At 60.1% G+C, this 48,191-nt stretch carries 44 protein-coding genes and 4 pseudogenes; 29 read left to right on the top strand and 19 right to left on the bottom strand.

Annotation, left to right across the window (positions count from 1 at the left end):
• The 4 genes and pseudogenes from NKI67_RS23200 to NKI67_RS23185 all read right to left on the bottom strand — a co-directional run.
• Nucleotides 1-239 (bottom strand): site-specific integrase (locus NKI67_RS23200; RefSeq protein ID WP_352646976.1); only part of this gene is annotated, 239 nt, incomplete at its 3' end.
• A pseudogene (locus NKI67_RS23195) lies at nt 236-1,156 on the bottom strand (tyrosine-type recombinase/integrase). The pseudogene NKI67_RS23195 and the gene NKI67_RS23200, both read right to left, overlap by 4 nt.
• The gene (locus NKI67_RS23190) at nt 1,153-1,800 is read right to left on the bottom strand and encodes a site-specific integrase (protein ID WP_352646974.1); all 648 of its coding nucleotides are present in this window, start codon (nt 1,798-1,800) and stop codon (nt 1,153-1,155) included. The pseudogene NKI67_RS23195 and the gene NKI67_RS23190 overlap by 4 nt, the downstream one beginning before the upstream one ends.
• Nucleotides 1,801-2,811: 1,011 nt before the next feature.
• A pseudogene (locus NKI67_RS23185) lies at nt 2,812-3,341 on the bottom strand (IS66 family transposase); the annotation flags it as partial.
• A gap of 32 nt (nt 3,342-3,373) precedes the next feature.
• Here NKI67_RS23185 and NKI67_RS23180 point away from each other — a divergent pair.
• A complete protein-coding gene (locus tag NKI67_RS23180) occupies nt 3,374-3,772 on the top strand; it encodes a hypothetical protein (protein ID WP_352646972.1) in 399 nt (132 codons plus the stop codon).
• Between the two features lie 355 nt (nt 3,773-4,127).
• On the opposite strand, the gene NKI67_RS23175 is transcribed toward NKI67_RS23180, so the two are convergent.
• Nucleotides 4,128-5,585: a toll/interleukin-1 receptor domain-containing protein gene (locus tag NKI67_RS23175; RefSeq protein WP_352646970.1), complete on the bottom strand. Its 1,458-nt coding sequence runs from the start codon at nt 5,583-5,585 to the stop codon at nt 4,128-4,130.
• 823 nt (nt 5,586-6,408) lie between these two features.
• Here NKI67_RS23175 and NKI67_RS23170 point away from each other — a divergent pair.
• Together NKI67_RS23170 and NKI67_RS23165 are read left to right on the top strand one after the other, a co-directional pair.
• Nucleotides 6,409-6,987: a collagen-like triple helix repeat-containing protein gene (locus NKI67_RS23170; protein ID WP_352646968.1), complete on the top strand. Its 579-nt coding sequence runs from the start codon at nt 6,409-6,411 to the stop codon at nt 6,985-6,987.
• Between the two features lie 221 nt (nt 6,988-7,208).
• Nucleotides 7,209-7,511: a hypothetical protein gene (locus NKI67_RS23165; protein WP_352646966.1), complete on the top strand. Its 303-nt coding sequence runs from the start codon at nt 7,209-7,211 to the stop codon at nt 7,509-7,511.
• A gap of 127 nt (nt 7,512-7,638) precedes the next feature.
• Here NKI67_RS23165 and NKI67_RS23160 read toward each other — a convergent pair whose 3' ends face one another.
• From NKI67_RS23160 to NKI67_RS23150, 3 genes are all read right to left on the bottom strand, one after another.
• Nucleotides 7,639-7,959 (bottom strand): hypothetical protein, encoded by a 321-nt coding sequence (locus NKI67_RS23160; RefSeq protein ID WP_352646964.1) that lies wholly within the window; start codon nt 7,957-7,959, stop codon nt 7,639-7,641.
• 1,033 nt (nt 7,960-8,992) lie between these two features.
• The gene (locus tag NKI67_RS23155; protein WP_352646962.1) at nt 8,993-9,790 is read right to left on the bottom strand and encodes an ATP-dependent DNA ligase; all 798 of its coding nucleotides are present in this window, start codon (nt 9,788-9,790) and stop codon (nt 8,993-8,995) included.
• A 396-nt stretch (nt 9,791-10,186) separates the two neighbouring features.
• Nucleotides 10,187-10,393, bottom strand: coding sequence for a KTSC domain-containing protein (locus tag NKI67_RS23150; RefSeq protein ID WP_352646961.1), 207 nt, complete (start codon nt 10,391-10,393; stop codon nt 10,187-10,189).
• 151 nt (nt 10,394-10,544) lie between these two features.
• Here NKI67_RS23150 and NKI67_RS23145 point away from each other — a divergent pair, with 151 nt between their 5' ends.
• Nucleotides 10,545-11,357 carry a thermonuclease family protein gene (locus NKI67_RS23145; RefSeq protein ID WP_352646959.1) on the top strand — a complete coding sequence of 271 codons (813 nt, stop codon included), beginning with the start codon at nt 10,545-10,547 and terminating at the stop codon, nt 11,355-11,357.
• A 58-nt stretch (nt 11,358-11,415) separates the two neighbouring features.
• Entirely contained in the window at nt 11,416-11,907 is a 492-nt protein-coding gene (locus NKI67_RS23140) for a hypothetical protein (RefSeq protein ID WP_352646957.1), read from the top strand.
• 210 nt (nt 11,908-12,117) lie between these two features.
• On the opposite strand, the pseudogene NKI67_RS23135 reads toward NKI67_RS23140, so the two are convergent.
• Nucleotides 12,118-12,450 (bottom strand): annotated as a pseudogene (locus tag NKI67_RS23135) (hypothetical protein).
• A 132-nt stretch (nt 12,451-12,582) separates the two neighbouring features.
• Between NKI67_RS23135 and NKI67_RS23130 the strand changes: the two are divergent.
• Genes NKI67_RS23130 through NKI67_RS23120 form a run of 3 tightly spaced genes read left to right on the top strand, consistent with a single transcriptional unit; the run spans nt 12,583 to nt 14,523 of the window.
• Nucleotides 12,583-13,710, top strand: a complete 1,128-nt coding sequence (locus NKI67_RS23130) for a hypothetical protein (RefSeq protein ID WP_352646955.1) — start codon at nt 12,583-12,585, stop codon at nt 13,708-13,710.
• Nucleotides 13,707-14,060 (top strand): STAS-like domain-containing protein, encoded by a 354-nt coding sequence (locus NKI67_RS23125; RefSeq protein WP_352646953.1) that lies wholly within the window; start codon nt 13,707-13,709, stop codon nt 14,058-14,060. The genes NKI67_RS23130 and NKI67_RS23125 overlap by 4 nt, the downstream gene beginning before the upstream one ends.
• Nucleotides 14,044-14,523 (top strand): hypothetical protein, encoded by a 480-nt coding sequence (locus tag NKI67_RS23120; RefSeq protein WP_352646951.1) that lies wholly within the window; start codon nt 14,044-14,046, stop codon nt 14,521-14,523. Before NKI67_RS23125 ends, NKI67_RS23120 begins: the two co-directional genes overlap by 17 nt.
• Before the next feature lie 28 nt (nt 14,524-14,551).
• On the opposite strand, the gene NKI67_RS23115 is transcribed toward NKI67_RS23120, so the two are convergent.
• The 6 genes from NKI67_RS23115 to NKI67_RS23090 form a co-directional block, all read right to left on the bottom strand.
• Nucleotides 14,552-15,484, bottom strand: a complete 933-nt coding sequence (locus NKI67_RS23115) for a tyrosine-type recombinase/integrase (RefSeq protein WP_352646949.1) — start codon at nt 15,482-15,484, stop codon at nt 14,552-14,554.
• A 586-nt stretch (nt 15,485-16,070) separates the two neighbouring features.
• A complete protein-coding gene (locus NKI67_RS23110; RefSeq protein WP_352646947.1) occupies nt 16,071-16,472 on the bottom strand; it encodes a hypothetical protein in 402 nt (133 codons plus the stop codon).
• A gap of 667 nt (nt 16,473-17,139) precedes the next feature.
• Complete coding sequence (locus NKI67_RS23105) at nt 17,140-17,328, bottom strand: hypothetical protein (RefSeq protein WP_352646945.1); 189 nt, start codon at nt 17,326-17,328, stop codon at nt 17,140-17,142.
• Nucleotides 17,329-17,727: 399 nt separating this feature from the next.
• On the bottom strand, nt 17,728-18,372 hold the full coding sequence (locus NKI67_RS23100) for a nitrogen fixation protein NifQ (RefSeq protein WP_352641271.1): 645 nt from the start codon (nt 18,370-18,372) through the stop codon (nt 17,728-17,730).
• Between the two features lie 291 nt (nt 18,373-18,663).
• The gene (locus NKI67_RS23095; protein WP_352646943.1) at nt 18,664-18,900 is read right to left on the bottom strand and encodes a ferredoxin; all 237 of its coding nucleotides are present in this window, start codon (nt 18,898-18,900) and stop codon (nt 18,664-18,666) included.
• 40 nt (nt 18,901-18,940) lie between these two features.
• Nucleotides 18,941-20,158 (bottom strand): cytochrome P450, encoded by a 1,218-nt coding sequence (locus tag NKI67_RS23090; RefSeq protein ID WP_352646992.1) that lies wholly within the window; start codon nt 20,156-20,158, stop codon nt 18,941-18,943.
• A gap of 431 nt (nt 20,159-20,589) precedes the next feature.
• On the opposite strand from NKI67_RS23090, the pseudogene NKI67_RS23085 reads away from it, so the two are divergent.
• Nucleotides 20,590-20,930, top strand: a pseudogene (locus NKI67_RS23085) (hypothetical protein).
• Between the two features lie 91 nt (nt 20,931-21,021).
• Here the strand turns inward: NKI67_RS23085 and NKI67_RS23080 are convergent.
• Nucleotides 21,022-22,089, bottom strand: a complete 1,068-nt coding sequence (locus NKI67_RS23080) for a hemin-degrading factor (RefSeq protein ID WP_352646941.1) — start codon at nt 22,087-22,089, stop codon at nt 21,022-21,024.
• Nucleotides 22,090-22,814: 725 nt separating this feature from the next.
• Between NKI67_RS23080 and NKI67_RS23075 the strand changes: the two genes are divergently transcribed.
• The 19 genes from NKI67_RS23075 (at nt 22,815) to NKI67_RS22985 (ending at nt 41,153) form a co-directional block, all read left to right on the top strand.
• On the top strand, nt 22,815-23,135 hold the full coding sequence (locus tag NKI67_RS23075; RefSeq protein WP_023678237.1) for a HesB/IscA family protein: 321 nt from the start codon (nt 22,815-22,817) through the stop codon (nt 23,133-23,135).
• A gap of 264 nt (nt 23,136-23,399) precedes the next feature.
• Nucleotides 23,400-23,645, top strand: a complete 246-nt coding sequence (locus NKI67_RS23070; RefSeq protein ID WP_352646939.1) for a NifU family protein — start codon at nt 23,400-23,402, stop codon at nt 23,643-23,645.
• On the top strand, nt 23,596-24,813 hold the full coding sequence (gene nifS / locus NKI67_RS23065) for a cysteine desulfurase NifS (RefSeq protein WP_352646937.1): 1,218 nt from the start codon (nt 23,596-23,598) through the stop codon (nt 24,811-24,813). The genes NKI67_RS23070 and nifS overlap by 50 nt, the downstream gene beginning before the upstream one ends.
• On the top strand, nt 24,810-26,000 hold the full coding sequence (nifV, locus tag NKI67_RS23060) for a homocitrate synthase (protein WP_352646935.1): 1,191 nt from the start codon (nt 24,810-24,812) through the stop codon (nt 25,998-26,000). The genes nifS and nifV overlap by 4 nt, the downstream gene beginning before the upstream one ends.
• A 14-nt stretch (nt 26,001-26,014) precedes the next feature.
• Entirely contained in the window at nt 26,015-26,395 is a 381-nt protein-coding gene (gene nifW / locus NKI67_RS23055) for a nitrogenase stabilizing/protective protein NifW (RefSeq protein WP_352503026.1), read from the top strand.
• 188 nt (nt 26,396-26,583) lie between these two features.
• Nucleotides 26,584-27,435, top strand: coding sequence for an electron transfer flavoprotein subunit beta/FixA family protein (locus NKI67_RS23050; RefSeq protein ID WP_352646932.1), 852 nt, complete (start codon nt 26,584-26,586; stop codon nt 27,433-27,435).
• 18 nt (nt 27,436-27,453) lie between these two features.
• Nucleotides 27,454-28,563 (top strand): electron transfer flavoprotein subunit alpha/FixB family protein, encoded by a 1,110-nt coding sequence (locus NKI67_RS23045; protein WP_352646930.1) that lies wholly within the window; start codon nt 27,454-27,456, stop codon nt 28,561-28,563.
• Nucleotides 28,564-28,572: 9 nt separating this feature from the next.
• Nucleotides 28,573-29,880 carry an FAD-binding protein gene (locus tag NKI67_RS23040; protein WP_352646989.1) on the top strand — a complete coding sequence of 436 codons (1,308 nt, stop codon included), beginning with the start codon at nt 28,573-28,575 and terminating at the stop codon, nt 29,878-29,880.
• Between the two features lie 11 nt (nt 29,881-29,891).
• Nucleotides 29,892-30,191 (top strand): ferredoxin family protein, encoded by a 300-nt coding sequence (locus NKI67_RS23035; protein ID WP_023678245.1) that lies wholly within the window; start codon nt 29,892-29,894, stop codon nt 30,189-30,191.
• Nucleotides 30,192-30,253: 62 nt separating this feature from the next.
• Nucleotides 30,254-31,456 (top strand): IS256 family transposase, encoded by a 1,203-nt coding sequence (locus NKI67_RS23030; protein ID WP_352646928.1) that lies wholly within the window; start codon nt 30,254-30,256, stop codon nt 31,454-31,456.
• Between the two features lie 217 nt (nt 31,457-31,673).
• Nucleotides 31,674-33,437: a nif-specific transcriptional activator NifA gene (nifA, locus tag NKI67_RS23025; protein WP_352646926.1), complete on the top strand. Its 1,764-nt coding sequence runs from the start codon at nt 31,674-31,676 to the stop codon at nt 33,435-33,437.
• A gap of 237 nt (nt 33,438-33,674) precedes the next feature.
• Entirely contained in the window at nt 33,675-35,153 is a 1,479-nt protein-coding gene (gene nifB, locus NKI67_RS23020; protein ID WP_352646924.1) for a nitrogenase cofactor biosynthesis protein NifB, read from the top strand.
• A gap of 32 nt (nt 35,154-35,185) precedes the next feature.
• Nucleotides 35,186-35,380, top strand: a complete 195-nt coding sequence (locus NKI67_RS23015; RefSeq protein ID WP_352457023.1) for a 4Fe-4S dicluster domain-containing protein — start codon at nt 35,186-35,188, stop codon at nt 35,378-35,380.
• 99 nt (nt 35,381-35,479) lie between these two features.
• Nucleotides 35,480-35,800, top strand: coding sequence for a nitrogen fixation protein NifZ (locus NKI67_RS23010; protein ID WP_031256099.1), 321 nt, complete (start codon nt 35,480-35,482; stop codon nt 35,798-35,800).
• Nucleotides 35,797-36,009, top strand: a complete 213-nt coding sequence (gene nifT / locus NKI67_RS23005) for a putative nitrogen fixation protein NifT (RefSeq protein WP_023678250.1) — start codon at nt 35,797-35,799, stop codon at nt 36,007-36,009. The genes NKI67_RS23010 and nifT overlap by 4 nt, the downstream gene beginning before the upstream one ends.
• Before the next feature lie 38 nt (nt 36,010-36,047).
• Nucleotides 36,048-36,953 (top strand): SIR2 family NAD-dependent protein deacylase, encoded by a 906-nt coding sequence (locus tag NKI67_RS23000; RefSeq protein WP_352646922.1) that lies wholly within the window; start codon nt 36,048-36,050, stop codon nt 36,951-36,953.
• A 73-nt stretch (nt 36,954-37,026) separates the two neighbouring features.
• On the top strand, nt 37,027-38,895 hold the full coding sequence (locus NKI67_RS22995; protein ID WP_352646920.1) for an ABC transporter ATP-binding protein: 1,869 nt from the start codon (nt 37,027-37,029) through the stop codon (nt 38,893-38,895).
• Nucleotides 38,895-40,790, top strand: a complete 1,896-nt coding sequence (locus NKI67_RS22990) for an ABC transporter ATP-binding protein (RefSeq protein WP_352646918.1) — start codon at nt 38,895-38,897, stop codon at nt 40,788-40,790. Before NKI67_RS22995 ends, NKI67_RS22990 begins: the two co-directional genes overlap by 1 nt.
• A 132-nt stretch (nt 40,791-40,922) precedes the next feature.
• Nucleotides 40,923-41,153: a hypothetical protein gene (locus NKI67_RS22985; protein WP_352646917.1), complete on the top strand. Its 231-nt coding sequence runs from the start codon at nt 40,923-40,925 to the stop codon at nt 41,151-41,153.
• A gap of 245 nt (nt 41,154-41,398) precedes the next feature.
• Here the strand turns inward: NKI67_RS22985 and NKI67_RS22980 are convergent, their stop codons facing one another.
• The 3 genes from NKI67_RS22980 to nifA (NKI67_RS22970) all read right to left on the bottom strand — a co-directional run bounded on the left by NKI67_RS22980 (nt 41,399) and on the right by nifA (NKI67_RS22970) (nt 45,676).
• Entirely contained in the window at nt 41,399-42,439 is a 1,041-nt protein-coding gene (locus NKI67_RS22980; protein ID WP_352646915.1) for an LLM class flavin-dependent oxidoreductase, read from the bottom strand.
• 89 nt (nt 42,440-42,528) lie between these two features.
• Nucleotides 42,529-43,668, bottom strand: a complete 1,140-nt coding sequence (hisC, locus tag NKI67_RS22975; RefSeq protein WP_352542067.1) for a histidinol-phosphate transaminase — start codon at nt 43,666-43,668, stop codon at nt 42,529-42,531.
• A 235-nt stretch (nt 43,669-43,903) separates the two neighbouring features.
• The gene (nifA, locus tag NKI67_RS22970) at nt 43,904-45,676 is read right to left on the bottom strand and encodes a nif-specific transcriptional activator NifA (RefSeq protein ID WP_502909357.1); all 1,773 of its coding nucleotides are present in this window, start codon (nt 45,674-45,676) and stop codon (nt 43,904-43,906) included.
• Between the two features lie 1,000 nt (nt 45,677-46,676).
• On the opposite strand from nifA (NKI67_RS22970), the gene NKI67_RS22965 reads away from it, so the two are divergent.
• Entirely contained in the window at nt 46,677-48,005 is a 1,329-nt protein-coding gene (locus NKI67_RS22965; protein ID WP_023678259.1) for a dicarboxylate/amino acid:cation symporter, read from the top strand.
• Nucleotides 48,006-48,191 lie beyond the last annotated feature (186 nt).

Raw genomic sequence — 48,191 nt, 5'->3', positions numbered from 1 at the left:
ACTGAGGCGGACCGCAGTGTCTCGAGGTCCTCCAGAAATGCGCCGATGAAAGGCGCGTCCAAATCCCGCAGTGTCAACTGCGTCGGAGACCTGCCAAGGCGTGTCTGCGCGAATGCAAACAGGAGCCGGAAGGTGTCGCGATAGGAGGCGATGGTGTTGGAGCTTACACCTCGATGTCGCATGAGCCGATCGGTGAACCACCGCTCGATCAGCACGGCTAAATCGTTCGAGGCGCTCATGAGCGAACCTCCCACCGCTCATCCAGCAGTCGCGCAGCATGGGTCATTAGCTCCGGCGCGGCGGATAGATACCAGTAGGTGTCGCGAACATTGGCGTGGCCGAGAAAGGTCGAGAGGACCGGCAGTTCCCGCTCGACATCTTCGCCCGCACGATACCAGTTGGTCAGGGCCTGGACGGCGAAACGGTGACGAAGATCGTGAACCCGCGGACCATTGCGCTGTCCCCGCTGCCGCAGACCGATCTGTCACGACAGCTGCCAGAACACCCGGCGCACGTATTGGTGCAGCAATCTGCCGCCCTGCTCGGCGACAAAGAAATAGGGGCTACGAGGCGCGACGAGATGCGCGTCGCGTCGCGCGGCGTAGTCCGACAGCACGGCGACCGTCGTGGCATGGAGCGGGACCAGCCGCGACTTGCCGAACTTCGTCTCCCGAATGGTGAGGATACCTTGGTCCAGATCGACGTCGTCCCGGCGCAGGTCGAGCGCTTCGGAATGGCGTAGCCCGGCGACCGCTATCAATCCGAACAGACAATGATATGTCCAGCGACGCAGGGCGTTGGCCGGCGGCAGCGACAGTGCCGCCGCCAAAAGCGCCGTGATCTCATCGGTATAGATGTAGGGCTTGGCCCGCCGCGCCGGCGGCACAGCGCCTTGAGGTGGCACTTCCGTCATCGGGTCGAAATGAGCGAGGTGATGAGCGAAGCAGCGCACATCGGTCAGGCGGATGGACCAACTCGGTTGTCGGCCGATCAACGTCACCCACTTCATTGCCAGCGCCGTGGTGATGGTCTCGGCGCCGCGAGCCTCCATGAAGGTGACGAAATCCGACAACCGTCGAGCGGGGCCATGATACTTGTATCCCAATCCCTGGCGCATGCCCACATAGCGCTCGAGCGCTGTTCGAAGACGGCTCATTGGACACCTCCCGGCCAGGGCAGGCTCAGTTCGCGCAGCTTCTCGATGTCGAGCTTGGCATAGATCCTCGTGCTGTCGATGCTCCGGTGACGAAGCAACTGGCCGATCTCAGCAAAGCTTGCCCCCGACCGCAGCAGGTCGGTCGCAAGGCTGTGGCGGAAGAGGTGCGCGCCGTGGTGCGCATAGCCGTGAATACCTGCCCGCTCGAGGGCCTCCTTCGCGATCATCGTGATGGCGCAGCCTGAGGCAAAGCCGACGTGCGGAGCAAGCATTCGCAGAAATAATCGGCGACACGCTGAAGCCGGTCGCCCATGCCGGATGTAGGCGACGACAGCTGCACCGACGTCGTGGCGTAGTGGCATCATCGCTTGCCGCCGTCCCTTGCCATGGACGAGGACACTGCCCGACTGCCAATCGATATCGTCAAGACTGAGCGCCGCAACCTCGCTGGCGCGCAAGCCCAGCTTGGCCAGCGCCATCAGAACCGCATAGTCGCGAAGCCCCATTGCCGTGGTCCGATCGCAGGCATCGAAAACCAACTGAACCTTCTGTGGTGGCAGGAAGGTTGGCAGGCCAGCAAGCCGCCAGCGACGGATCGACGTATAGCGCCCGACATAGTCGAGCACCTGGGCATGGACATGCACGAGCTGACCGCACCAAGGATGCCACGGATATAAAAGCTCGCGAACCTCCGTCCCGTGGGTGTACTGTCGTCGTGTTGTACACCACCGCGCGGCCGCATTCCCAAATCGCCTGGCAGACACCGGCCGAGTTCGCCACGACCTTCAATCTGCGACGGTCGTTCGCGCTGCGCTATGCCAAAGGCTCCGCGCCAGCGCCCGCCGCTTCACCCGCCCAGCAGGGCACAACCCACGCCGGAAACGAACTCAAAACTGGATAGAAAACTGGGGGCAAGGTCACTCGCCACGGGGCGGCTTGGCGACCAGCTTTGGCTCCATCCGCGGATGAACTCGAGCCGGCGGGCGCCGGGCTGCAGCAACAAAAACGTCGATTTTTCATCGCGTACATACGGCCAGACAAAAAGCCCGGCGTGCTCCCTCCGCCATATCAATCGATTTTATCCGAGGTGTCACATCCGGGTAATCTAGCGGCGTCTAATGAAACCGGCTAAGGGGAGCGCGGATTTGGGGGAACTTTTCGTGAATAGCCAAAAAGATGCAGAGCGTATCCTCGCCGAAATGTCGATCGCACAGGCGATTTACGATGCCATTTGCGAGATGAACGGATCTTCGTACAGGCAAGATAAAGCACCTTTGCGGTGGGACACTTCGTCAGGCCAACCGTTGAGCCTAATGAGTATTGACGGCTTTTTCGAATTGCGGGAACTCGCTAGGCGCATAGCGTCGAAGATCGACACGCCTGCGCTCATCAGTCTCCAAAGACACACCTCGCAGTCGTCAAAAAAGATTGACTTCCACTAGGTAGAAACTGCGCTCGCGCTGCGACGTGCCTCTGGTCTGAGCGCCGACAAAACCCGGCGATCGGGAACCGCCCGCCGCACCTTTCGGCACGGCGGGCGATCAGTCGTTCACCAGGCACGGGGGTGTGGGCGGGGTGGTGTGCCCGGTGCACGTGATCGTAGAACCTATGCTCATAGGCGGCTGCGTCTACCGTAAGCGGGTAGCTGACGCCGTTCAGCGGTGGTAGTTCCAAGGCATGAGCGCCTCGATACGCTGTTTGGCCAGCCATTGGCGATGCGCTCGAGGGTCTGGGTGAGCCAGGCGTGCGGATCGACCTGGTTCATCTTGGCGGTGGTCAGCAGCGTGGCGATGGTGGCCCATGTCCGTCCGCCGCCGTCGCTGCCAGCGAAGAGGCTGTTCTTTCGGGTAATTGTCTGTGGCCTGATGGCGCGCTCGACGGTGTTGGAGTCGATTTCGATGCGGCCGTCGGTGAGGAAGCGCTCCAGCGCGGCACGCCGGCCGAGCGCATAGCGGATCGCCTCGGCGGGCTTCGATTTTCCCGACAGCTTCGGCAGCTCCTTTTCCCACAGCGCAAAGAGAGCGGCAACGACGGCGGCGGATTTCTCCTGACGCGCAGTTATCCCTTCTGCCGGGTCCTGGCCGCGTACGGCCTCCTCGGCGGCCCACAGTGGGGCCATCTGCGCCACCGTCTGCGAGGCGATAACGGAGGAGCCTGCGGCATGCAGTTCGTAGAACTTGCGGCGGCAACGACACACGCGCGGCAGTACTCGACGCGGTGCTGCGCGAGTTGCCGAACAAGCAGGCATCTCTGTCGATGCCGGAACTTCTTGACGTGCTTCAGGCGACGGGCCGCCGAGAGCAAGTCGGCAGTGCCACGGCGTTCAATCACTCGATTAAGGAATCTCTCGGGACAGCATCGCCGTCGGTGGCCTTGTTTGATATGGCCAGATCGCTTGGCGCCAGCTACTTGACGCGGGCGGGCGATGCTACACGGCGTGCGGCATGGCACGGCAACTTGAAGACGTTGGCGGACATGTTCACCGGCCCGAGCTCAGTGGAGATGATCCGCGCCGCCACGCAGCGGAGCCCGCAGATCAGCGTGTCGGAAGCGTTGCTGCGATCTGCGCTCGAGAGCGGTGGGACTATTTTCGATCCAGCCGGGCAGAGGCACTGAGATTGCGGCGCATCCGCTTCACTCGCCAGTGATCACGGATGCTCTCAGCCAGCGGCCCGAACACGAAGTACAGCACGTTTCCGACGATGCAGATCAGGATGAGCGTTATGAGAATCCCCATCGCGCGAACGTAGCAGACAGTATTTTGTATGTCGAATGACCTCTAGTGCGTCGCGCAGTGGGTCTATTATGCGCAACACTGCTGAACTCGAAAACGCCATCGGCAGCGCGACGGAATTCAATCGGTCGATAAATGCCGACCTGGGCGGCGATGCGTCGCCGACTGGCGCGCACCGGCGCCGAAACTGGGCGGGACTCTTGATACGCGAAGCGGAGGGGAGTAGTACCGATCCGGCTAAGGCCGCGAGGCGAGCAACTCCAAGCCAAAAGCAGCCGGAATATCAAGCGTTGTATAGTCCCACCTAGGCAATCTCGATTCCGGAAGGTCAGTGATAAACCGCTCCAACTCTCCCTTGCTTTGGACGCCAAGTAGCATCTTCGCCCTGTCGAAATAGGCGCTCGATTCGCTGCGGGCGAACACCTCAAAGGCTCCATCATAATCGTGCCGGTAGAGTAGAGTTGTCGGCCACCACATTCGACGCCCACCATCGTTCTTTGCCCGTGCGCGATCTATCTGGTCGCGGAGATAAAGGATGAAATCGGCCTGCATCATCTGCTCAAAAGAGAACGGTTTCCCGACGCACCTTTCTTTCAACAGATCGGCATGCACAGACACTCGTCGTAACTCCAATCGCTTATTTCGGCCTCCGTTGAGCGAAGGCATACCCGCCCAGAAATGAGCAAAGGAAGCGCTTTTGGGCCCGCGGTGACGGCTTGGGTGATAGTATCGATTCGACAGAAGGTGAGCCGCAAACTCGAAATTCTCGCGTCTCACCAAGAACGCCACAAAGGACAGAAACAATTCGTGGCTGAAGAACTTGAAATTATCGAAATGCCATTCCGTGTAATCGCGGGCACTCTCCGGCGCTTCGTTGAACGCTAGCAGCGCCTCAAAAAATCGATCTGTCATATGGAACGCGTCTTCATCTGATCGGTAGCTCGAAAGCGTCGTCAGAAGGGCGAGAATTTGATTTTCGCAAGGGGTCAAACTTTCAATCGACTGAAAAATGACTTCGTCCAACAATTCGTGCTGCCCTTGAATTCGAAAGGCTGCCAAGCCTTCGAGCACGCTGGCGAGGTAATCTTCGGCTGCACCCTTAAAATTCGGACGGCCCGCTTTCAGACCATCCATCGCAGAGTGGTAAGCGGCTGCGTTTCCAAACAGCTTCGGTTTGTTTTCATCGAAGAATTCGGGCGGCTTTCCGATCGCGGGTTTCACATAAACAGGCTTGTCGAAAATCCACCGAACGAGCTGTTCGAAGTTCTGCCGGTAGAGGTCGTCGGCGCTCAAATCTATGTAAATTCGCGAACCATAGTAGGCGGGTAAGAGCGCCCTCCCATCCGCATCACGTTCCCGGACCACCGCTACAAATTTGGTCTGCTTGGCGCTCGCATAGACCTTTGGCGAGATAATTTGAGACTCTATTCCAACGCCACCGCTTCGCTCATTTGCCCGTTCCACGTACTTAGCGTCACAAACCAAAAGCACCTTGGTGATCGTGTCGTCAGTGATCATCGCCTCCATGAAAACGTGCGGATCTTGCCCCTCGCGAAGATCCCACTTGTCGAGAACGACGTCGATGCCGCTTTGACGAAGCTCCGTCCCCAGTTGAAGAACCCATTCCTCGTGATCAGGGTTCGTCCAACTGTAGGAGATAAAGCATCTCGGTGGTTGTGCTGAAGCCTCTGCCAAGTGCTATCTCCTGCTCGAACTGCCTTTTGCGGTGCCATGTCTATGTCGACGGCGAATCGCAGTTTCGCCTAGACTAGCCTAGTTTTCCGAGCCCAAATCGGGTAGAGTTATCGCGCCGGAACAATCGCAGACTCGGGCAACTGCACCAACCGCTTCGGATCCCACCGGGGCTAACGTCAACGGCTTCCAACAAGCATCTGAAATCTGAGTGCGGAGCGCTGCTCCTGCGCCGTGATGCCAGCTACCAGTACTACCTGCCTTACGGCACGCAGCTTGACAATGATCTTGCCGAACTCGTCACCAGCATTGACGAGACGATCGACGCTTTGGCCGACGTACGCCGCAGTGACGGCGCGCTGCCGAACGAAAAGGTCACGGTCGACAGCCTTTCCCCTTCCGTCCTGGCGCTACTGCGCGGCGACGGCCCAACCGGACCCACAGGGCCGACCGGCCCGACTGGTGTCGGGGCCACCGGCCCTACAGGGCCGACTGGCATCACCGGTGCTACCGGCCCCACGGGCGTTGTCGGAGCGACCGGCGCTGGCGCGACAGGTCCGACCGGCGTCACCGGAGCAACTGGTCCGACAGGTCCAACCGGCGTCGTCGGCGCAACCGGTCCTGCTGGCGGCCCGACCGGCGCGACGGGTGTCGCAGGCCCGACTGGAATTACGGGTGCAACAGGTCCAACTGGCGTTACCGGAGCAACGGGCGTGACCGGCCCCACTGGCCTCAGCGGCCGCGATGCCGGACTGCGCTTCTGTGGGACACTGGCACGACAGCGGCCGATCCGACGACCGGCAAGCTGCGCATCAATAACGCCACCGTGACATCGGCAACGGCGCTCTACATTTCCGAGAACGACAACGACGGCAACGCCATTGCGACGTCGATCGCGCTTTGGGGTGACAGCACGACCACGGCGACGCGTGGCCTGGTGACGATCCGCAAGATCGGCACGCCTGCGACTTTCCTCCAGGTTCAGATCACGGCCGCGCTGACAGACAGCGGCACTTGGGATCAATTCACAGTGGCCCATGTAGCGTCCGGCGGCACGTTTTCGAACAGCGATCCCGTCGCCGTGTCGTTCGAGCGCACCGGGAACGTCGGGGCCACCGGTCCGACCGGCGTCACGGGACCGACAGGCATCACCGGACCGACAGGCATCACCGGTGCAACCGGCGTGACTGGTGCGACGGGGCCAAGCGGCAGCCCTCTGCCTCGGATTGCCAGTACCGCCAGTTCGGCGACGCCTACGCCGGATTCGACCAACACCGATGAATATATTTTGACCGCGCAGGCGGCCGCTGCGGCTTTCGGTGCGCCGACCGGCACGGTGGCGGTGGCGGTGCGTTCGGCGGCGGCGGCGGCGGCGTGGCGGTGGCGCCTGCTGCTTCAAGACTAATTATGCCCTGAGCGGGGCCGGCCCCATCTCTTACGCGCTTGGTGACGCCGGTGCGGCGGGTTCGGCGGGTGGAGACACCACGTTTGATGCCAGTGCCTTCATCGCCAAAGGCGGCACGGCTGGCGACAGCGCGACGACAGCGGCAGGCACCGGCGGCACCGCGGCAGCGTCGACGGTTCCCGCCGGCGGTTCGAAATTCAATGGCGGTAACGGCGGTACGGGTGAGTCCGCCGGGTCTAAGCGTGGCGCGGGCGGTGGCGGTGCCGGGGGCACGAATGGAGCCGGTAACACTGGCGTCACCCCGGCTTCAGGCGGCACCGGTGGATCCGGCGATGCGGGATCAGGTGGCGCAGGCGGCACATTTACTAACCCAGGGGGCGCTGGTGGTGCCGGTAGCGAATTCTCCATTACCGCAGGCGGCTCGGCTGGCTCTGGCGGTGGCGGCGGTGGTGCGTCAGGCAATTCAGGTGGCGGCGCTGGCGGGAACTATGGCGCTGGCGGCGGCGGGCGAGGAAATGGTCTAGGCACCAGCGGCGCGGGCACCGGCGGCCTTATCATCATTCAATATAATCCGGCGGTTTCGACCGACACGTCTGGCATGTTTCTGGTGTTTTAACCGATCGCCACCATTGGCCGTGACGACGGCAACGGTCAGTTCCGTGGGAGCTTGTGAATCTCCAGTCTGACCGGACCGCCTCTGTCGCAGCTTGTGCAGAACAGAGCCCGCTCGACCGTGCTGAACAGCGCATCCTTGCCATAACGCCGGATCAGACCGGCCGGCTTCACCTCGGCATGATGCGAACAGTTTTTGCACCAGGCACGCAGCTTGTGCCATTCGCGCAGATCGCCAAGAGACACATCGAGCCCGGCATGCACGCTGCCTTCCACTATCACTTGCGGTGACACCATGGGCTCGCCTGGCGTGATAATCTTTTCCATCACATGCCGGCTGTTGTAGTGGATCAGCAGCATCCCCGGCCGGCGCCGAATGGCGGCTTGCCATGCGGCTTGGCTGACGCTTGAATCCGGCGATCGACAGATGGTTTCGACAAGGGCCTTTTCCTCCCGATCCCAAACCTCGATCCGGAAATTGTCCTCCGCAGTTTTTGCCATAGCTTCGCCGGCCAGCGTCCATTTTCGCGCTTCGCCATCGCTCCTTCCCGCCTCAGGTTGAACCAGAAATAAGGAACATTTTCCTCTCTGGTCAAGGCGCTCTTGACAATTTTGTTCTCATTCTGTTCACTGTCTCTAAAGATCGCAAAAAGAAGCCCTGCGTGCCGCACTGAAACCCGTCCCGATGAGCGATGAACCTATCCGCCTGCCGGATGCAATAGAGCCCGTCACGCGGCCTGGCGTTCAGCATCACAGGTGCGAGCGTCCCGACTGTGGCAAAGATGCAGGATGGGGATAACATGACCCAGAAGGAAAATGCCAAAGTCGAGGCACAGCTCGCCATCGCTCGCGCCCTGATGCGTGCCGGCCGGCCTTGACGATCGCAGGACGGGCGCCAGTATCCTGGCGATGGATGAGAACTACATCTACGGGGAAAGAACTGGCCTGCAGCTCGTTCGCATGGCGATCGAACTCACCTGTCAGCCGGCGTTCTGCCGAGCGAGGAGCAGTGAACCTGCTCTATGGACCGCTGCCGGTGCATGAGGGCGAGGCGCTGGCAAAGGCGATTATTGAGACCGTCGAGCGACTGACCCGCTGCCCGAACTGAAGTTGCCCAGCCCCGATGATAGGCACCTTAGTCTGAACTGTCTGCGCAATGGTCCGTTGCACAGGCGGCATCAGGAACCGCGGCGCTCATTCACAGTTGGTAGCGTCATCTCCGGGAGGAGAGATCGGCGCAAGACAAGGATTGCGCTGATAGGGCCCGCCAGCCATTCCTGGATTTGGCAGGCGGGCCCTTATTTTCCCGGACGCTCCGGATCGTCGCCGAAGCCAAGCAGCGAAGCGTGGCGTATATACTTGTGCTCGCCACGAAGATGCTTGATCCGTAGCTTTACGCCTGGCTCAACCCACTGCGTCGCCGGTCGCTTCTTGATGCCGCCCGGAGGTGGGCCGGCATGTTCCATGACCCGCTCCACAGCCGCTCCTTCATGTCGCGCCCCAACGAGATGAAGGCTGAACCGACATACTTTCCGGTGTCGGGATGCGCCAGCAAGGCGAACGCCGCCTTGCCCGGCTCTCGCTCGACGCCGAGCAGTTCGAATTCTTCGACCGTCCAGCTCTTGGTCTTCAGCCAGTTCGACGTCGGGCCACTCCGATATGGGCTGTCGGCGCGCTTGGAGACGATCCCTTCAAGCCCAGCCTGGTCAGCGAGGTAGAAAATCGACTTGGCATCACCGGGTAGAGCCTCGCTGAACTGGATGCGGCTGTTCGGCTTGATGATGCCAAATAGAATTTCCCGGCGCGCCTTGCAGCCAACGTCGCGCAGATCGTGGCCGTCAAGATGCATGATGTCGAAGGCGCCGAGGATCGTGGCGTAAGGATCGCTGTGGACGGCTTTCTGTAGTGCGTCGAAATCAGGCAGGCCATTCACGCCCGTGACGACCGCCTCGCCCTCAAAGATCGCGCTCTTGACGTCGAGATCCCGCGCCGCCTCGATGATGCCGGTGTATTTCCTCGTCCAATCCGCTCCGCTGCTGCTGAAGGCGCGAATATCGTCAGGGCTGTTGATGACGATCTGGGTTCGGTAGCCATCGAGCTTGATCTCGTGAATCCAGTGTTCACCCTCGGGTGGCTTTGCGACCAGCTTGGGCTCCATCGGACGGATAAACGCCAGCCTCGCCCCGTTCATACAAACTCCACGCCACACCAACCCGATTCAATAAACTTTGAACGTTCGGTTCCGCGAAGCTCAAAGCCCGCGTCTCTGGAGGGAGGAGACGCGGGCAGATCGGATGCCATTACCGATCTTGCAGCAATATCGTGTTAGGGGAAGGATTTGCTGCGCGCACCGAACCTTCCCCGCGCGCCGGTGTTCCAACTGACCGCAAAAAATCCCGCCGCACTGCCAGAACGGCGGGACCGATCAAGCGCTTTGCACCAGGCGGGGTGGGCGTGGGTCGGGCTTTGCCAGGTGCGCGCGGACCGAAAGCGACCTTAGGGCAACAGCGGCAAAGCGTCTACCAACCGCCGGTTGGCGCGGCGAAGGACGGAATTCGGCCGCCGACAGACCAGGCGTCCCGGGCAGCTAATCGCTCCCAACCAGACGGAAGCGAAAGTTGTTGCGGATGTGGTCGTTGAAGTAGCGACCCTTCGCGAAGGCGGCTCGGAATTCGGCGTAAGTGTCCGGTGGCACGTCCTCGAATTCGTACCGTTTGCCGCTGGCGACGAACCACACCGAGAGGATTTTGCTGTCCGGGTCGTATTCCGTTTTGCGTATGGAGGTGGACGGCATGAAGGCGGCTCGATCAAAAGCAGTCAACGATCAGAGAGGCCGGCGCGTTCCTGGGTCAGTGCGGTGCGCCGCGGGCCAAGAGGCCCGACCGCCGTCGGCTCTGGACTTGGCCCTCAATTAGAAGCATTCTGCCCTCAAGAGGAGACAGGGGTTGGGCAAGTCTCGCTATAATGGTCGAACCGACCAGTGGCGTAAGCCGGGGCGCGTGCGCCAACTGGCTGGCGTTCCGAAGCGGCTCGTGTTCGTGGCCTTGGCCGCGATGGCAGCCTACGGGACGCAGTTCGTCGTGCAACATAGCGATCCTGTGCCCGAGCTCAACGTATCAAACTGGATCGGATCAAAGCCGGCGCCGATCGCCGGTATCGCGTCTGTCATCGATGGCGATACGATCGAGATCCACGGCCAGCGCATCCGCTTTAACGGCATCGATGCGCCCGAGAGCCGGCAGTACTGCAACGACGCGAAGGGTTCTGAGTATCCGTGCGGACGCCGGGCCGCTAACGCGCTGGACACGTTCCTGGCCGCGTCGAAGCCGGTGCGATGCAGTTTCGTCACTTGGGATCGCTACGGCCGCTTTGTCGGCGACTGCCGGCGGGCGGACGGCTCCGGTGTCGCCTCATGGATGGTGGAACACGGCCAGGCGCTGGATTGGCCGCGCTATAGCCACGGCGCGTACGCGGAGCAGCAAGCAAAGACAGAGGCGGCGAAGGTCGGTCTGTGGGTCGGAACGTTTCAGGCGCCCTGGGAATGGCGCGCGGCGCACGCGGATGGCGCGGCGCCGTCGGGCCAGCCGCTCGGCATCATCGGCAGCCGGCAAGTGGCGCAGAGCTATTCGTGCGAGCCGCGGAGGACGTGCTCGCAGATCAGCACGTGCGATGAAGCCCAATGGTATGTTGGCAACTGTTCGTGGGGCCGCAAGCTGGACCGAGATGCCGATGGAGTAGCGTGCGAAACGCTGTGTTAGTGAAAGACAATCCGCCGAAGGGGTTTGGCGGAACTGAGTGATTGGGTGGGAGGGTGAAATGGGGCTCGGTCGACGAGCCGCAGTTTCGGCTGCGGTAGTCTTGGCGCTTGCAAGCGCCTCGTGCACGACATCGCAACAGTCGCTCAAGAAGAATCCGAGCGCAGTCAGCACTTCAGCGCTCTGCAGGACGCTGGCGTCTACCAAGGACGCGACGTTCCAGCAGGATCTTTACGCTGAACTAACGCGCCGATCGGTGACGCTAGATCAGTGCGCCCACATGATCAGGAAGCAGAACCAGGCGATCGCAGCCGGCGTCGCAATCGCTGCGGTGGGCGCGGCCGTTGTGGTATGCTCGAATAACAACTGCGGCGGTGGGGGCTATGCCAGGCCGAACTATTACCAGGGTGCTGACTGGGACGAATTCTACAGCCAGTACAGCCAACTTGTTTGGGCTTGTCGAGACATCGCGACCGGTCAATTTGTCGACTACAGCAACTGCTATGGCAAAGCGCAGACAGATTGGCGCTGGCCTGCAAAATACGCCTTCTGAAACGAACCGCCAGCAAGACGCTTGGCAAGCTGGGGTGAGAATTGAATTACTATATCTACGAGAATTGGGCCCACGATCGGGGGCGAATCCATAGAGCCGACTGTGGCTTCTGCAACGGAGGTCAAGGCACGCAGGCCGGAGCGGGCGACAGGAACGGCCGCTGGCTCGGCCCATTTGACCGAGAATCCGCATTCGCAAAAGCTACCCAGCTCAATGGCGCTGACATGCGCGGCTGCTCAATATGTAATCCCTAAACGACTGTCGGGCGAGGAGGGAGATTTCAGTGCCGCGCCGCCCGCCAGGAGGTACCCGTAGCTTCCACCGTGCGCGGGCAAGATGTGTCTCCATGCCCGGAATGCACAATCCGGTTCCTTCTCCGGATCGATATGCACGATCCTGGCGACCTCGCGCCAGTCCGCATCTTCGGCCGCGGCGTCGAGCAGGCGGATATAGGGTAAGCAGGCGCTCTTCGTCGTATCCGGTCAAGACAGAGGAAGTGGGCGCCTCGTCGGCGACATCGGGATCAAGCAAGGGTGTGCGCATGGCCAAGTTCTAGTGACCGTTAGCCGTGTTGCAAATCGCGGATGCGAAATTCTGAGCCGCTTGGAAAAGCGTTAGCCCCTCCTTGACTCTGCCGAGCGTTTAATTTCAACAGTCCAGCGGGGGTGACGAAAAGTGAAGAAACCTGACGAGGTCTGGAAGAATTGGCATGCATTGAGAGCAGCCAATGAACGTCGCCGCAAAGCAGCAACGTCAGGGGGAAGCCGTATTCCGACAGTCTTACCTGCGGAGACTGCCAATCCGAGATTGCCAAGACCGGCAACCGACATCGTTGCGCCTATAATGGAAGTAAGAAGGGGCAGTCGGCGCAAACCCTACCTGTATATTCAACCTCCTGCTGATTTCTCGCTTCGATCGAACTATGAACAGGTCGCGTCGTTCTTCGCGTATCTTCGTTTCCAAATTTATCGTGACAAAATACCATCTGAGCTACCTAGGGGTGTTGCTTTCGAGGCTTTTCAACGTGCCTCGCCAGGGGCGGCCCTCGTATTGGCGGCAGAGTTATTCCGTTGGCAGCAATTTATCGGGAGAAAGCTCGCCATCCTGAGACACAGCCTTTGGAATCCAGAAATTGATTATCTTTTCCAGAACCTGGGTCTGTTCGATTTTCTTGAGACCCCCAACAAGCCAAAGATCCGGCGCCGGCCCGAAGCGCCCCTGGTTGAAATTCTCAAATATCGCAGTGACACTGATGTGGTGGGCGCCAAATGCGACGATTTGTTGGAACATTTGGCGGAAATTTCCGGACCAATACATGCGGCCAATTTCATTTATGACGGGCTCATTGAGGCTCTTAAGAACTCTAAGCAACACGCCTATTTGGAACCCGATGAGTGGTTCGGCGTTCCTGCGGGTACGTGGTTTATGTCCGGTTCGTATAACCGAACTTCGCAGTCCCTCACAGCAGCAGTTTATGACATGGGAGTTGGAATTCCCCGCACCTTGCCCCGGGCTACGATTTGGGAAGGGGTGCGCGGTGTTTTGACTGCATTGGGTGGAACGACCGATGATGCGCAGATGATCAAAGCCGCTATGGAATACGGGCGCACCCGTACGATGGTCCAGGGGCGTGGCAACGGCCTTCCCACGATGATGAGGATCCTCGACCACCACCGTGGATACCTGCGAATTATCAGCGGGACGGGTGAGGCTGTTTATGATAGCGTAGATAGTGTGATAACCACGACCAACCACAGGGTGGCCTTGGGCGGCACACTGATTGAGTGGAGCATTTCAAAATGACGATGGCTCTGAAGAATCGGGTGGCGACGATCAACATACTCAAGCAATTTTCGAAGACCCCCGGCGGCCGATACTACACTGATGGCCCCGCATCGGGGCAGAAGTTTCGTGAGGAATTTCTGCTTCCCGCATTGGCCGCGAACGACCGCGTCGTCGTTGAGATGGATGGGACTAGAGGTTACCCATCTTCGTTTTTGGAAGAGGCCTTCGGCGGTTTGACCCGCGAACTGAAATGGTCGCCTGAAGAGTTCCGCCAGCGCATTGAACTTCATGCATCGCCGGACTTCGCTGTGTATATTTCAGATATTGAATTTCATGTCAGAAAAGCGAGCGATGGCGGACGGCGCTGAAACCTTCTTCATCTCCGTGCTCGGCGGCGTAGCTTCTGGTTTGGTCGGTTTAACTGGATTGGCCATTCAGCAGCGTTTCACATCGAACACGCAGATGATTGACGCCACCCTTGCGGAACTTGAGCAAATGACCGCGGAATGCGCAGCCAAAGCTTCGGCCGTTTGGATGCTGCCGGGCGACCCCTTGTCGCCAGACGTGGAAAATACAATCGTCAGCCTACACGACATCAATGTTTTCGCGAATTTCGTCACTACGCGCGTCAAGAACTCGCACACTAGAGTCAATTCCGCCTTCCTGAATTTTAGGCAAGCCACTAGCGGCGATGATTTTGACGTGAAGGGACGCCAGCCCGACCCTACCAGGGTGCTTGAGATTCGTTCCACGGCCTCAAAGCTCAAGATTGCGTTTCGAGAGGTGAACTACGAGCGAAAGGCGTTCCACTTTCCGTACCTGGATATCTGAGGCCCGGTTCGTCCGTCCGATCGGGCCATCAGATATCAGGCGCTAGCCGCCTGATCGTGTCGGCCACGTAGGAAGGCGCCAAGTGTGCATAGTGCTTCTCGGCCATTCGAGTATCGCTATGGCCGAGCGCTTCGGCGATGACGATCAGCGGCGCCCCGTTGCGGACCATCGTGCTGGCATAGGTGTGCCGGATCTCGTGCAGCGTCACGTCTGACAGTTTGGCCCGAGCGAGCAGCGCCTTCCACGGTCTATTGTATGTGGACGGTGCCCAGGCAACGCCACTTTCCTGCCGAAGCAGTGGGTCGCCGCCAAGTCGGTCGCGGGCGAGCCTTTCGAATAGCTCGGCGCCGCCGGCGGGGAGCGGAACGTGGCGCGGCTTGCCGCTCTTGCTCTCGGCGATGAAGATTGATTTGTTGGCGGTGTCGTAGTCCGAGACGCGCAGCCTGGCGAGCTCGCCAAAACGGGCTCCTGTGACCAGGGCGGCCGACACCAGATCGCGAATTGCGCCGTTACTGGCGGCGATCAACGCCTTCTGCTCAGCCGGCGAAAGGAAGCGGACCCGCGCGGCAGTCGTGCCGCGGTACGGCTTCACAAGGCGCCACGCAGCGTCATCAGTAACTAGCCGATTGTTGAACGCCCAATTGAGCGCGGCTTTCAACGTCGTCAGCGTTCGGTTGGCTGAGTCCCGGCGGCGGCGGATAGTTTCCGGGTCCGACAGATCGACGGTAACGACATTTGCCTTTTTGGCGAATTTGCCGGTGCGCAACCGCTTCTGCGCCGAAACCATGCCGTCGCGCCAGGCACGAATCTTTTCTATCGACAGATCCGCGACCTTCGACGATCCGAGCTTTGGTCGAATGTGGAACGCTGCCCTTGTCTTCGCGTCGAGGATCGACTTCATGCCCTCGGCGGCGCGTGCTTCGAAATACCGATCGAGCACGTCATTTAGAATCAGCGCCACAGGGGCATCGTTGCCAGCCTTTAGCGATTTGAGCCACCCGCGAGCCGCGTCCTTTGCCTGCTCATGCGAAAGGATGGTTGAACCATCGGCGGGGATGAGATCGTCGGCGCGGCCCAGCTTGATCTTGACGCGAGTGCCGTCGCTCGAGCGCGATGCTGCCAGCCAAGAACCGCCACGGCCATAGCTCCCGCGGCCGCGCCCGTAGCCCAACCGCAAACCGGGATTGATGATCTCCCATTCGGGAGCATCCGAGTAAGAAAGAGCCGCCCGACTAGTTCGGCTGGATAATACGTCGTTTATTCGGCGGATATTCGACCGAATGACGCATCCAAAAAGTAAGTCATTGATTTTCGTAAGCCAAGGGGAAATCGAACCGCTGTTCCCGCCGTGAGAGGGCGGCGGCCAAGATTGCGACCTCCACTATGAAGCGAACCGGCGCGCCGAAGAAGCCGCTGCTAGTCGAAAGCGTGACGGCATACCTGCAACGGGTGTTCGAGCTCCCTGAGATGACAGGTGGCGAATCAGTCGACCATTGAGTCTTTTCGTTTTGTTCACGAGGTCGATCGAAGATTTCCGTAAACCGCCTTTATAATGATAGGATTGCAAATAGCATCATCATTACCATTGCAAGTGTGAATGCCATGGTCACATAGTCCCAGGTGGGTTGCAGCTTCCCTATGGTTTCGCGGGTCAGAGGGAAATTTAGCCAAATCCTTATGGCATTGCAGAAGCAAAAGAGGACCACAACGGCAGCGGCGAAGCCTATAGCGATCGCTTTAAGGCGTGCCGCAGTTGTGGAAACAGTAATCAATACGAAGAAAATGGCGAACAGAGTGGAAATGGCCAACGCTGTGGAAATGACCTGATCGTTGGCATCTGGACGCATTATGTACGTGTTTTTGAAGAGCGTAGCCCAGCTAGAAACCCAGCCCTGAAGAAGCTCTGGCGTGACCTTTCGAATAAAGTCAAAAATCTCTTCTAAACTCATCCGCCTGAGCTCTGGAAGAGCGGCATTGGTATGGCTCCCAACACTCGGCCATGCTTGTCGCGAAACTCGTAGAACGCCGGCGCAGGCCTCCAGGCGTTAGAAAAGGGGGCGAGCACGTCAAAGCTGATCGATCCGTCGCGCGAAAGCCCTGTCGCCTCTTTGTTTCTTTGAAGAAGGCCGCAGCGAAGAAGTCGGATTTTATCGGGAAAACAGGCGTGACCGTAACGTCCTCAACCTTAGCCAAGCTTTCTTCCCTCATACTGTTTCGCGGAGTAAGCGAAGAAGCTTTGGAAGCCACCCCCCGTCACGCCTCCTGGGATCGGTGCGATGCCAATTTTTCCGGTAACTTCGAGCATTGTGTCGTGCGGATCATCTGGGTCGCTTGGGAAGAATACTCTCACATCATCCTGCCACCCATCGGGAGGTAAGTCCGTACCCTGAGGTTCGTTCCCAACTTGGGTGGCGGGAGCGCAATTTCCTTCTTTGCCATTTCGTTCTTCGTCGTCTGCCGTCCCCATGAACTCGGCAGGCGTCCTTTCTCCGAGGTTCCCATATTGGATGCAGCCACGCACTGGCCTGGGGCTGATGTCGTCACGCAATCGAGGCGTGGGTAGTTCGACTGTCGCGGGAACATAGGTCTGAAATGGCCCAGCGATAAACCAGGTGACTAGAAGATCGCTGTTGGGATCGAGGTTTTAACACAAGAAATGTAACGTCGCAGCTTGCCTTTCTTCTCGACCCAGGAGCTGGTTACGAAGTTGAAGTTGCCGACGTGATGTTCCTGACGGGTATCGCCCTCATCGCAGGTTTTCGCTTCGGCCGATACAACCCGGACTACCAACGACGCGGCGAGCATTGGAAGCATTCTGGATCGCGATTTCATAGTGACCACCCGACTTGGCGGCACAATGTGCCCAAAAATCGAGAAACTGCAATCATGCCAGCTTAAAAATGCAACAAATATCCTCACGAATTGTCAGTGCGATCACTGTCACTCTCCCGTTTTCCGCTTTAGCTCACTTTGAGGCTCTCTTTTTGCGGCAACGAGAAAGACGCTCGCAAGCAGGTCAAATCGCTTGCGCCTGCCGTAAGAGCTCCACCGGCGGCGCGCCATGACGACGGCCCGCCGAAGCGAGCACCGCGAGCAATCGGGCAGCAGGCACAGCATTCAATCCCCGAAGGCGTCAGTCGACATTCGACAAGAGACATATGGCGCGGCGCGAGCGCTGGGGCTTACGACTGACGGAAGCGGCTCTCAATCCGAGGCGATGCCGTTCTTGATCCGTGTGAGGTGGCTTTCGCCTTCCTCCGGGCCGAAGCAGCTTTCGAAATCATTGCATTCCCGGCAACTGGGCGCGCTGCACAGCGAAAAACCTTCGGCCTCGCAGAGCTTGCGGTAAAAGTATCTCTTCCATTTCATATTTTGGGTGTTGCCGGCCGCCAGCGTCGGAAAATGCGAGGCGAGCAGGCAGCAGAGGTCGCTTCGATTAAAAAGGCCAAGGTCCTGCCAGAGATGGTCATTGCGCATGGCACGCCGGGCGATGATCTTGGCGAAGCGGGCGCTCGCCGGGTCGCCCGGCCGGGCATGCTCCAGCAGCAGTCCGCGCAGAAGTTCTTCCTCCGGATCCGGCTCGGGCTCGCTCACCTCTTCCAAGGCAAACGCGTTGATAGGAATAGCAGGGAAACAGCGGGCCAGGACATCGCGCAGCTCGGCGCGCGAAAGGCCGGTTGCCTCCGTCACCGTCGCCTCGCCGGCCTCGCCCTCCTCGAGCGCACGTGAAAGCACACAGGCAAGCACATGCTGGTCGAACCTCCTCTCCAGCTCGATCTGCGGCCATCGGCCGGTGCTGAGCCGGGCATAGTGTTGGGCAAATATGGTGCCGTTCTCCTGGTTTGTCATATCAAGTCATGCAGCGACCCGGCCGGCCGCAACATGGGTCGGGCAGTTCTTCGGGTAGAGGCAGTCGCGGATCGCCTCGCGGTCGAGTAGTTCGGTCATTTTCGTCTGGTCCATCGGCTCTGTCGCAAATTCTGTGATTGGAAGAGGTGTTTCGCGAACCCCCGCCCTGCCGTTTGCGCCTCATGGGGAACACCTCGGCGCCGGAAATGCCCCCGCGGAGTTGGACGTGGACCGTGCTGGGACAGAGGTCGCGTGCCGTCCTTTCCAGTGCGGCCACATGGTCGACCCCATTCAAGCCCGGTAGACTCTCGGTTGAATGACGTCCGATTCAAAGCGTCCGCGGGTGAGTTCCAGCGCACGTTCAGGACAGGATCGCGCGCCTCGCGATGCAGGCAGCTCCTCCCCTTCCGCAACTTCAATGTCACCAGGCAGGATGTAACCCTCGCCATCAAGCTTGAAGATGTCCGGCGCTTGCGCCGCGCATCGGGCGTGACCCTGGCATTTGGCATTTTGGACGATGATGCGCATGACGCTGCCTCCATTGTCTGTGCCCCGGCTCGGGGCGGGCCTAGGACCAGTCCAGGATCAAATTTTCGATCCCGAACACATGGCCACCAGAGGTGATGGGTGCCGTACCCTCCTTGATCCGGAAGGCCGGGATGCGCGCCAGCCACTCCTCCAGGGCAATGACAATCTCCCGCCGGGCAAGGTGTGAGCCAAGGCAACGGTGGGGACCATAGCCAAAGGCGGCGTGGCGGTTGTCCTCGCGCTCCAAATCGATCGTGTTAGGGCATTCGAATTCCGCCGGGTCACGATTGGCAATCATCGTGGCGCAGGAAACATAGTCCCCCTTCCGGATCGGCGCGCCTTCGAAGTCGATATCTTTCGTAGCCACGCGGATCAACTGAATGGGCGGATAGGCCCGCAACAATTCTTCGGTTGCGAGCGGGATGCGGTCCGGTTCGCTCCGCAGCAATTGCTGATCTTTGAGGTTGCGCGCGAGGTACGCCAAGTCAAAGCCTATAGCTGCTGCGACCGTGTCGAGCCCAGCGACGAAGACAAGCACGCCGATGCCGCGGACTTGGGTGTCCGTCAGCCGGCGGCCCTCGACCTGTGCCTGCACGATAAAGGTCATGAAATCGTCAACCGCCTCCTGGCGGCGCATGGCTGCAAGTTCGTCGATGAATGCCACGATCATCCGGGCAGCCACAGGTCGTTCCTTATCGTCGCCGTGGAGCAGATCTTTCCCCCAGCCGACGAATGTATCGAGTCGGTCATCGGGCAACCCCAGAAAGCGAAGAAAGGTGCTCACCGCGAAAGGAAAGGCAAAATCCTTCATCGCGTCGCAGCTTGTGCCCGATGCGACAATTCTATCGATCAGCATGATCGCTTGCTCGCGGACAGCCGGCTCCAACACCCTCACCCGCTTTGGCGAAAGCAGCGGACTGAGCAGTGAGCGAAAGACGCCGTGGGCCGGTGGATCGAGTTCAAGCGGGATCGTCGGCCAGGTTTCACCCAGTATGGAGGAGAAGATGCTGCGATGGCTGGAAAAAGTCTCAGCGTCCTGCAGCACCTTGCGCTGGTCTGCGGCACGGGTGATGACCCAGGTACCCCGGCCATCTTGCGTGTTGTAGCGGGAATAAAAGATCGGCGGCCCGTCATGGGCGCAAGCGACAGCTGCGTGTGGATCCCCGTTGGGTGTTGGTGGCATGCCTGGCGATGTGAACAGGCTGAAGTCCCTCACCATTTCGGGCGGGACATGATCTGGAACGGGGTTGGTCGCCATTTTGCTTTCTCTACATTTGCGTTCATGGCTCGGTTGAGATCGCACCGCTATAAAAGTAATTTCCAGCATGGGTACGTCTCTTGTCGGGCGCCTTCTAGATTCTGCCGCCCGATACAGCCCGCCTGCACCAGCGCGGATGAGATCGGTTGCGAAGTCAATCAGAAGGGCATCTCCGCCGCGCTGCGGTCATGAAGCAAGCCGCCGCTTATCCCCGTTACGGTTGAGACGCTGGTCAATCACCGCTGAGCTCCGTGACGCACTGCTGATGCCCTGCTGATCAAATTGTCGAAGCAAGTCGCGTGCCGGATAGGCGTACCCATGGCGCTGCACCAAGCGATGCCAACCTGCACTGGGCCCGCCGCCGCTAAGTTGATGATCACCTGTCCATCATTCTTAGGACAACGTCCGACAACCGACATCCACGGTCGGTTTTGTCGAGTCCGCGACATCGGGCTGTTCGGCCTGGCTGCTGCTGCACTGCCTTCCGGTCGACGAGCGAGAAGATCGCTCGCACGGCCCAGATTGAGCAACGACGCGATCCAGCGCAAGGATCGGGTGCGGTCCGACAAGACTCAGCGGCGCTTGCGCGCGATGATCGAAATTATCAACAAGGTCGAGCCGCGCTTCGGTTCGGCGCTGATGGCGTATGCGTTGTATCGCTCGCAGCCGCAGCAAGGCTTTCCGGTTAGACGGCGATGCACTCGTGCGCAGCGGTCCGCCCGGCGACGAGCTTGACTGTATCGATGCGGTCAATTCCGGCGTGCACACCTGACCGTCCGTATGCGCTACGACCTCGCAGCCGCTGTCGCAACGTGGTGCCGAGTCCTATGGCGGCCGGTTCAATCCGAGGGCCTGTCGGCACTCTAAACATCCCTGTCGGTCGGACCGGGAACGCGTGGCAGACTCTCGGCCAGAAACCGCCAGTCGCTGCGCTCGCGTTCGCCTTCCTTGCGCGTGCCGAAGAACTGGATGATCATCTTGCCGTCGGCGCCATAGGCTTCAATGGACGTGACGTGACCGTCCCTCGTCGGCTTGCGCACGGCCCAGACCTCGCGGATGTGATGGGTCCTAAGATGCAGATGGAAGGTCTCGTCGAGCACATTGATCCGCGGCCCGATCTGCTTGACCGACTTGATCGGGCCGGAATGGATCTGGATGCAACCACGATTGCCGACAAAGCACATGATCGGCATCTCGTCTTCGGCCGCCTGTTGGAACAGGGCGCCAACGGCATCATTGTCGAGCAGCCAGGCGTAATCCTCGTCGGCCATACGCATCGCCTGGCAGCGGCTGAGCTTCAGGGTCTTCAACATATGATAGAACTGATGCACGTCGCTCAGCCGGCTCCAGTGCTCGCGTAGGTCGTCGACCGTGGCGGCTTGGTCCGGACCCTCTGCGTCATCATCGGCTCCGCTTGCCTTAACCGACACGATCGGTTCCTGGTCCGAGGATTCGAGCTCTGCCGCCAGATTCTGATAGGCATAGAGGTTTGAGGCGGGCCTGAGATGCACTTTGTGCATCGCCTCGCCGGTGGCATCAAAGAATTGCAGGCTGCGGCGGATCTCGGCTCCTTCGCGCTTCTCGACGGCGAAGCCATACGCCCACGCTTTCGGGAAGATGCGCAGGTCGATGTCGTCGCCGAGCACCATGGCATGCTGGTTGCCGGTGACCACTTTGTCGTAGACACCGATCTTTTCGTGCACGGCACTTTCATTGCGGGTGAGCGCCATCACCTCGCCGACCGCTTCGAGGCCGGTCAGCAGATCATCGACGCGCGGCTCGATGCGCACCGCGCCGTGACCACAATGCGCCGCGACCAATTCGGCTTCCGAAATGCCCAATCGAGCGGCGAGATCATGCTCCCGGATTTTCGGATTGTCTTCGCACGCCCGCCGGATTTCGTCCGGCGACGGTTTCTCGCGCTGGTCCATGTCTTACCCCTGCATCCACCTACGTGTGAGGATCAGCTGCCCTGCCGGCGAATCTTCAGCCGATCGGGCGCGCCGTAATGCTCGACCCTGATCTGCTGCTGGCCCGTGAACAAAGTGTCGCTGGACAGCGTGCGCACCTCGTCGCACCCGCGCGAAAACGGGGGTGCTATCGGAGCGGCGAGACCCGAGTGACACGAGCAGGCACATGCCGATGGAATCTCATCGAGGCGGTCGGTGGCCACCGGGCGGTGGTGAGCGATTGTGGGTGTTGTCGCAATCGGCCAATCGGTCATTCGGATGCCACGGGCGGCGCTGCTTCGCCAAACAAAGCGTATCTGACCCAGTCCTGACATGTTGCTCCCTTGCTTCGCCCCATCGATCGCGAGGGCACCCACGACATGATTGTGGATCGGCAGTCTCTTGCCGCCTCGCCAAATGGAGCTTCAAAAACCGTGCCAATTGCGCCGGAGCAAGCTCAGAGAGAAGTCTTCTGTATGGTCATTGGTTTAATGTGAGTTCACCCAAGAACTCAGGCCCAACATCCCGCGTGGCGGACCCGACAAACCCGACAGTACGTGTCGGTTGGCCGACACCTTCGCAGCAATGGACTCACAAGAACCACGGCAGTGTCAGAGATGCCGCGCTGTGTTGAAACATTTTTTCGCTTTGGCACGGTGGATGCAACCTGATGCGCAAGCAGGTCCCGGACTGAGGAGAATGGAGCCATGATTACGCTCACCGACAACGCTGTTGCCGCCATCAAGACTGCTCTTTCCCGCGCCAGCGAGCCGGCGGAAGGCTTTCGCATCATGGTCCAGGCCGGCGGCTGCGCCGGCTTCAAATACTTAATGGGCCTGGAGAGCGTGTCGCGCGAGGGCGACGCGATCACCGAGACAGATGGGATCAAGCTGTTCGTGGACGCGGGCTCCCAACCGCATGTCGCCGGCATGACCGTCGACTTCCTCACCGGGCTCGAATCTTCCGGCTTTGTCTTCGATAACCCCAACGCGCGCGAGAAGTGCGGCTGCGGCAAGTCCTTCAGTTGATCGCCCGAAGCGCCTGTGCGGGTCCATGAAGCGATTGCCGCCGACGGACTCATTTGCGGCAGAGGAGGCTTATATGGCCGGCACAACAGATGTCCCTGTCCTCAAGGACAAGGCAAGGTCGAAGCCGATCTTGGGACCGGCAATCGCTTCAGGTAGGATGCAAAGAACGTCGCCTCCCGAAACAGTTCGGTTCCTGGTGGCACCCAAGCTGCTGGCGGCCAAATCGCGCTGCTGCGCCAAATTCGGCTTATCGATAACGTTGTCGTGTTCGGGCGTCCTTGCCTGCGGGCTGACGGCGGCGACTGCGGACTTGTCCATGTCGACGCCGATCCGGTCTACGTCAAACTCTCGGGCGTCTGCGCCGGCTGCCAGTTCGGGCCCATCATCATCAACGGCATACGCCAGAGGCTCAATGAGGCGGTCGCGCGCTCGCGTCATTCCGGTCAACTGAGGATCGCACATGAAACCTGTCTACCTCGACAACAACGCAACCACACGGGTCGATCCTGAGGTCGTGCAAGCGATGCTGCCGTTCTTTAGGGATCAATTCGGCAACCCTTCGTCGGCGCACGCTCTTGGCGCCTCAGTCAGTGCGGCGGTGAGAAAGGCGCGGAGGCAGTTGCAAGCTCTGATCGGCGCGGAGTTCGACGATGAGATCACCTTCACCTCGGGTGGGACAGAAAGCGACAATGCAGCGCTTCTTTCGGCGCTCGAGGCGGCGCCCAACCGAACCGAGATCGTGACGTCCGCGGTCGAGCATCCCGCCGTGCTGACGCTCTGCGGGCATCTTGAGAAGACCCGCCGCGTCAAGGTGCACAGGATCCCGGTGGATTGCCGTGGCCGGCTCGACCTCGACGCCTATATGGCCGCCCTCACCCCACAGGTGGCAATCGTCTCGATAATGTGGGCGAACAATGAGACTGGTGTGATCTTCCCCGTGGCCAGGCTTGCCGAGTTGGCCAAGGAAGTGGGCGCCCTTTTCCATACCGATGCTGTGCAGGCGGTCGGCAAGCTTCCGATGGACCTGAAGTCGACCGCAATCGACATGCTGTCGCTCTCCGGCCACAAGCTGCACGGGCCGAAAGGGATCGGCGCGCTTTTCGTAAAACGTGGCGTCAATTTCCACTCGCTGATCAAGGGGGGCCACCAAGAACACAACCGGCGTGCTGGCACCGAGAATACGCCCGGCATAGTCGGGCTCGGCATGGCGGCCGAACTCGCCTTGAAATTCATGGACGACGCGACCACACGGGTAAAGTCGCTCCGCGATCGCCTGGAGGGCGGGATTCTCCAGCGCATCCCAAACACCTGTGTCACTGGTGATCCCCTAGAGCGGTTGCCAAACACCGCGAACATCTCCTTCGAACATATCGAAAGTGATGGAATTCCACTTCTCCTCAGCCGCGTGGGCATCGCCTGTTCGGCCGGCTCCGCCTGTAGCTCCGGCTCCCTGGAGCCGAGCCATGTCTTGAGGGCGATGAACATGCCACATGGGGCAGTCCGCTTTTCCTTCGCGCGCGACAACGGCGAAGCGGACGTCGACCGGGCGCTCGAGGTCATGCCCGCAATCGTGGAGAGGCTGCGTGGCGTTCGCAATTCTGGGCCGGGCAAGCGAAGTGCCGAAGACCTTCAATCGGGTCTATGCTCCCGCGCCGGAAGAGCCGGTAGTCGCTCATGAACCGTCAGGTCTTTCTCAACGATACGACCTTGCGCGATGGCGAGCAGGCGCCCGGCGTCGCCTTTACCACGACGGAAAAGCTGGAGATCGCCCAGTCTCTTGCGGCGACCGGCGTCACAGAGATCGAGATCGGCACGCCGGTCATGGGGGCCGACGAGATCGAAACAATTCGCGCCGTGGTCGCGCGGTGTCTCCCGGTTCGGCTCATGGCCTGGTGCCGGATGACGTCGCTGGATCTCGATGCAGCGATCGAGAGCGGCGTCCACGCCGTCAATCTATCGCTGCCTGCGTCGGACATCCAACTTGCCGCCAAGCTCGGCCTCGATAAGGCGGGAGCGCTCCAGGTCATCGAACATATGGTCAGGCGCGCAGCCGCCGCCGGCTTCTTCGTCGCGGTGGGCTGCGAGGATGCCTCGCGGGCCAATCGGGATCATCTCGCCCGCGTCATCGAGACGGCTGCACGCGCCGGCGCAAGCCGCGTCAGGCTAGCCGACACAGTCGGCGTTCTCGACCCGTTTTCGACCTTCGAACTTGTCGCCCAGCTCGTGGCGCAGTCTCCAATCGACCTTGAATTTCATGCGCACAACGATCTCGGACTTGCTGCCGCCAACACGCTGGCCGCGATCCGCGCAGGCGCGCGCCATGCGTCCGTCACCGTCCTGGGGCTCGGCGAGCGTGCGGGCAATGCCGCGCTGGAAGAGGTGGCCGCCGCGATGGCGGTCCTCGACGGCGCGGATACCGGCATGGAGCTGACCGCATTGCCCGACCTCGCCGCCCAGGTGGCTTGGGCCGCCCGCCGGCAGACCGCGGCCATTAAACCGGTCGTCGGCGCCGATGTTTTCACGCACGAATCCGGCATTCACGTCGCAGGGCTGCTGAAGGACTCGCGTACTTATCAAGGGCTCGATCCGGCTCTCGTGGGCCGCTGCCGGCGTATCGTCATCGGCAAGCATTCCGGCGCCACTGCGATTGCCCATGTGCTGAGCGAAAGCGGTCGCGATCTCGACCCGGATCTGGCAGCCGCGATGGTGGCCCGCGTCCGGCGCGAGGCGGCCGAGACCAAATCGACCGTTACTGCAACTCAACTGGTCGAGCTCTACGATGGAATGTGCAGCGAGGCATCCCTCGCGGAGCTGTGCGGGTCCAGGTCAGCCGTGCGCGAGCGCACCGACACCACAGTTTTCTGACCAGGGAGAATGCAATGAATTGTTCCGCTGACAGCCGCCCCATCGATGTCACCGACATCCTCGCACGACTGAAGCGCCTGTCGGCTGCGGAGGAGTTCTTCGCAGTCCTTGGCGTCTCCTATGATCCGAAGGTGCTGAATGTCTCGCGGCTCCATATCATGAAGCGCGTGGGCCAATACCTTGCCGAAGAAGATTTCTCCGGTCTGCCCGACCAGGTGATTGCCGCGCGGGTGCGCGCGACGCTCGAACGCGCTTACGAGGACTTCGCGGTTTCCTCGCCGCTCACCCATCGGGTCTTCAAGGTGCTCAAAGACCACGATCCGAACAAACCTGCCACGCCGGGCCGCACCTTTGTCCCGTTCGACTCCGTACTGAAGCGGTTCGGACAGGAATGACCGCGACACGGGTTGCGACGCGACAATGTCGAGAAGCCGACAAATCCGGTCATCACCACGGCGGCCTCAGAAGCAACCAAGCGAAGTTCTAGGAATAGGGGGCAGCGCAAAACAGTTGGCACGAATGATGCGCACCAAAGAGATAACCGCCAAGCCCGCATCCGGACAGGAGCCTAGAGAAACCGCCAATGCACATCGTAATCTGCATCAAGCAGGTGCCGGACTCGGCACAGATAAGGGTCCATCCGGTGACGAACACGATCATGCGCCAGGGTGTTCCGACTATCATCAACCCTTACGACCTGTTCGCCCTCGAAGAAGCCCTCAGACTGCGCGACGCCCATGGTGGCGAAGTCACCGTGCTCACTATGGGTCCGCCCATGGCAGAGGACGCGCTGCGCAAGGCGCTCGGTTACGGCGCCGACCGAGCGGTGCTCTTGACCGACCGCTATTTTGCCGGCTCCGACACGCTGGCGACCTCGTTCGCCCTTTCCCAGGCAATCGCGAAGGTTGGCGAGACGTTCGGCACGCCAGACCTCGTCTTCACCGGCAAGCAGACGATCGATGGCGACACCGCCCAGGTCGGACCCGGCATCGCCAAGCGCCTCGATCTCCTGCAACTGACCTATGTCGCGAAGATCGCCTCTATTGACCTTGCTGCACGCGAGATCAAGGTCGAGCGCCGCTCCGAAGGCGGCACACAGATGCTGAAGAGCAAGCTCCCTTGCCTGATCACCATGCTGGAAGGCACAAACGAGATCCGCCGGGGCTCGATCCAGGACGCCCTGTGCGCCGCGCGCAGCCAGGTCTTGAAATGGAGTGCCGCCGACGCCGGCATTGAGGATCTCACCAAATGCGGCCTGCGCGGTTCACCGACGGTCGTCAAGCGCGTTTTCGCCCCTCCTGCGCGGGCGGAAAAGGCGGCAAAAATCGACACCGCCGAGATGGCCTTGCGCGATGTCGCTGACGAACTCATCACGGCAATTTTCACCCGCCAGCCGGCATTGGAACATGAGCTCGCCTTCAACGGCGGCGCGTGAGAGGGCAAGGAGCAGACGATGTCGACCGCGAACCGAGAAACCCCTCGCCCTGCCGCCGGCCGTGCCGGCATAAAGAAGGAGCTGCCCGCGCATTTCAAAGACTACCGGCACGTTTGGGTTTTCATCGAGCTCGAACGCGGCCAGGTCCATCCCGTATCATTCGAACTGCTCGGCGAAGGCCGCAAGTTAGCAGACAAGCTTCAGGTCCAGCTTGCGGGCGTCGTGCTTGGACCGCCGGGAGAGGCCATCGGGAATGCCGTTGCCGAAGCGTTCGCTTATGGCGCCGACCTTGTATACATCGTCGAGGCGCCGCTGCTCGCCGACTATCGGAACGAGCCATTCACCAAGGCGATGACGGATCTGGTCGATGCCCACAAACCCGAGATCCTTCTTCTCGGCGCCACCACACTCGGCAGGGATCTTGCCGGCTCCGTGGCGACGACCTTGCAGACAGGGCTCACGGCCGACTGCACCGAACTTGATGTGGATACCGACGGATCGCTCGCCGCCACCCGTCCGACTTTCGGCGGTTCCTTGTTGTGCACGATCTATACGCTCAATTTCCGCCCCCAGATGGCGACAGTGCGACCGAGGGTCATGCCCATGCCGCAGCGGGCGGACAAACCGGTCGGGCGTGTCATCCGGCACAAGCTCTCGGTAGTCGAGGACGAGATCGTTACCAAAATCCTCGGCTTCCTGCCGGATAGTCAGTCGGCAAAGGCAAATCTTGCCTATGCCGACGTCGTGGTTGCGGGAGGCCTCGGTCTAGGCGCGGCGGAGAACCTGCAGCTTGTGAAGAATCTCGCGCGAGCAATCGGCGCCGAGCACGGCTGTTCGCGCCCGTTGGTCCAGAAGAGCTGGATGCCAGCTGATCGGCAGATCGGCCAAACTGGCAAGACCATCCGGCCGAAGCTTTACATAGCGGCCGGGATTTCCGGCGCCGTCCAGCATCGGGTTGGCGTGGAGGGGGCGGATCTCATCGTGGCCATCAACACCGACCCGAACGCGCCGATTTTCGATTTCGCTCACCTCGGGATCGTCACCGACGCGATCCGCTTCCTGCCCGCACTGACGGAAGCCTTCACCCGGCGGCTGTCGCCCCACAGTCGCGACAAGCTTGCGAGCTAAGGGATGGACATGATTGAGGAACAATTCGACGCCATTGTTATTGGGGCCGGCATGTCCGGAAACGCAGCTGCTTACACCATGGCCAGCCACGGCCTGAAGGTGCTGCAGTTGGAGCGGGGTGAATATCCGGGGTCCAAGAATGTCCAGGGTGCCATCATGTACGCGAACATGCTGGAGAAGATCATCCCGGATTTCCGGGACGATGCGCCTCTCGAGCGGCATTTGGTTGAACAGCGGCTTTGGGTGATGGACGACACGTCCCACACCGGGATTCACTATCGGTCGGACGACTTCAATGAGGCGAAGCCCAACCGCTACACGATCATCCGTGCCCAGTTCGATAAATGGTTTTCGCGTAAGGTGCGCGAGGCGGGCGCGACGGTTCTGTGCGAGACGACGGTGACGGAACTCATCCGTGACGCCAAGGACAGGGTGATCGGCGTCCGCACAGACCGGGCCGGCGGAGCCATCTACGCGGACGTGGTCGTCCTCGCAGAAGGTGTCTGCGGACTGCTTGGCACTCGGGCCGGCCTGCGCGAGATGCCGAAGCCGCAAACCGTGGCGCTCGCCGTCAAGGAAATGCATTTCCTGCCCGAAGAGGTCATTGAGCAGCGGTTCGGCCTCAAAGGCGATGAAGGCTGCGTGATCGAGGCGGTGGGCACGACCTCCCGCAGCATGGCCGGGCTCGGCTTCCTCTACACCAACAAGGAGTCGATCTCACTGGGCATTGGCTGCCTCGTCTCCGATTTCGCCGCGATGGCCGAGAGCCCTTACGTCCTCCTCGACGCCTTAAAAAGCCATCCTTCGATCCGGCCGCTGATCGCCGGCTCGGAAGTGAAAGAATATTCCGCGCATCTCATTCCCGAAGGAGGCTACAAGGCTATTCCGCAGCTCTTTGGCGACGGTTGGGTCGTGGTCGGCGATGCCGCGCAACTGAACAACGCCATTCACCGCGAGGGTTCGAACCTCGCCATGACCTCCGGCCGCATCGCGGCTGAGGCAATCATCGAGGTCAAGAGCCGCAACGGTCCTATGACCAACCGGAATCTCGCCCTTTACAAAGCCATGCTGGACAAGTCCTTCGTGGTCAAGGACCTAAGGAAATACAAAGACATGCCGGCCTTGCTTCACACCAATTCCTGCAATTACTTCACGACTTATCCGCGGTTGATGTCGCAAGCCGCGCAGAATTTCATGCGTGTCGACGGCACGCCGAAGATCGAGAAGGAAAAGGCGACCACGGCGGCCTTCATCAAGGCGCGCTCGCGCTGGGGGCTGGTCAGCGACGCGGTCCGCCTTGCATTGGCGTGGCGCTGAGGGGAGACGAAATGACGATCGCAGTGACGAAGTCACGTGTCGAGGACAAGCTTTACCAGAACCGCTACTTGGTGGATTCCGGCCGTCCGCATATCAAAGTGCGACCGCACGAGAGGCCAAGCGCGAACTTGCTCGCGCTGACCCACGTCTGCCCGGCGAAATGTTATGAGTTGAACGACAAAGGTCAAGTGGAGATCACTGCCGACGGCTGCATGGAGTGCGGCACCTGCCGGATTTTGTGTGAGACCAGTGGCGAGATCGAGTGGAACTATCCACGCGGCGGTTTCGGAGTCCTCTTCAAATTCGGATGACCGAGGGACTGTCGGGAATTCTGTGCGCGAGGCCATGATGATGGAAAGGAGAGAATCATCGCATGGCTATTGAGAAGGAACTTCTGGACCAACTGCTTGCCGGCCGCGATCCGAATGAGGTGTTTGCCAAGGACGGATTGCTCGACGACCTGAAGAAGGCGCTTTCGGAACGGATTCTGAACGCTGAACTCGACGAGCACCTTGAGGACGAACGCACCGACGGCAGCGTCAATCGCCGCAACGGCCATTCGCGGAAGTCGGTGCTGACGGGCACGTCGAAGATGACGCTGTCGATCCCGCGCGACCGGGCCGGGACCTTCGATCCGAAGCTGATCGCCAAATACCAGCGCCGTTTTCCCGATTTCGATGACAAGATCATCTCCATGTACGCGCGCGGCATGACAGTGCGCGAGATCCGCGGCCATCTGGAGGAGCTCTACGGCATCGACGTGTCGCCGGACCTGATCTCGGCGGTTACCGATGCGGTCCTGGAGGAAGTGGCCGAGTGGCAGAACCGGCCGCTGGACGCGGTATATCCGCTCGTCTTCTTCGATGCCATACGGGTCAAGATCAGGGACGAGGGCTTCGTCAGGAACAAGGCCGTCTACATCGCGCTCGGCATCCTGCCGGACGGCACGAAGGAGATTCTCGGCATCTGGATCGAGCAGACCGAGGGCGCCAAGTTCTGGCTGCGCGTCATGAACGAGTTGAAGAGCCGTGGCGTCGCCGACGTCCTGATCGCCGTCGTCGACGGCCTCAAGGGCTTCCCCGAGGCGATCAACGCCGTCTTTCCCCAGACTGTCGTCCAGACCTGCATCGTGCACCTGATCCGTCATTCCCTGGAGTTCGTGTCCTGGAAGGACCGCAAGTCCGTCGTGCCGGCGCTGCGCGCGATCTACCGGGCCAAGGACGCCGAAGCCGGCATGAAGGCTCTTGAGGACTTCGAAGCCAGCTACTGGGGGCAGCGGTATCCGGCGATCACCCAAAGCTGGCGGCGCAATTGGCAGCACGTCGTCCCATTCTTTGCCTATCCCGAAAGCGTGCGGCGGATCATCTACACCACGAACGCCATAGAGGCGCTGAACTCCAAGCTGCGCCGCGCCGTCCGCACCCGGGGACACTTCCCCAGTGACGATGCGGCCATGAAGCTGCTATATTTGGTGCTGAACCACGCGGCCGAGGAATGGAAACGACCGCCGCGCGAATGGTTGGAGGCCAAGACCCAGTTCGCCGTCGTCTTCGGCGAAAGGTTCGTCAGCCAATGACGAAACCGGCCTCGCGCACAGAATTCCTGACAGTTCCGATGACCGACGCACGCACGTATCAAGAGGGTTAGTCTTGGTGCACCTGAGGTCGCGACCAACGCCAAGTCTATCTTGCTTGAATCGCAACGAAGAGAAGCTCGTGAATACTGTGCTTTCAGAATTCAGACTCAGACACAAAAGGAGGAGCACTCTGGACGACAACCCTTGAGGTGTTTCCATGGCTCACGTACCGCAAGATCGGGTCGACGAGGTAGCACCTTGGGATACCCGCCCTGAACCGCCCATCAAAAGCATGCCCCAAGCAGATATCGCGCTCAGGGGACTCTACGAGATATCGAAGGTGCTGACCGCCCCCAGCGAGCTGGAGATTACGCTCGCCAATGTCGTGAACATCCTGCCTTCGTTTCTGCAGATGCGTCACGGAGCAATCGTCGTCCTGGACGCTGAAGGAGAGCCGGAGATTGCCGCAACTGCCGGCAATACCCACGCACCTCAATCAGGCACTCGCCGCGTCATACCACAGGCCATAACAGATCAAATCGTCGCTACGGGGACGCCGCTCTTCATACCGGACGTCCGCAGGTCCCAACTATTTCAGGCTGACCTTCAAACATCTTCGACCAGCGGCACCATCCCAATTGCCTTTATCGGTATCCCGCTAAAGGCTGATCATAAAATCCTTGGGACATTGTCGATCGACCGCGCCGGAGACGGCGCCACCGACTTTCGCGACGACGAGGACACATACTTCCTGACGATGGTCGCCAACCTTGTCGGCCGGACGATCCGTCTCCATCGCATCCTGAGTACAGATCGTCAGCGGTCTGTCCATGAGCAATGGAGACCGGAGAAATCGCCCAACGAGGGGAGGACCTACGACCCTGCCCGGCATGCGGATGTCAAAATCGACGGGATCATCGGGGAAAGCCCCGCACTCAAGCAGGTGCTCGAAACCGTCTCGGTCGTAGCAGGGACCAATTCCACTGTGCTACTGCGGGGTGAAAGCGGCACCGGCAAGGAATTCTTTGCGCAAGCCATCCATAAGCTCTCACGTCGGAGGAAGAAGTCTTTCGTCAAATTGAACTGCGCCGCACTGTCTGAAAGCGTTCTGGAGTCAGAACTGTTTGGGCATGAAAAGGGCGCTTTCACGGGTGCTATCTCCCAGCGCGCCGGTCGTTTTGAATTGGCAAATGAGGGAACGCTGCTACTTGATGAAATCGGCGAGATTTCGCCGGCCTTTCAAGCCAAGCTGTTGCGTGTCTTGCAGGAAGGCGAGTTGGAGCGAGTCGGCGGCACCAAAACGCTACAGGTCGACGTGCGCCTCATATGCGCCACCAACAAGGACCTCGAGACGGCCGTCATAAAAGGGGAGTTCAGGGCCGACCTTTATTACCGCATCAATGTGGTGCCCATTATCCTGCCTCCGCTCAGAAAGCGACCCGGCGATATTCCACGCCTTGCGAACGCCTTCCTCAATCGATTCAACAAGGAGAACGATCGCGCACTCGCCTTCGCGCCGTCGGCGCTTGACCTGATCTCGCAATGCTACTTCCCTGGTAACGTCCGCGAGCTGGAGAACTGCGTCCAAAGGACGGCCACACTTGCGCGTTCAAGGACGATCACGCCATCCGATTTCGCCTGTAAGAAGAGCCAGTGCCTTTCCTGGCTCCTCTGGAAGCGAGCCGACCGCTCGAATGGCGGCAATACCATCGACGATCTCGCACGGGTCAACGCAGTGCCGGTCGGATTGCGGCTGCCGGCCAGTCGCATCGGTGCCTCCGCAGGCAACGTATCTCCCCTTGCGGCCGGCGATCCAAACGATCCCGCTTGTCCCCCGCGTCTGACGGAACGCGACCGGCTGATCGACGCGATGGACAAGGCCGGTTGGGTTCAGGCCAGGGCGGCTCGTATCCTCGGCCTCACGCCGCGGCAAATCGGCTACGCGCTGCGCCGATATGGCATCGAGGTGAAGAAATTCTAGACGTCGTGATGACGTCAAACGTAAGCCCGGAGTAGTCTCCCTCACACCCTTCGTGCCCAAGGCTGGTAGCCTTCGCGACCCGATTTGCTTGTCCACTGTCGGAAGCCCGACAAAGTGTGTCGGAGCAATCCGACGGAATCCGACACGAAAGCCAATTCGTGAACCAAAACCGCTCTTTGAGCTGGCATAGCTCTTGCGGTTTGAACTGCGACATTCACCCAGCAACGGAGCCGTTCGATGTCCGCACCGGCAATTTCGCTTGAGAGCCTCAGCACGACATTCGGTGACCAGTTGCTTGCCACCGTGAAAGCCGGTGGCTGCGCGTCTTCGTCCTGCGGCTCGTCGATAAAGCCGGACGGCACGGATCCGGCTATCTGGGAGAAGATCAAGGATCACCCCTGCTTTTCAGAAGAGGCGCATCACTATTTCGCGCGCATGCACGTCGCGGTCGCGCCCGGCTGCAATATCCAGTGCAACTACTGCAATCGCAAATATAACTGCGCCAACGAAAGCCGGCCTGGGGTGGTCTCCGAAAAGCTGACGCCCGACCAGGCGCTACGCAAGGTGGTCGCGGTCGCCAACGAGGTGCCGCAGCTCTCCGTGCTCGGCATCGCCGGACCTGGCGATGCCTGTTACGACTGGAAGAAGACGAAGGCAACGTTCGAACGAGTCGCCAGGGAAATCCCAGACATCAAGTTTTGCATCTCCACGAATGGGCTCGCGCTGCCGGACCATGTCGAGGAGCTTGCCGACATGAATGTCGATCACGTGACGATCACCATCAACATGGTCGACCCTGAGGTCGGTGCAAAGATCTATCCTTGGATCTTTTACGACCATCGCCGCTACGTCGGCATCGAAGCCGCCCGGATCCTGCACGAGCGGCAGATGTTGGGCCTGGAGATGCTGACCGCGCGCGGCATCCTCACCAAAATCAATTCGGTGATGATCCCCGGCGTGAACGATGAGCATCTGATCGAGGTGAATAGATGGGTCAAGGAGCGAGGCGCGTTCCTGCACAACCTCATGCCGCTGATTTCGGACCCGGCGCACGGCACGCACTACGGACTGAGCGGGCAACGCGGCCCAAACGCAATGGAGATGAAGGCTCTTCAGGACCGTGTCGAAGGCGGCGCCCAGTTGATGCGCCACTGCCGGCAGTGCCGGGCAGATGCCGTCGGCCTGCTCGGTGAGGATCGTGGCCAGGAATTCACACTCGACCGGATACCCGGCGAGGTCACCTACGATGCCAGCAATCGCAAGGCCTATCGGGAGCTGGTCGCGGAGGAGCGCCGTGATCACGTGGCGGCTAGGAGAGAAGCGATCGGATTGGTCAAGGCAGCGAGCCCCGGCAAGTCCCTTCTCTTCGCGGTGGCAACCAAGGGCGGCGGCCGCGTCAATGAACATTTCGGCCATGCGAAGGAATTCCAGGTTTATCAAGCCTCGCCGAGAGGGATCAGCTTTGTCGGGCATCGGAAGGTGGAGCAGTATTGCCTCGGCGGCTGGGGCGGAGAAGCCGCCCTCGATGGCGTCATCGCAGCGCTTGAGGGCATAGATTTCGTGCTGTGCGCCAAGATCGGAAATTGCCCGCAGGATCAGCTCGCGGACGCTGGAATCCGAGCCACCGACGCTTATGCCCATGACTATATCGAGACCGCAATCAGCGCGATTTACGCGGCCGCGTCTGGGACCCCCGCACTCGCGGCGACGGCCTGAGCGCGTCTCATCCATTCGGACCAGGAGTTAAAATGGCTTTCAAGATCATCGCATCCCAATGCACCCAATGCGGCGCCTGCGAATTCGAATGTCCCTCCGGCGCGATCAAGTTCAAAGGCGAGAGCTACGTGATCGAGCCGCACAAGTGCACCGAGTGCGAGGGGGTCTTCGATGCGCAGCAATGTGCCTCGGTATGCCCGGTGCCGAAGACCTGCGTTCCTGCGTGACGGACATTGGGCTGCCGACATGGTCGGGGATGCCTTCGCAGGACGCCTGGAACGCCTTTGTTCACGATCTGCAGCCTCAAGAGAAATCAGGGAACGGACATGTCGCTCGGACGCGAAGAGGAGGTCGAAATCCGCAGGCCTCCACGATTCATGCCGGGAGAGCGGGTACGTGCCACTCGCCACATAAAGAATGACGGCACCTATCCTGGCAGGGAGATCGGCGAAAATCTCGTGCGGAAGGGCGACGAGGGATATGTGCGCGACATTGGCACCTTTCTCCAGCAGTTCTTCATCTATGCGGTCGAATGGATCGACCGTGGCACGGTCGTCGGCATGCGAGCGCGTGAACTGATGAGCCTCGACAAAGCCGAGGCGCCCTGCAGTGCTGAAAGCAATACCAATGAAGGGACGGCCAGATGAAAGTCATGATCCGCAGGACCGATGCTGGCTTGTCGGCGTATGTCCCGAAGAAGGACCTCGAAGAGCCGATCATCAAGCTCGAGAAGGAAGAGTTGTGGGGCGGAACTGTGACGCTCAGGAACGGGTGGCGGCTCCTCCTACCCGATCTTCCACGGGATACGCGTCTGCCGATCACCGTCGAGGCAAGGAAGGTTTCCGAAGAGGACTGATGCTGCCCCTTGATAAGGTGCGTCGCGAGGAAACGAGCATGAACACCATCCTGACATCGGGCCACCTCGTCATCGTGCGGGACAGTTTTGCCGAAAAGCTGCTTGACCTGGCGGAGGAAGCGCTCGCCGCCGATGAGGTGATCCCCTATCTCGGTCCGGGTCTTCTTGAATTCAACTGTGCGGAACCGCCTGTGCCGCATACGCCGGAGCTCGTTGCCGCGGCACTCAATGCGCGGGCGCCAGCCCCTTCCAGGATCCGCACCAATATGTGGTCGGTTGCGCAGTTCATCGAACAGCGCCGGCATCGCCGGACGCTGCAAGCTTGGATGACCGACATATTCGCAGCGCCGGTGGCGCCGACCCTCCTCCACGCCTGGCTCGCAAGGCTGCCGCTCTCCCTCATCGTCGACAGCTGGTACGACGGCGCGATGCGCACGGCTCTCGTAGAGACCGGCCGAACGGACGTCGTCGAGATCCAGGGCGTAACGCGGGCGAACGAAATCCGGGACATTTGGACGAAAACCTACGATCTGTCCGGGAGGGAACTCGACCCCCGATCGGGGGCAAAGACGGTTCTCTATACACCTCACGGGAGTATTAGGCCGGCGCAAAACTTTCTCGTCGCCGATTCCGACTATGTCGAAGTCCTGACCGAAATCGATATCCAGACACCGATCCCAGACGTGGTGAAGGAACGGCGCATCACCCGTGGATTTTTCTTCGTTGGCTGCCGCTTCAACGATCAGATGCTGCGCACCTACGCCAGGCAGATCATGAAGCGCTCCCGAGGTCCACATTGCGCGGTAATGGACGCGGAAACGCTGACCAGAAACGAAGCGCGTTTCCTTGCGGCAAGCGGAATCACGGTGATCGACATGCCAGTAAGTGAAGCCGCGGCTCGGCTTATAGGAACGCGCACTGCTGCAGGTGGTGGACAGGATTAACAATGGCGGGCCCCTTTGATGATTGGTCCTTCGGCTTGCCTCGAAGGCGCAAAATGCAGTCGGGAATACACCCGTGAGCAGTGATGCTATCGGCAGCGCAACGAACGCTCTGAATTCGTTGACCCATGTGGAAGCGGCGCGCTGGGGCCGGGATTTGAGTACGCTGTTGCGCATCACGCGTATGAATTTGCGGCATCCCTGGCAGGTCGCCTTCGCTATGGGCTCGACGATCATGGCGGCAATCCTCCAGTTGCTCATTCCCCAGCTTCTCGGCCGGGCTGTCGACCAGACCCAGACAGCCATCGGGGGCGGTGTCGCGGGGACCGCGGCAGGACAAGCGCTCTGGACCCCGGCTCTCCTGCTGCTCGCCGTCAGCGCGCTACGCGGCCTTTTCACGATGGCGCAGAACTATTTTGCCGAAGCCGTCGGGCATCATGTCGCGTACGAACTGCGGCTCGCCTACTACGACAAGATCCAGCGTCTCAGCTTTTCCTTTCACGACCGGGTCCATTCAGGCGATCTGATCACCATCGGAATGCTCGATCTCCAAGGCGTGCGGATGTATTTTTCCACCGCGCTCGTTCGCGTGCTCCTGCTCACCATGCTGATCGGGATCGGCGCCTACATGATGATCTCGACCGATCCCATGCTCGGCCTGGTCGCGCTGAGCTTCGTGCCTTTTGTCGCCTGGCGCTCATCGGCCACACAGCTTAGGCTGCGCGCCACCTGGCTCGACCTGCATGAGCGGCTTTCAGTACTAAGCCGCGTGATGGAGGAAAATCTCGCAGGCATCCGCGTGGTCCGCGCTTTTGCGGCTCAAGCCTATGAGATGCTGAAGTTCGACGGCGCTTCCAAGAACGCGCTCGACCTCGCCCACGACCGAGTTGACATCTACGTGCCCAGCACGTCGGCGATGACCTTGTCCTTCTTTTTCGCAATGGGATTGGTGCTCTGGATCGGTGGCAGCAAGCTCGTCGCTGGCGAGATAAGCGTCGGAACGGTGGCGACCTTCCTGACCTTTATGACAATCCTGCAAATGCCAGTCCGCCAGATCGGCCTCATGGTCAATGCCTTTGCCCGCGCTTCTAGCTGCGGTTCGCGGCTTTTCGGTCTCCTCGACCAGGAGATCACAATCAGGGATGCTCTCGAGGCCAGACCGCTCGAGATAAGCGACGGCACTCTGCGCTTCCACAATGTCTCGTTTGCGTACCCCAGCGCCGAAAACCGCGCCATTCTGAAGAACGTCAGCTTTGAGGCCCGTAGAGGCGAGACGATCGCGATCGTCGGTCCGCCGGGTTCGGGCAAATCGACGATAGCTCATCTGGTCCCCCGCTTTTATGACGTGACCGGTGGCGCCATCACGCTGGACGGCCAGGACATACGCAATGTCACCCTCGCGACGCTTCGCAAGGCGGTCGCCGTCGTACAGCAGGATGCATTCCTATTCACCACTACGATCGAGAACAACATCGCTTATGGCGATCCCTGGGCGAAGAGACAGCGAATCGAACGCGCTGGCGAATTCGCCCAGCTCCACAACTACATCCTCGGGCTCCCAGCGGGCTACGAGACGGTCGTGGGCGAACGCGGCGTCTCTCTCTCTGGCGGCCAGCGCCAGCGTCTCACGATTGCTCGCACCATGATGCTGCGCCCCTCCGTCGTCGTTTTCGACGACTCAACGGCCGCGATCGATGCCGGCACCGAGCAGCGCATCCGCGCGGCGATGCGGCGCTTCGCCAAGGATCGGGTGACGATCATCATCGCGCACCGGCTGAGTGCGCTTGTGCATGCCGATCAGATCCTTTTTGTCGATAACGGCGAAATCGTAGAACGCGGCACGCATCAAGAGCTTTTGGCGAAGCGGGGACGCTACAGGGCCCTTTACGATCTCCAGACGCGCCCGGGTGATGACAATATGACCCAGTATGGGGGCGCCCGCTGATGGCGCAGGGCCGCGCCGGCGAAGTCGAAGCCGAACGTGACGACGGTAGACGCCCTCCGCGCGCGGTTGTCGGCTCGCACCGCATCGAGGAGGAGATGTTCGGCCGGGCTTTCGACAAGAGCATCCTCCGGCGCATCTGGGCTTTCGTCCGTCCCTATCGGGCCAGGGTAGTCATCACGATTGCAGCAATGCTGATCTTCACCGGGACGCAGCTTCTCATCCCGTTGATCATCCGCTACGCGCTCGACCAGGGCATGAACCCGGCAAGGACCGATCGCTCAGCCCAGCTCGCGGCCGTCGGCGCGTTCGTTTTGGCGATTTTGGTCAATTTCGCTGCCGGCTACATGCAGGAAACCGTGGTTGGGAAAGTGGCCGAAACTGTCCTGTTCGACATCCGCCGCGCCATGTTTGGCCATCTGCAGAAGGTTTCGCTCTCCTTCATGGACAAGACCGAGGTCGGACGCCTCATGTCGCGCCTGCAAGGCGACGTCAACTCCATACAGGAATTCCTCGAAACCTCGGTATATTCCGTAGGCGATGTTGCGCTTCTCTTCGGCATCGTTTTCGTAATGCTGTGGCTCGACTTCCGCCTCGGCCTCCTGACGCTCTCGGTTCTGCCGGTCCTGGTGATCGTCCGCATTGTCTGGCTGCCGCGTGCCCGCGACGCCTTCATGGCCGCACACGAGACTAATTCCGTCGTCAACGGCGCGCTGGCCGAAGCCATTCACGGCGTGCGCACCGTCCAGTCAATGGACCGCCAGCAGGTGAATTTCATCCTTTTTGACGACAACGCCCATGCCAACCTCAGGACCCACCTGATCGCTGCCAAATATGCACTGGTCATGGTGCCTATCGTCGATGGCCTCACCGGCCTCGCCATGGCCGCCGTTATTGTGGTCGGCGGCTCGATGGTCATGAATGGCCGCATAGATGTGGGCGTATTGGTTGCCTACCTATTTTACATCCAGCGCTTCTTTGACCCGATCCGCTCACTCACCCTGCAATATTCGGTCATGCAGCGCGCCATGGCCTCAGGCAAGCGCCTGACCGATGTGCTCGACGTCAAGATCGATGTTCAGGACAAACCCAATGCCGAGGTGCTTTCGCCCGAAATGGACGGCTCGGTCGAGTTCAGGGACGTCACCTTCGGCTACAATCCGAACCGTTCGGTGCTGAAAAATGTCTCCTTCCGGGTCAATCCCGGCGAGACGGTCGCACTGGTCGGGCCGAGCGGTTCTGGCAAATCGAGCGCGATGGCCCTGGTCCACCGCTTCTATGATGTTCAGCAGGGCCAAGTGCTGGTCGGCGGACATGATGTGCGCGATCTCACCCAGGAATCGCTCGGCCGCCAGGTCGCCATGGTGCTGCAGGAGCCGTTCCTGTTCACCGGGACGGTCTTCGAGAACATTCGATACCACAAGACGGAAGCCACGCGCGACAAGGTGATCGAGGCCGCCAAGGCGGTCGGCGCCCACGACTTCATAATGAGCCTCGCCGACGGGTATGAGACCCAACTTGGCGAACGCGGCGACAACTTATCTCTCGGCCAGCGCCAGCTTATCAGTTTCGCCCGCGCCCTCGTCGCCGACGGCAAGATCCTCGTGCTCGACGAAGCTACCGCCAACATCGACAGCTACACGGAAATGCAGATTCAGAAGGCTCTGATAAAGCTGCTTGAAGGGCGCACTGGCCTCGTCATCGCCCACCGTCTTGCCACGATCCGGGGTGCCGACCGCATCATCGTGCTTCAGAATGGCCAAGTTATTGCGACTGGCAACCACGATCAGCTAATAGCCATGGGGGGCCTGTATTCCAAACTCTACAATCTCAACTACGCCTCCTTTGACGATATTCCAGAACACGATACGACCGTACAAGCCGGCTCCCAGACCTGACGTCTTGGCGGCCTTGTGGTACTGACATTGACTTCGGGCGTGCCGGCGGACACTCAGGCCGCCGCAGACGAGGAAGCAGGCAGCATTCATGCAAAGCACTCGCGCGGATCGTGAAGACCGGCTGCGAACGATTTGCTCCAGCGTCGTTATCCGACCGCGGTGCACGCCGCGACATCGGGCGAACTCGCTCCAGGTGGTGTCGCTCGGCGTAGCAAAGCCGCTCGCGAGCGCGCCCTCAACAGCGCCGTAGCGAGTGACGGCTTTGCTACCGCCGAGCCGCTGATGAAGCTGGATGCGGGAGCCGCCACCGGCGCCGCCCCGGTCGAGAAGAACCTCTTGCGGCGGGCTATGGGCAACGACTAGCGCGAGCGCGACGAGCAGATGCGTGCCGGCATCGTGACGCGCTCGGCCATCATCTCCTTAGGATCGTGCAGTCTCACACCGTGCCCAGATGCCGGCCAACGCACAAACCTGGTAATCTGTGCCGCCGGCTCGTCGTCAGTTTGGCCTCCCTCACGATTTCCCAATCCCCACCACGTGCACGCTCGAGCAATGTGAGGGAGCGCTGTACAACGATTTACCTTCGGATCAGACCGCGAATTTCATGGTCAGCCAAGTCGAGCCATGATTTCGGATTGAATGGTCGTCGCGGTGTATAGGGAAGCATCTAGCGGCAGATTCCCAAATGCCAGTTGACAAAGAAGGTAGTTAGCACCTGCCTCTTCCAACTGACTGAGCAGAGCTTCTCGCACAGACGCTGCTGATCCTACCACGCACAATTCACTCTCGACTGCCGCATGGAAGGTCAGCGGCAGGTTGGGTGGAGTGGGGATAGCGTTAAGCTCGTAAAGGAATTGGAAGTTCTTGAGCCATCGTTCGTAAGCAGGTGCCGCGAGCGAATAGGCATGTGTGTCACAACGCCCAACCACGACCATGCGGAGCAATCCAATAAATGGCGCTCGATCGCCCGCGCCAGCGTTGTCCTCTTGATAGGCGCGGAACGCATCAGTAGTTTTGCGAACAGAAGAGGAAGGTCCTACACACGCGATATTTGCTCCATTCGCAGCGGCCCAGGCTGCGGACTCGGGTCGATTGGCGGCGACCCATGTCGGCGGATGTGGACGCTGATGAGGTCTTAGCGTCAAAGGAACGTCATTGAGCTCAAAATGGCGGCCTTGATAGCACAGCGTGCCAACCTTCATGGCATTAACAAGTATTTCAACAAGAATTTCGCTGGCTTCCGCATAGCGGCCCGGCACCGCGTCCGCACCAATCCCGAAGTAACCCATTTCGATCGGGAGAGCACCGCGCCCTATGCCCAGTTCGAGCCTGCCACCGCTCAACTGGTCCAGCATACAGATCTCTTCGAACGCACGCAGCGGATGATAAAGCGCAAGCAGCATCACCAAGGGTCCGAGACGCAGGCGCCGGGTGCGCTGGGCGACGCTCGATAAGAACAGATTCGGCGATGGACCTCTCCCATGGGGGGTACAGTGGTGCTCTGCGAGATGATAGGCATAGAACCCTAGCTGATCGCACGCCTCTGCTAATATCAGGCGATCTTCGTACTGCCGGGCGATATCGAGGCCGTCCTCGTCCAGATGATCGAAGATGCCGAAGGCTAGGTTTGAAGGAAAGACGTTTGTCACTCGATTGTCCCCGATTTTAAAGAAAAATGTTGTCGTGCTTGGGTGACCAAGCAAGTCTAAAGATAGCAATGTGTGATATCGGATTAGCGTCAGCGTACCGAACGAGCAGAGCCTGACGCTCCCCTGCCCGTGGTGCTTGGTATGTTTAAGCTTCCAACTATATCGCGAGCGGCAGCAAGAAATGCATCCAATTGCTCTTTTGTGCCGATGCTGACGCGGATGCAATGTTCCAAACCATTGTCCGGAAAGTAGGCAACGAGTATCTTTTGCCTTTCCAAGGCTGCTTGCCACCATGAGCCGTCCTGTCCCGCTGGCACACGGGCTAGCAAGAAATTTGCGTGGGAGGGCGTTACGGAAAATCCAAGTTGCGACAGTGCGGCTGTCACTCGCTGTCGTTCATGTCTGATGTGCTTGTGGTTCTCTGCGTAGGCGCCGCGATGCGCAAGCACGCTGATACCAACCGCATGCCCGATCACGTTCATGTTGAAGACGTTCTGGATGTTGCGCAGCCTGCCAATAATCTCAGGGTGACCGAAACCGAAACCGACGCGAATGCCAGCGGCGGCATAGCTCTTCGAAAATGTTCTCAAGATCAGAAGGTTCGAATAACGGTTGATGAGGCGCAGCCCGTGATCGGGTGCAAAGTCGACGTAGGCCTCATCAAGGACGACCAGGCGATCCGATTGTGCCACGAGGCGTTCGATATTGCTTATCGAGAGGAATGTTCCGGTCGGATTGTTTGGATTGGCCACCAGAATGAACTTGGCGTCTTTTGCCGGACCGGAAAGCAATTGCTCCATTGGCAGCGAATGAGTTTGACATCCGATCTCGAGAAACTCAGCACCATGCAACATGGCAAGTTTGCGGTTGAACGAAAACCCTGGCGATATCATCGCCACCTTGTCGCCAGGGGCGAGGAAAGCTCTGTAGATGAGTCCGAGCAGTTCAGACGACCCGTTGCCTGCGATGACCTGATCCGTGGATACGCCATAGGTATTGGACGCTGCTTCCCTCAAGCTGATGTTATCGTCGTCCGGATACAGATACTGGCGATTGAGGGCCGCCACTGCACTTTGCATTATGATTGGCGGCAACGGAAACGGGTTCTCATTCGTATTCAGCTTGACAAAACTTCTGTCCGGCGCTGGTCCGTTGGACGGCAGAGCATCTAACTGTCGCGTCCCTTGCGGAAGAGACGAAAGCACAGCTTGCAGTTTTGCATCGGACATATTTTATCTCCGTTTCAGTCGCACAGGGCATCCGTATGAGCTCGCAACGAGAGCAACATGGCGGACGGATTGACGATGGCAGCGTCGCCTTTCACAAGATGGTCGCAACGCCGGCTGCCACGGGAATTCGGCCAGGCTGTCCTCGGTCGGATCGACTTGACGCGGACGCGGATCTGCATCCCTGGCGCGGGCCAAGCCGCTAAGCGGTCTCAGCTAATCCGCCTGAGTCATGCTTTCACAGACGCTTGATCTCGATGCCGTATTTCCTCAGCACGTAGCCAATCTGGCGCGGGGTCAGTCCAAGCAGGCGCGCCGCCTTTGCCTGCACCCAGCCACAACTTTCCATGGCAGCAATGACGCGCTCGGCGTCGGTGGTCCTCGCGCCCAATGAGTGGGTTGCGCCGGCAGGCGGGACTGTGGTGGCGGCCGAACGAGCGGCCGCATCCGGCGGCGTGGCCGGATTCACTGCCTCTGGCAGGATTGGCGCTGGTTGCAGCGCGGCCTTGCCCGATCTGCTCTTCCGCAGCGCCTCGGCAAAGCATTGGTCGTGGGAGCACGCAAAGTCGTTTCTCCCGATTGATAGTCCCTCCGCCAGGATCGCTGTCCGGTGCACGCAATTTTCAAGCTCGCGAATGTTGCCGGGAAATTCACATTTCATCAGTACTTCAATCGCACGCGGATCGAAGGTCAACGTACGGCCGTTCTCATCGTTGAAATTCTTGAGAAACTCAGCTGCGAGGAGCGGAATATCGCTGCGCCTTTGGCGTAACGCCGGCACCAGCAAGGGAACCACGTTGATGCGATAATATAGGTCGGCGCGGAACTCATTCCTTGCAACCGCCTCTTCAAGGTTCCTGTTCGTGGCGGCAATCACGCGAACGTCGACCTTGATGGTCTGGTTGCTGCCGACGCGCTCAAACTCCTGCTCCTGCAGCACGCGCAGTAGCTTTGCCTGGAAGGAGGCCGAGATCTCGCCGATCTCATCCAGAAACAACGTCCCCTTGTCGGCGAGCTCAAAGCGGCCCTTGCGGGAATTGAACGCGCTTGTGAAGGCACCCTTCTCATGACCGAACAATTCGGATTCCAGGACTGTCTCTGGCAGCGCTGCACAATTGAGTTTGATGAAGGGCCGCTTGGCGCGCGGCGACAACTCGTGAATTGCCTTGGCGACCAGCTCCTTCCCGGTACCGGATTCGCCTCGCAACAGAACCGTGGTCTTTGCCTTAGCTACCACTGCGATCTTCTCGAGCAGCGCGCTTAGCGCCGGACTATCGCCAATCATTCCCTTGACGTGAACCTTCTTGCGCTGCGGTGCAGGGTGCTTGACATCAGAGAATTGCGTTTGCAGCCGATCTTCCACCTCCGTCGGTCGTTCGCGGTCGCCCGCGGAGAAGCGGTGCAACTTGACTGTCTGTCCCACCATGTTGGCTATCATGGTGAGCAGCCGGACATCATAATCGAGCCGATACGTTGACCTGCTGTCCAAGGCGCGGTCGATAGTCAGCGTGCCTACGGCGTTCCCATCAACACGAATGGGAACGCCGATGAAGGACACGGTGTCGGAGGCCCCAAGCACCTCTATGTCAGCGGCAGTAAAGGCCGAATGCACCGCTATGTTCTCGGCGACGAGCGGCGTGTCCGTCGTCACAATCAGATCGATTGCCTTGCGCGGCAGGCGCATCCGGGAGCGCTCATCGCTGTTCTCGTCGCAGCCGGTGACTACGGTGATGTCCAGTACGCCCTCAGCGTCGAAGAGAGCGATGATGCCGTGCCGCATCTGCACAAACGAGGGCAGGAGATCGACGACCTTGGCCAACGTGACTTCGAGCCGGGCGGGGTCGGTGAGTACTTTCGATATTTCGAAGATGCCGGTAAGCGCGTGCTCGTGCGATGGCACAAAAGGGACCGCGGTGTTCATCTCGGACTTTGGGTAAGCCCTTTTCGCATCCGGAAGCGAAATGCGGCACTCGCTGGCATTTTGTTCTGATTTGGGAATGTTGTGGTGCATATGATCCTCGATCTCGCGCCATGAAATGCATGCCGGCGGCATGTGCGCCCGCGACGTCGCGGGCAAGCGCGAAAATGCTCTGACGTGAACTCGTGCCACCGTCGTGTGGTCGAGTGCAAAGCGGGTCGACCCCTGACGCATCGCTTGGCTCTCCCTCCACGAAGCTTGGCCACGTTCTCGGCTTGCACGGGGGCAACCACACGTTGATTTTCAAAAGACTGGAGCGAGGCGGGATAGTCAATCGAGCTTTCTTTCATTCGTGAAAGGAAACCTCGCGGCCTATGATAGAATTCATCAGTTCTAATTTTTGTCGGCGATGTTGAACGACAGAAATACGGCGCCGGCGATGCGGTGCCCGAGCGGCTGACCGCGCCGAGTATAAATTGCCGGGCCGTGCCATTGACCAGCGCCTGCGAACCAGGGGCGGGAGCGATAATCACTGCCGACGACACTGGTCGGTCGCGGCAACCGCCATTTCCTCGATATTGATGACGCAGATAAGGCGGCGGCGTCGCGTGTGAAGGCGCGAAGCTGGCGGTCGAGCGCGGCTTTCTCGGCGGTGCCCGGAACTTCTGAACCGCATCGTCGCGGTCAGCACCAGCGGCGTCAATCCCTACGTCTCGACGTCGCTTTCAAGCTTTCGCTGCAGCGGGAGCGCGGCAAAGAACACGGCAATTCTGCGCCCTGGTGCCAGCGATGCGGCCCTTCCCAAAGTCGGCAAACGAGGAGCCCACCACGATGTGCAGCAAAACCGCAAGCCAGAGAGATCGACCGGCAATCTGCCGGAGAACATCAAGCGCGTGCTGGACGGCGGCCTTGTCATTCCCGTCTTGTGCCACCGCATCCGATCATTGGCGAGCCCAACGTCAGTTCAGGTCATGCGGATCCATTTGGCATGGGTATTGCGGCGGCGTTGGTGCAGCGTTCGACCGGAGCGCCGCGATAGGGAGAAGCCCGGGAGAAGTCACGCCACCTCGATCCGGTCAGGGAGAGAGAAACAGTGTCAGCTGCACAAGTCCGCGGCGCGAGTCCCGCGCCCCGCAAACCCTTCTATGCCAAGCTTTACGCGCAGGTGCTTGCCGCCATCGCCCTCGGCGTCGCAATTGGCTATTTCTATCCGGGGACCGGCGAGAGCCTGAAGCCGCTGGGTGATGCCTTCATCAAGCTGGTCAAGATGATCATCGCGCCTGTCATCTTCCTGACAATTGCGACCGGCATTGCCGGCATGAACGATCTTCACAAGGTCGGCCGGGTCGCCGGCAAGGCAATGGTCTATTTCCTCACCTTCTCGACGCTCGCGCTGATCGTCGGCCTGATCGTCGCCAATGTCGTCCAGCCTGGCGCCGGCCTCAACATCGATCCGGCCTCGCTCGATGTCCAGGCCGTGAATACCTATGCCGCAAAGGCCCACGAGCAGTCGGTCACCGGCTTCCTGATGAACATCATCCCGCCAACGATAGTCGGCGCCTTCGCGGAAGGCGACATCCTGCAGGTGCTGTTCTTCTCGGTTCTGTTCGGCATGGCGCTCGCGATGGCCGGAGAGACGGGCAAGCCTGTCGTTTCCTTCCTTCAGGCGCTCATCGCGCCTGTCTTCAAGCTCGTCGGTATTCTGATGAAAGCCGCGCCGATCGGCGCTTTCGGCGCAATGGCCTTCACCATCGGCAGATATGGCATCGGTTCGGTCGTCAACCTCGCGATGCTGGTCGCGACGTTCTATTTCACCGCCTTCCTCTTCGTGTTCGGGGTTCTCGGCGCGGTCTGCCGCTACAACGGCTTTTCGATCTGTTCTCTCATTCGCTACATCAAGGAAGAGCTGCTGCTTGTCCTCGCAACGTCCTCCTCGGAGGCCGCGCTCCCCTCGCTCATGCAGAAGATGGAGAAGGCGGGCGCCAGGCGTTCGGTTGTGGGTCTCGTCATCCCGGCCGGATATTCGTTCAATCTGGACGGCACGAATATCTACATGACCCTGGCGGCCCTCTTCATCGCGCAGGCGACGAACACGGATCTGTCAATCGGCGATCAGGTGCTGCTGCTGCTCGTTGCGATGCTTTCCTCCAAGGGCGCTGCAGGTGTAACAGGTGCGGGCTTCATCACCCTGGCTGCTACGCTCGCCGTAGTTCCGAGTGTTCCCGTTGCTGGGATGGCACTGATACTCGGCATCGACCGCTTCATGTCCGAATGCCGGGCGCTGACGAATTGCGTCGGCAACGCAGTGGCATCCCTCGTCGTTGCCCGCTGGGAAGGAGAATTGGACCGAGCGCAGATGAAAGCCGCCTTCTGCGGTCATCAGCTTGCCGAGGCATCAAACCGGCTATCCTCCGCCGAGTAAGGGCGACGCACCGCGACCGGTTTCGCCAAGCTGGTCACATGACCTGAACGATCGACTCGCAGGCTCTAAACGGCGCCTCACGGACCATGTATCAGTAGCGCTAAATGTGTGAGTGCAAATCGTCGCCGCCCTAAGCGAATGAACCTTCCGTTATACCCGGCCGGTCTACGTCTGGAGTAGTCCAAT

The sequence above is a fragment of the Mesorhizobium sp. M0408 genome, assembly GCF_040321495.1.
Taxonomy (GTDB): domain Bacteria; phylum Pseudomonadota; class Alphaproteobacteria; order Rhizobiales; family Rhizobiaceae; genus Mesorhizobium.
Note: the sequence above shows the minus strand (reverse complement) of the source record. Positions and strands in the feature narration are given on the sequence as shown.

Bases quoted from the DNA above. Each gene is read 5' to 3' on its own strand.
- NKI67_RS23160 (WP_352646964.1), bottom strand. From the start codon at position 7,959: ATGCTGCTGATCCACTACAACAGCCGGCATGTGATGGAAAAGATTATC.
- NKI67_RS23155 (WP_352646962.1), bottom strand. From the start codon at position 9,790: ATGAACGGGGCGAGGCTGGCGTTTATCCGTCCGATGGAGCCCAAGCTG.
- NKI67_RS23150 (WP_352646961.1), bottom strand. From the start codon at position 10,393: ATGCCGTCCACCTCCATACGCAAAACGGAATACGACCCGGACAGCAAA.
- NKI67_RS23140 (WP_352646957.1), top strand. From the start codon at position 11,416: ATGGGGCTCGGTCGACGAGCCGCAGTTTCGGCTGCGGTAGTCTTGGCG.
- NKI67_RS23125 (WP_352646953.1), top strand. From the start codon at position 13,707: ATGACGATGGCTCTGAAGAATCGGGTGGCGACGATCAACATACTCAAG.
- NKI67_RS23120 (WP_352646951.1), top strand. From the start codon at position 14,044: ATGGCGGACGGCGCTGAAACCTTCTTCATCTCCGTGCTCGGCGGCGTA.
- NKI67_RS23110 (WP_352646947.1), bottom strand. From the start codon at position 16,472: ATGAGTTTAGAAGAGATTTTTGACTTTATTCGAAAGGTCACGCCAGAG.
- NKI67_RS23105 (WP_352646945.1), bottom strand. From the start codon at position 17,328: ATGCTCGCCGCGTCGTTGGTAGTCCGGGTTGTATCGGCCGAAGCGAAA.
- NKI67_RS23100 (WP_352641271.1), bottom strand. From the start codon at position 18,372: ATGACAAACCAGGAGAACGGCACCATATTTGCCCAACACTATGCCCGG.
- NKI67_RS23095 (WP_352646943.1), bottom strand. From the start codon at position 18,900: ATGCGCATCATCGTCCAAAATGCCAAATGCCAGGGTCACGCCCGATGC.
- NKI67_RS23090 (WP_352646992.1), bottom strand. From the start codon at position 20,158: ATGGCGACCAACCCCGTTCCAGATCATGTCCCGCCCGAAATGGTGAGG.
- NKI67_RS23080 (WP_352646941.1), bottom strand. From the start codon at position 22,089: ATGGACCAGCGCGAGAAACCGTCGCCGGACGAAATCCGGCGGGCGTGC.
- NKI67_RS23075 (WP_023678237.1), top strand. From the start codon at position 22,815: ATGATTACGCTCACCGACAACGCTGTTGCCGCCATCAAGACTGCTCTT.
- nifS (WP_352646937.1), top strand. From the start codon at position 23,596: ATGAAACCTGTCTACCTCGACAACAACGCAACCACACGGGTCGATCCT.
- nifV (WP_352646935.1), top strand. From the start codon at position 24,810: ATGAACCGTCAGGTCTTTCTCAACGATACGACCTTGCGCGATGGCGAG.
- nifW (WP_352503026.1), top strand. From the start codon at position 26,015: ATGAATTGTTCCGCTGACAGCCGCCCCATCGATGTCACCGACATCCTC.
- NKI67_RS23050 (WP_352646932.1), top strand. From the start codon at position 26,584: ATGCACATCGTAATCTGCATCAAGCAGGTGCCGGACTCGGCACAGATA.
- NKI67_RS23045 (WP_352646930.1), top strand. From the start codon at position 27,454: ATGTCGACCGCGAACCGAGAAACCCCTCGCCCTGCCGCCGGCCGTGCC.
- NKI67_RS23040 (WP_352646989.1), top strand. From the start codon at position 28,573: ATGATTGAGGAACAATTCGACGCCATTGTTATTGGGGCCGGCATGTCC.
- NKI67_RS23035 (WP_023678245.1), top strand. From the start codon at position 29,892: ATGACGATCGCAGTGACGAAGTCACGTGTCGAGGACAAGCTTTACCAG.
- NKI67_RS23030 (WP_352646928.1), top strand. From the start codon at position 30,254: ATGGCTATTGAGAAGGAACTTCTGGACCAACTGCTTGCCGGCCGCGAT.
- nifA (WP_352646926.1), top strand. From the start codon at position 31,674: ATGGCTCACGTACCGCAAGATCGGGTCGACGAGGTAGCACCTTGGGAT.
- nifB (WP_352646924.1), top strand. From the start codon at position 33,675: ATGTCCGCACCGGCAATTTCGCTTGAGAGCCTCAGCACGACATTCGGT.
- NKI67_RS23015 (WP_352457023.1), top strand. From the start codon at position 35,186: ATGGCTTTCAAGATCATCGCATCCCAATGCACCCAATGCGGCGCCTGC.
- NKI67_RS23010 (WP_031256099.1), top strand. From the start codon at position 35,480: ATGTCGCTCGGACGCGAAGAGGAGGTCGAAATCCGCAGGCCTCCACGA.
- nifT (WP_023678250.1), top strand. From the start codon at position 35,797: ATGAAAGTCATGATCCGCAGGACCGATGCTGGCTTGTCGGCGTATGTC.
- NKI67_RS23000 (WP_352646922.1), top strand. From the start codon at position 36,048: ATGAACACCATCCTGACATCGGGCCACCTCGTCATCGTGCGGGACAGT.
- NKI67_RS22990 (WP_352646918.1), top strand. From the start codon at position 38,895: ATGGCGCAGGGCCGCGCCGGCGAAGTCGAAGCCGAACGTGACGACGGT.
- hisC (WP_352542067.1), bottom strand. From the start codon at position 43,668: ATGTCCGATGCAAAACTGCAAGCTGTGCTTTCGTCTCTTCCGCAAGGG.
- nifA (WP_502909357.1), bottom strand. From the start codon at position 45,676: ATGCACCACAACATTCCCAAATCAGAACAAAATGCCAGCGAGTGCCGC.